Raw genomic sequence first — 57,671 nt, forward strand, 5'->3', positions numbered from 1 at the left:
TGCAAAACCACGGTGCCAATGTCGCTCTGGTCGCGCGTAAATCTTTGCCACCCCGTGACACTTGGGACAGCTATCTGGCCAGCAACAGCAGCGCCAATACCGTCGCCGGACGTATCCGCGCGGTGCAATCTCTGGAAGCGATTGGCCGTGGTCAAGTGCTGCCCTTGGGCGGCGATGTGGCCAATAGCGGTGACATGCAAAACGTCAAAAACCAAGTCGAGGCCGCATTTGGCAAAATCTCGGGGCTGTTCCACGGCGCGGGCTTCATCAACGACGGTTCTATTCTGGCCAAAAGCGAAGACCAGATCGCCCAGGTATTTGCCCCCAAAGTCGCGGGGCTTCGGGTGATCGATCAGATCTTTAGCATAGCGGATCTGGATTTCATCGCGTTGTTTTCCTCGTCCTCAACAATCACGCGCCCGGCGGGACAAGTCGATTATGTCGCGGCCAATGAGTTTCTGAACGCTTGGGCCAAGCGGCAAAACGCACGGCCCGATGCGGCGCGCACGGTTGCGATCAATTGGGGCGTTTGGGGCGATGTGGGCATGGCGTCAGATGCGATGGCTGCACGCCTTGGCGGCAGCGGGCCCAGCGCGCGCACCCCATGCGATCTGGCCCTGTTTGACACTCAGGGCTTTGACGGCTTTGGGCAGCGTTTCTTTGCGGCTGACATCGCGTCCACCCATTGGTTGGTGGATGAGCACCGCACCAAAGCAGGCACCGCGCTTGTTCCCGGAACCGGGTATATTGAACTGATTGCCGAAGCCTTGCAGGGCGTGGGCATCCAAGACGGCTTTGACCTCGAAGACCTCTATTTCCTGCGTCCCTTTGTTGTGGGCGACGGGGAAAAGCGCGAATTGATCCTGCGTTTGCTGGCCGAAGATCGCGGCTATGAGGTGCAGATCCTCGGGGCGGCCGATGATGGATATGCGCTGATCGCCGAAGCTCGGGTGCGCCTTGGCTTACAAGACGCCGAGGGCGACGTGGACCTTGCCAAGACACGGATGCGGTGCACGCAGCAAATGGCACTGGTGGCGGGCCGTCTGCGCTCACCCCAAGAAGCGCATCTTGCGTTCGGCCCGCGTTGGCATGTGCTCACCCAGGGGGCAACCGGTGCGGGTGAGGGGCTTGCGACGTTGGAACTTGCGCCCAGTGCGGCCAAGGATGGATGCCTGTTGCATCCGGGCCTTATGGATCTGGCGACCGGCTGGGCCATTGATCTGGTGCCAAGCTACAAAGAAGACGCGCTGTGGGTGCCCGTCAGCTATGACCGGATCCGCATCCATGGGCCGCTGACCGCCGCGATCCACAGTCACATGCGTCTCGCCGGTTCCGAGGGCGATGGGTTTGCGCGTTTTGACGTGACGCTGACAGATCCCAACGGGCAAAGCCTGGTGGAGATAACCGGGTTCCAAATGAAACGCCTCGCCGGTGGGTTTGAGGCCGCAACCGCGACGGCCTCGGATCACAGTGTGGAAGAGATCGGACTTGCAAAACCGCAATCCTCTGCCCCCTTGTCCGGGGATGAACGCAGGCTGCAGCACAATATTGCCAACGGGATCCGCGCCGCAGAAGGCGGCGATGCCATGGAACGCGCCTTGGCGAGCGGGGTATCGCAGGTCGTTGTCTCTTCGCTGCCGTTGCCGGATCTGATCGCGCAAGCCGCATACAGCAGCGAGGCGCAAGGCGAACAGCAGACCTTTGAACGCCCGCAGTTGGACACAGACTACGTCGCGCCCAGCAACCCGGTTGAAGAGGCTTTAGCGGATATCTTCGCCTCGCTCCTTGGGGTGGCGCAGGTGGGCGTCGAAGACAGTTTCTTTGACCTTGGCGGGCACTCTCTGATCGCAGTGCGCCTATTTGCACAGGTCAAACGTGCCTTTGGTGTGGAGTTCCCGATTTCGGTGCTGTTTGACGCGCCAAGTGTCGCGGCACTCGCAGACAAGATCATCGCCCGCACCGGTGGCAGCGTCACCACGGAGGATGGCGCGCCAAGTGCTGACCAAAGCCAAGAGGCGGTAGAGCACAAACATCTGGTGACCCTGCATCCGGGTGATGGCACAGGTCGACGCCCGTTCTTCCTGGTGGCGGGGATGTTCGGCAACGTCTTGAACTTGCGTCATTTGGCGCTGCAAGTTGGGCAAGATCGCCCGGTCTATGGCCTGCAAGCCAAAGGGCTGATTGGATCGGACGAGCCGCACACCCGCCTGCAAGACGCAGCACATGACTACCTGGCGGAAATCCGCAACATCCAGCCTGAGGGCCCGTATCTGTTGGGCGGCTTTTCTGGTGGTGGCCTAACTGCATACGAGATGGCACAGCAGTTGGACGCACAAGGCGAAGAGACCACTGCGCTGATCCTGTTGGATACCCCGCTGCCGATGCGCCCAGAGCTGACGCGGCAGGATAAAGCGCTGATCAAGATGCAGGAATTGCAGTCCAAAGGGGCGGGCTACCTGTGGGAATGGGGCAAGAACCGGATCGCCTGGGAGTTTGAGAAACGCCGCGCCAAGCCAGCCGAGGCCGGTCATGCGCCCGAGTTTAACAACCGCAAGATCGAACTCGCCTTCCGGGAAGCCATCAGCGTCTATGCCCTTAAACCCTGGCAAGGGGCGATGACCTTGTTCCGCCCACCGCTGGATCGCCATTGGCGGGTCAGCAGTGACAATTGGGTGTCGTCCGAGAGGGAGTATGTCTTTGCCGACAACGACTGGACCCGCTGGGCGGCAAATGTGGATATCGTCGAAGTCCCCGGCAATCACGACAGTATGGTGCTGGTTCCAAATGTTTCTGTCTTGGCAAGCGACGTCAAAGCAGTATTGGACGACGCAGATCTGAAATCACGCGGTGTGTCCGCAAGGCGCAAGGAAGCAGCCGAGTGAGTGAACAGCACAAAAAAGCCGCCGGTCATTCGGTTCTGACAGTTCTGTTGAACTACAAAACGCCGGAGATGACGGTGAAGTCCTTGCGTGCCGCCATGGCCGCGATGGAAGATCTCGCGGGTGAAATCGTTGTGGTCGACAATGCCTCAGGCGATGGCTCCTATGAGAGTATTCGCCAGGTTGCAGATCAGGAAGGCTGGTTGACCAATGGGCGCGTCCGTTTGATCCAATCGCCGGTGAACGGCGGTTTTGGCACGGGTATGAACCTAGGGATGCAGGCTGGTTTGTCGGATGGATGCCGTCCTGATTTTTACTACCTGCTGAACTCTGACGCCTTTGCCAACGAAGACACGATCCGGACCCTTCGCGATTTTTTGCAAGAGACGCCAGAGGCAGGGTTTGCAGGCTCTTATGTCCATGGGCTTGATGACGATCCCCATTGCACCGCCTTTCGTTTTCCCACCCTTGCCAGTGAATTTGAAGGGGCGGCGCATACCGGATTGATCACCCGGCTGTTGCCCAATGTCAGCGTGCCGATGGATCTGCCCATCCGAGCGACACGGGTGGATTGGACGGCCGGCGCCAGCTTGATGATCCGCGCAGACGTCATCCAAGAGGTTGGCGGATTTGACGAGACCTTCTTTTTGTATTTCGAAGAAACCGAATTGTGCAACCGGGCCGCGGCGGCTGGATGGCACACCTATTACGTGCCGGAAAGCCGGATTGCCCATGTCGGGTCGGCTTCAACGGGGATGAAAAGATGGTCCCGCACGCCGGGCTACTGGTTTGACTCACGCTGGCACTATTTCTCAAAAGTGCATGGGCGCTTTTATGCGGTTGCGGCCACCTTTGCGCTGCTGGCGGGCAGCGGTATCTATTGCCTGCGCCGTCTGATCCAGACCAAACCCCAAATGAATTCTGACGGGTTTATTCGCGACCTGTGGACCCATATGCGCACGCAGCTTGCACGCCCAACGAAACACCTTGAAACGCGCCCCCTGTCATCGGAACCGAAGGAGCCGAAATGAACCCTTTTTCCGCTGTTTTAATTGGTAACGAGTCTCTGTTGATAGGTTGTGCGGATCAGATGTTGGCCCGTGGTCACGACATCCGCGCCGTAGTCTCGGAGCAGGCTGACATCCAGACCTGGGCCAAAGACAAAGGGATTTCGGTCCTTACCCACCCTGTAGACGTGCCGGATGGATTTGACTGGCTGCTGTCGATCGCGAACCTGCGCATGATCCCAAATGCGGTGCTAGCGCGCGCGGCCAAAGGTGCGGTGAATTTCCACGATGGCCCCCTGCCCGCCTATGCCGGTTTGAACACGCCGAACTGGGCGCTGATCAATGGCGAAGCACAGCATGGCATCACTTGGCACGTCATCGAGGGCGGCGTGGACGAAGGCGACATTCTTGCACAGCGCCTGTTTGATGTGACCGATGACGAGACGGCGTTCAGCCTGAATTCAAAATGCTATGCCGCCGCGATGGACAGTTTTGCGGAGGTTCTCGAACAGCTCGAAAGTAACACGCTGAACCGGCAGCCGCAGGACCTGAGCCAGCGCCAATATTTCGCCAAGGCGGATCGCCCCTGGGGGGATGGCCTGCTGGATTTCACCAAATCCGCAACGGATTTGGCGCAACTGATCCGCGCCCTGGATTTTGGCGACTATTGGAACCCGCTCTGTGCGCCGAAAATCGTAGTCGACGATCACGTTCTGCTGGTCAAGCAAGCCGAAGCGGTCGATGACGATGGAAGCGCAGGCACGATCCTTGATGTCTCAGACGATACGCTGACCATTGCTTGTGGTGACGGCGCCGTGAAGGTCAACCAGATTTCGCGGGCTGATGGGGCGCATATTGAGTTGGCGACCCTCGCCGCGGTTGGATCTCAGCTATCTCAACCAGACGCCAAAATGGGGACTGCGGTTGAAGCCGCCATGCGATCCGCGCAGGCGGGTGAAGCCCACTGGCGCGCAGCCCTTGGGCAAATGCATCCGCTCACGGCTCCTTTGGCGCAAAGCACCGGTAGGAGCGGTTGGATCACGGAAACAATTGATCTGCCTGAAGGGCTGAGCCACGCAGAGATCGCAACCGCCGCGTCGGCCTGGGCATTGCTTAGCACGGGGGAGGACTATGGCGATATTGCCCTGCACGTGGACACCTCCAAAGGCTATCCCGGTTTCGTCAGCGATTGGGTGCCGTTGCACAGCCGCCGTGATACAGTGCTATCTGACGCGGTGGCGCAAGCCTCCGACACATTGGCCAAAGCGCAAAAGTTCGGCGGATTTTCCTGTGATCTGATTGCTCGCGCTCCAGAGCTGACCGCCCAAGCAAGGCCCGAGATCGCACTGTCTTTCGGCAATGACACCCCCGTCACCGGCGCGGTGCTGACCCTGTCGGTTGATGACGCGCACGCAACGTTGCATGGCGATGCCGCTCGCTTGGATGCGCGCGCTATGTCATTGCTGGGTGAGCGGCTTCGTCTGGTTCTGAAAGCCTTGCCCGACCACGGTGCCCAGCCCCTAAAGTCGTTGCCGATACTGCCGGATGCCGAACGCAAACTGTTGTTGGAAGAATGGACCGAAACAGCCTGCGACTTCGCCGCTGACCTGACCATTCACCAAGCGTTTGAAGCGCAGGTCGCCAAGACACCGGATGCAACGGCGCTGGTGTTTGAAGCCGAAACGCTGACCTATGCGCAGCTGAATGCGCGCGCCAATGGCGTGGCCCAGCGCCTGCAGGACATGGGGGTGACACCGGGTGCGCATGTTGGGATCTATGTGCGTCGCTCGGTTGATCTGGTGGTGGCCGCATTTGGCGTGCTCAAAGCGGGCGGTGCCTATGTGCCGCTGGATCCGGCCTACCCTGCCGATCGTATTGCGCATTATGTCTCCGACAGCGAAGCCTCTGTTATTGTGACACAATCGGCCATGGTCGCCAGCCTGCCGACATCCAATGCAGCCGTGTTGGAGATCGAGAGCCTGCATCACGCCGAACAGGGTGAGAATATCGACAGCGGTGCCAGCGGCGATGATCTGGCCTATTTGATCTACACCTCAGGCTCGACCGGGCTGCCCAAGGGGGTGATGGTCACACACGCCAATGTCTCAAACTTCTTCACTGGCATGGACCAACGCATTCCTTACCAGCCCGGTGACAGCTGGCTCGGGGTGACCTCCCTGTCGTTTGATATCTCGGTGTTGGAGCTATTCTGGACCTTGTCGCGCGGCTTCAAATTGATCCTGTCGAGTGATGAGAGCCGTCTGCAACTGTCCAACGGCCCCATCGCCACCAGCGACCGCAAGATGGAGTTCAACCTCTTTTACTGGGGCAATGACGACGGGGCAGGCCCCAAGAAATACGAGCTGCTGCTCGAAGGCGCAAAATTTGCCGACCAAAACGGGTTCAATGCGGTCTGGACGCCGGAACGCCACTTCCACGCCTTTGGCGGCCCCTACCCCAACCCGTCGGTCACCGGTGCGGCCGTTGCTGCGGTCACGCAGAACATCGGCGTGCGCGCGGGGTCTTGTGTTGCACCGCTCCACCATCCGGCGCGGATCGCCGAGGAATGGGCCGTGATCGACAATCTGACCAATGGGCGCACGGGTCTGGGATTTGCCTCTGGCTGGCAGCCTGATGATTTCATTCTGCGCCCTGAGAACACGCCGCCTGCAAACAAACCTGCGCTGTTTGAAAGCATCGAAACCGTGCGCAAACTGTGGCGCGGTGAAGAGGTCGCCTTTGCGCGCAAAGATGGCGGCACGCACAATGTGATCTCGCAACCGCGTCCTGTTTCAAAAGAGCTGGACGTCTGGGTGACAACCGCAGGCAATCCGGACACCTGGCGCGAAGCGGGGTCCATGGGAGCCAATGTTCTGACCCACCTGTTGGGCCAAAGCATTGAAGAGGTCGCGGGTAAGATCCGCATTTATCACGACGCGCTGCGTGCGGCAGGCCACGATCCCGCGGATTTCACCGTCACCTTGATGCTGCACACATACCTCGCCGACACCCGCGAAGAAGCCCGGTCCGTGGCGCGCGAGCCGATGAAGGACTATCTGCGCTCTGCCGCTGGCTTGATCAAACAATATGCCTGGGCCTTCCCCGCGTTTAAGCGGCCCGAAGGGGTGAATAACCCGTTTGAGGTCGACCTTGGCAGCCTGTCAGGAGAAGAGCTGGAAGCGATCCTCGATTTTGCCTTTGAGCGTTATTTCGAGGAGTCCGGCCTGTTCGGCACGATCAACGATGCCTGCACCCGCGTGGAAGAGCTTAAACGCATCGGCGTGGATGAGATCGCCTGTCTGATCGATTACGGCATTGCGCCCGACGTGGTACTGGAAGGGCTGAAACCACTGGCCGATGTGCTGCGGCTGTCCAATGCGCCACAGGAATTGGCGGATGACGACTTCTCGCTTGCCGCGCAGATGATCCGCCACACTGTGTCCCATATGCAGTGCACGCCCTCTATGGCGCGGATGATCACGATGAACAATGAGGCGCGGATGGCCGCGGGGCGTCTGCAACATCTGCTGGTCGGCGGCGAAGCTTTGCCCGGTGATCTGGTCGCGGCTTTGCGTGAAAACAGCGGCGCGCAGATCCACAATATGTATGGCCCGACCGAGACGACGATTTGGTCAACCGTGCAGACCCTGGACGGGGTGCCTGCGGGCGTTGCGGATATCGGCACGCCAATTGCCAATACCGATATCTTGGTTGTGAATGATGCGGGCGACCCCCAACCCATTGGTGCACCAGGCGAATTACTCATCGGCGGCGCAGGTGTCACCGAAGGGTACTGGCAACGCGCTAAGATGACGGCTGATCGTTTTGTCGACGTCCCCCACAAGCCGGGCACCTTCTATCGCACCGGCGATCTGGTCCGCTGGCGCGCCGATGGGCGGATCGACTTTCTGGGCCGCACCGACCACCAGGTCAAAATTCGCGGCCAACGGATCGAACTGGGTGAGATCGAGGCGGCGCTTGCCGCATACCCCGGTGTCACAGCCGCCGTTGTCATGCCCCGCAAAATCGGCGAAGGCGAACGGTTGGTGGGCTATGTCACCGCATCAGCGCCAATTTCTGAGGAGGCGGTGCAAAAATCCCTGGCGACCAAACTGGCAGAGGTCATGGTGCCTGCCCATATCGTGACGCTTGAAACCTTCCCGCTGACCCCAAACAAAAAGATCGACCGCAAAGCGCTGCCTGATCCCACCCCCGCACGAAAGGTCACCGCAGCCACGGTCGCTCCCGCCGCCGGTGCGCAGGCGCAAATCGCCGACATCTGGTCGCGTATCCTGGGTGTTTCAAATGTTGGCGCGCAGGACAATTTCTTTGCCCTTGGCGGCCACTCCCTGCTGGCAGTTCAGGCCCATCGCGAAATTCGCGAAACCCTTGCAGCGGCGCGCCTGTCGATCACGGATATCTTCCGCTTTCCGACCCTATCCGGGCTGGCCGATCACATCGAAGGCCTGTCTGGTGGCAAAACCGCAGAAGAGCCCGAAGCAGATGCGGTCGATGACGCGACACGCGCGGATCGAATGTCCAAACGCCGTGCAATGCGCGCCAACCGGAAGGCGCGGGTGTAATGCAGGCGCCCTCACCCGGCCTATGCGCGCAGCGCCACGACTTGGCGCGCGCGTTGTTTGGACCGGACGTCCGCATTTGTGTCACCGACCCGCAACAACCGCAGCCCGCGCCATTCCCTGACGAAGCCGCGGGCCTGTCCCCGCGCGCGGTGGAGAAACGCCAGCGCGAATTTGCAGCCGGGCGCGCAGCCGCACATCAGGCCATACACGACCTTGGACACCCGCCCGTTGCCATTCCGGTCGGCGAACACCGGGCACCCATTTGGCCCAATGGGTTGACCGGCTCCATCAGCCACACGCACAGCTGCGCCATGGCGGCCGTGGCGGATACCAAGGATTTCGCGGGCCTCGGTCTGGATGTTGAGGAAGACACGCCGCTTAAACCCGAACTGTGGGATGCGATCTGCTCAGCCGGTGAACAAGACTGGATGCGCCGCCAAAAGAACCCCGGACAGATGGGTAAACTTATTTTTTCCGCCAAAGAAGCCGCCTATAAATGCCAATATGCGTTGAGTGAGACATATTTTGGGTTTGACGGGATGGAGCTTGAGATCGACAGCCACGACAACCGTTTCCTGGCGCGGTTCACAGCCGACCGTGCTCCGTTCAAAGCCGCTGACGAGATCGCTGGCCGCTTTGCAATTGGGGCGGGCGTTATCATAACTGCCGCAGAACTGCCGCGCGCGGTCGCGGATCATATGCAACAGAGGCCCGAATGACCGGACGACGCGCGATACTTGGGCTCTTGGCCCTTTTGCCCTTTGGATCTTGGTCCGGGTTTGCGGAGGCCGCATCTGTACCGGTGCCCGCGCTCGATGCGCCAGAGGGGGCCATGTCCGTCTATCACCTGGGGCATTCGCTGGTGGGGCCGGTGATGCCACATATGCTGGCGCAGCTGGCCCCAACCGCGCACCGCTGGAACAGCCAGCTGGGCTCGGGCACCTCGCTCAAGGAACATTGGGAGCCGGGCCTGCCCATTCGTGACTTTGAGATTTCCAATACGCCGCCCAGCTTCCGCGATGCGCGCGAGGCGATTGGTTCGGGCGATTACGACGCAGTGGTGCTGACGGAAATGGTCGAGCTGCGCGATGCGATCAAATACTTCGGATCTGCGAAATACCTGCGACGCTGGGCGGATCTGGCGCGCACCGCACCCAAAGCGCCGCGCATCTATTTGTATGAAACCTGGCACAATTTGGATGATCCGGGCGGCTGGTTAGAGCGTATCGATGCAGATCTTGAGCCTTTGTGGCTGGGTCGTGTTCTGGGTTCCGACAGCCGTCGCAATCCAACTGACCAGCTGTATCTGATCCCAGCCGGACAGGTTATGGCCGCAGTGGTCCGCGCCGCCGAAGCTGGCGAGATCGACGGGCTGCATACGCGACAAGATCTATTCTCGGACACCATTCACCTTAATGATCTGGGGGCTTATGTGGTCGCGCTCACGCATTTCGCCGTGCTGTATCACCAGAACCCGGTGGGTCTGCCGCATGTATTGACCCGCCCCGACGGCACCGAAGCAGAGGCGCTTACCCCTACCGGCGTTGCACAGGTACAGGCGATCGTCTGGCAGGTTGTCACGGCCATGCCGCGCACCGGAATTTCAGGGGCGGCAGAGGCAAAATGATACTGTCTGAGGTTTTGAAATCCGTCGTTTTTGTCGGCCACTCGCTGTTTGGCCATGAAAACCCGCAGATGCTCGACCAACTGCTGGACCGCGACCAACCTGCAGCCGTTCAGGCGCAGATCATCAATGGCGCACCGCTGAGTTATAACTGGCAACACGCCAGCGAAGCCGAAGGGATCAACGCCCGCGCAGCCCTGCCCACTGGCGTGGACGCGGTGATCGTGACCGAAGCGATCCCGCTGGCCAATCACCTCAAATGGAGCAACAGCCGCGAGGCCGTCACCCAGTTCTATGAATTGGCACGGACCGGCAATCCAGACGTGCAGTTTTATCTGCAAGAAACCTGGCACAGCCTCGACAGCGGCACCGATGAGACCATCCCATTTGACGACGGCATGGCAATCCCTTGGCGTGAACGCCTCACTCAAGATCTGCCTGCGTGGCAGGCCGTGGTGGACGATGTAAACGCAGAGGTCGGCGGCAATATTAAACTGTTGGAAGCCGGCCAAGCGATGGCGCGTTTGGATGACGCGATCACTGCGGGCACGGTTCCCGGGCTGACCGACATTCGCGACGTCTTCGCCGATGACATCCATCCCAATGACATCGGTTTTTACTATCTCAGCCTCTTTCAATATGCGGTGCTGACGGGGAAATCACCCGAAGGTCTGCCGCGTCAGCTCAAGGATCGCTGGGGCACGCCGTACAAGGCAGCCTCGCAGGCGCAGGCCGCGCGGTTGCAGGAAATCGCCGCGCGCGCGGCCCGCAAAGATGTGCAGCGCACCGCCCTGCCACCGGATCCCGGAGCCTTGCCGCAAGAGCCCATTCCCGTGCGTCTGAACCAAGACAGGACGGCGTCCCAGGCTCTGTTTGGCAAGACGCGCCAACAGCCCATCGCCATGAACCTCGCCTCGGTTGTTGACTGGTCGCCGCAAGCGCCGTTTCTGGATCATTTCAAAACCGCGCGTGCCTGGATCGGCCATCTTCCCGGTCGTTGGGGCGGTGTGACAGCGGCAGAGCTACGTGACGCAGGCTATCTGGATCAGGATGGCTGGCCCAAGGCGGTTCCGGCCAATCTGGGCTCCATCGGCACTGTTTTATTGGCAGATTTACCCGAAGAAGCCCGTACGCTGGTCGGACGATACCGGCTGAGCTTTGACGGCGATGGCATTGTCGAGGTGTCGGGACGTGCGGAAAACGTCCGCTACAGACCGGGTGAAGTCTGGTTTGATTTCACCCCGGGCCCCGGCATTGTCGAGGTACGTATTCAACGCAGTGACCGGCAGGGAAACGGCGACTACGTGCGCAATATCTCGGTCGTGAAACAAGAACACCTGGAGGATTTTGCAGCCGGGCGCGTGTTCAACCCGCGATGGCTCGACATTTTGGACGGGTTTGAAGTTCTGCGCTTTATGGACTGGATGGAAACCAATGATTCCGAGCAAATCGGCTGGGAAGATCGCCCGCTGATCCAGGACTATAGCTGGGCCATAAAAGGCGTCCCCGCCGAGGTGATGTTGCGTTTGGCCAATGAGCTGGGCGCAGCACCGTGGTTTTCCATGCCCCATCAGGCCGATGACAGCTATATGCGCAATTTCGCCCGTCTGGCGCATCAGTTCCTGGATGAAGATCTGCGCCTTTATGTGGAATATTCAAATGAGGTCTGGAATTGGCAATTCAATCAGGCCCAATGGGCCGAGGTTGAGGGGCGCAAACGCTGGGGCGGCGAAAACCTGTGGATGCAATACTACGGCGCGCGCGCAGCCGAGATGGCCCAGATTTGGAGCGACGTCTTTGCCGAAAACGCCGACGACCGTCTGGTCCGCGTGATCGCCACACAAACCGGTTGGCTTGGTCTGGAAGAGCAGCTGTTGGAGGCCCCGCTTTGGCGCGCAGAAGATCCGAAGAACCGTGCTCCGGCTGACTACTTTGATGCCTATGCGGTCACCGGCTACTTTGGTGGCGTGCTGGGCCGGGACGACTATGTTGATGTCGTGCGTGCCTGGATTGCGGACAGCCGCGCCCGTGCCGATGACGCCGGGCGAAAGAAGGGGCTGATCGGCAGCGCTTTGCGCACCTTTGTACGTGAGCACCAGTTTGACATCGCCAGCGCCCAGGCCACGGCCGAGCTGCGCGATGGGCTGATCTCTGGTCAGGCCTCAGATACATTGGCCGATCTGTTGAACCGGATCCTGCCCTATCATGGCGAGGTCGCGCAGTCCCATGATCTGGATCTGATCATGTATGAAGGTGGCAGCCATATCGTGGGCGTCGGCCCGCATGTGGAGGATGAAACGCTGACGCAGTTCTTTGTGCATTACAATTATTCCGAGGATATGGGGCTTTTGTACCAAGAGCTGCTGGCCGGGTGGCACGCGCTCGGTGGGCAGCTGTTCAACGCCTACGCCGATGTCTACCCGCCCGGACGCTGGGGCAGTTGGGGGGCGCTGCGTACGTTGAGCGACCGCAATCCCCGCTGGTCTGCCCTAGAGGCCGCCAAATGAGTGCGGATTTGGGGCTGAGCGTCCTTATCCCGGCCCATAATGAGGCTGGCGAAATCGGCGCTTGTCTTGCGGCGGTCTTTGCCTCAGATCCGTTGCCAGATGGGGTTCAAGGCGAGGTTTTGGTGCTGGCGAATGGCTGCACAGATGCCACGGCAGAGCTCGCCCGCAGCACCACGCCGCCTGCGGGGTGGGACATAAGCGTGCTGGAAATCACCGAGGGCGGCAAGCTGAACGCTTTGAACCAGGGCGACGCGCAGGCACAGGGCAAAGTCCTGGTCTACCTTGATGCGGATGTACGCGTCTCCCCATCACTCTTGCCGCAGATTTACGGCGTTCTGTCACAAGAGGGTGCGGGCTATGCCTCTGGCCAGCCTCAAGTTTTGGGCGGGGCTTCCGCCTTTAGCCGCGCCTATGGTCGCCTGTGGCAGCGCTTGCCGTTTGTGGTGCACGGCGTGCCGGGCTTTGGTCTGTTTGCCATGAACCGCCAAGGGCGCGCGCGCTGGAACACTTGGCCGCAGATCATTGCCGATGACACATATGCGCGGTTGATGTTTACCACCAACGAACGCCACAAGGTCGCCGCCCCCTATGAATGGCCGCTGGTTCAGGGATTTCGCAATCTGGTACGGGTGCGACGTCGGCAAAACGATGGAGTGCGCGAGATTGAACAGCTCTACCCCGATCTGTTGGAAAACGAAGATAAATTCGCACCCCGCAAAAGCGCGGTGCTGCGCCTGTTTCTCACCGACCCGGTTGGTTTTCTGACCTACGCACTGGTCACGTTGGCAGTGAAATCTCCACTTTTTCGTAGCAAAACCCGTTGGACGCGGGGGCGCTAACGCCTGGTGGACCGGATATGTGCGGCCAGTTTCGCGGCCTCGGTATCGCTGTCATGACGCTCCAATACGCGCAGCCGCCCGACCTGCCCCATCTCAGCCCGCCTATCAGTTGAAGTCTCCGCCAGCTCCAGGATCGCGCGCGCCAACTGCTCTTGATCCCCAGCCGGAACCATCCAGCCGGTCTGGCCGGGCACAACCAGCTCTGGCGTGCCCGCGATATAGGTTGCGATGACAGGACGCGCGGCGGCCATGGCTTCCATCACCACCATAGGAAGCCCTTCGGCAAAGGAGGGCATAACCAAGGCATGCGCCTGCGCCAATTGCGCCCGCACGCCAGCCTCATCCAGCCAACCGGTTAGGGTCACATTGTCCCCAATGCCGTGATGCGCAATTGCGGCTTCCAGATCTGCGCGCAGATCACCATCACCAATCAAGTATAGCTGCGCCTTCGGCTGTGCCTTCACAACATCCGCAAACGCATGCACCAGCACCATCTGGCCCTTTTGTTCAACAAACCGACCAATGGCTGCCAAACGCAGGTCGCCATCGGGCATTTCGGCAGGGTCAGCGAATTTTTGCGGCTCAATCCCGCAATGGACGATTTTGATCCTGTCCCAGGCGTCAAACTCGGCCCAACGGCTTAGCTGACTGCGTCCGAAACTGCTGATGGCCACAGTAAAAGCCGAAGCGTTGACCTTAGCGCCTAGGGACAAGGACTGGGGTACATCAAACTCCTCTGGTCCGTGGGCGGTGAAACTATAGGTTGGGCCACCCAAAAGATGCGCAAGCATCGCAACAGCCGTGGAATTGGTGCCAAAATGCGCGTGCATATGTTCGCCCCCTTGGCTGGCGCAACGCTGTTTGACCCAAGCTGCCTCCCCCAAATAGATCAGGTGCCGCAAAACACCGGTCGAGGACTGCCGTCCCATCGCGATGGCCTGTTTCAATACGGTCCCAAACCCCGGCTGTGTGACTTCGCGCAACAGCGCACGTGCCAAGGCGCCCAAGCCCTTGGCCAAAACATACTCCGTCTTGGCGGCTTCGGCTGTGTCGCCATCGTCCACCAAGGGCGCATCGCTGGCGCGCATTGCAAGACGCGCAACCTCAAACCCTTGCCGCTCCAGAGCCTGAATTTCTCGTCGGATAAAAGAATGCGATGGCTGCGGGTAAGTGTTCAGAACATATACAATTTTCACATCAACGGCCTTTGACAATATGTGCGCCGACCATACGCTACTCTGCGCTTTGAGCCGGTGCAAAATAATGCATCATATTATCAATTGAATTCGCAAAAATCCCCGCGAATTCGATTGATTTGTTTCCACAACACTACCAGCAAAGGATCAAGGCGCACATGGCCGCGTGGTCACGATTGACCCGCTTTTGCCGCATGCCTAGCGTAAAGTGACGGAACGAGGGAATAGTTTATGGCGAGTGTACTTGCGCGATTGCAGGGATCGGGGTTGATGGCCCGGGCGCTGCGGTCGGCGTCGTGGATGATTGTCGGATACGGCGGCGGTCAGGCCATGCGATTGGCCTCAAACCTGATCCTGACGCGTATCCTGTTTCCCGAAGCCTTTGGCATGATGGCCCTTGTGACCGTGATCGTCACTGGGCTTGTGCTGTTTTCTGATGTCGGCATTGGCCCCTCGATCCTGCAAAGCGATCGCGGAGATGACCCGGCCTTTCTGGACACCGCCTGGAGCATCCAAGTGGTGCGTGGACTGTGTCTGTGGGGCGTCACTTTCCTGCTCGCCTGGCCGGTGGCGCAGTTCTATGACGTGCCGGATCTGACCTATATTTTGCCGCTGGCCGGGACCATGTTGGCGGTCGAGGGATTCAAAACCACCCGCATTGAAACAGCACATCGCCATCTGATGGTCGGACGGGTCACGCAGCTTGAACTGGCCAGCCAATTTGTCAGCCTCGCCCTTATGGTTGGTGTTGCCCTTCTCACCCAATCTGTTCTGGCGCTGGTACTTGGAACCGTGATGCAGTCGCTTACTTATGTGATGTTCACCCACATCAACCTGCCCGGACATCGCAACCGGTTTCACTGGGACAAGGCATCCGCTCGCGAGTTGATCGGATTTGGTAAGTGGATTTTCCTGTCTACCGCTTTCTGGTTTGTTACGACCCAAGGTGACCGCGCGATCCTGGGTAAATTCATTTCGCTGGAAACCCTGGGCGTCTACAATATCGCGTTCTTCCTAGCGAGCTTTCCCATGGCGCTGGGGTATGCCGTCAATCAAAGACTGATGATCCCGGTCTACCGCGACGCGCTGGCGAACGCAGATCACACCAGCCGCCGCAAACAACGCATGCTGCGCTTTGCGCTGTCAGCTGGCATCCTGTCGCTTGTGTGGATCATGGCCATCATTGGTCCGTGGCTGGTCGAACTGTTGTATGATGAACGGTATCATTTGGCCGGTGCCATTATCGTACCGCTCGCCCTCGCACTTGCTCCGGCCGTTATTGTCATGACCTATGATCAAGCCGCCTTGGCTGCGGGTGATAGTAAGACCTATTTTATGGTCAGCGCGGCGCGCGCCATTTCGCAAACGGTCTTGTTCTTGTTCGGTGTCGCGTCCATTGGCCTGCCGGGCGGCATTGCGGCAATGGGTGCGGCGCTTTTGTTCACCTACCCGTTCATCATCGCGCTTGCCCTCAAACATAGGGTTTGGGATCCGCTTCATGACGGCATTATGGCTGGTTTGACCTTGGGTGTTGGTTATGTCGCCTTGCACATCCATTGGGATTTAATCGTTGCGATGGTCACAGCGTTGCGCCCGTAACCAGCGCAAAGGACCGGGTTCAAACGCGCGACTGTCTGGCTTTTTGCTGCAGCTTCCTGCGTCGTTTTATGGAACGCGCGTCGGTCTTCAACTCGGGAACAGACACAACCGGCATCAACCCGGTTTCGCGTTCCATCTGAGCTGCCGTGCGCAAGACAGGACGCATCAATTCCATGGCAAAGGCTGCGCAAATCGCAAAGATGAAGCCCGCAAAGCCCCCCATAATCGCGAGTTTTTTGCGCCCGCCACTGACCGGGAAGTCGGGCCAGGACGCGGCTTCGATGATGGTCAGCCTTTCGGATTGGCTGGTGTTTTCCAAACGAAATCCCACCTCAGCCTCGCTACGTCGTTCCACGATTGAGGCCAGTTGGTTCTGCAATTGCTGGATCTGGCGATCAAGAGTCCCCAGCTGGCGCTCCACCTGCGGTGAGGTCTGCAAGGCCAATTCCAACTCGGCCTTTCGTTCGCTCAGCAATGTGTTCTGAGCATCCAGCGTCGCAATCTCTTCCTGCAGTTCCGCCAATTTGCGCCGCGCGGTTGCCGGGCGCTCGCCCTCGTTCACCTGATCCGCAGCGCGGCGCAGCGTGATCATCTCGCGTGCGATTTCCAACAGGCTCTGATTGAGTTGCGCAATCTCACCACGGCGCAGTTCAATCACGCCGGGTTGCGAGATGTCATGTTCAAACCGAAACTGGGTCACTTCATCTTCAAGACGCGCCAGTTCGTCTTTGATTGCGTTTTCTTTTTCGGCGAAGAACTCCAACGTCTCCCGCGCCTGTTGAATGCGCGTCTGAACGCTCAGCTCCACCAACCTGGCGGCAAATTCATCAGCCACCTGCTGCGCCATCAACGGCGTGCCCATGGTCGCGGTGATCGTGAGCACCGAAATCGTGCCATCGTCCGCAAAACCTTCACGTGCGGCAGCGACACCTGTGATGGAAATCGATTGGCGCATGTTCGTGACGATTTCCGACGCCTTCATGGCGGGCGTATCCGCATAGATGCCAAGCTTATCAACGATATCCAGCAGCATGCTACGGGTCATGAGGCGTTGTTCGATCAGCTGAATGCGCCGCGCGGAAGATCCATCAACAGTGGAGCGCGCCAGATCATCGGCGATCATGGGCTGGGTCACCTGGATCACGACCGCTGATTCATAAGTATGGTCGCGCTGCAACGCGACAAACACCGAAGCAATGCACCCCAAAAGAGTGACAGTCACAACGAGGCGCGCACGTCGGCGCACCATGTCGAGGAAATCCCGCAGTGTATAGATCGGACCCATTGCGATACTCTAAAACCGGTTAGTGGACGCAGCCACATCGAACCTGCAGCAGCATGGCCCTGTTGGACCACGGCAAACAGGCGAAACTATGACAAAACCGGGAAGAGTTTCAAACCCTGCGCTTAATCCGCGCGCGCACGGTTCAATACAACGCCAAGCAATTGCGTATGGCCGGCCAGGATTTTTTCACAGGCCGCCAGATCCTTGGCAGTGGTGCGGGTGCCATCCGCCACAAGAAGAACGCCATCCACCTGCGGCAAAAACGCGGTCAGATCATCGTGTTCCAGCACGGGCGGAAGGTCAAACAAGGCCACATCCGCGCGGCTGTCTGTCATCATCGTGTCGATGGCTTTGCTGGTGGTTGGATTTTGCAGAATCTCCGAACCAGAGACTTTGCCAGCCCGGTTAAGGCCAACCGACAAGCCGTCAGACAACCGCATCAGATGGCGATGGGCCGGAACCCGTCCCGACAGGAAACCAACCATGTCACCATCATCGGACAATGCCAGCGCACGGGCGACATTTGGTTTGCGGAAGTTCATATCCATCACGATGGTGCGCGAATTGGGAACACGTGCCAAACCCTGCGCAAGATTGACCGTCATCCAGGTGGCTCCGCACCCGCTGGTCGGGGCTGCAATCGCCACACGACGCCACCCTTGGGCGCGCAGGGTATGCAACAGCCGTGTGCGCAGCAGATCAATGGCTTTTGCGCTTTCGGTGTCGCGGAAGCGATCCACCAGCGGCAAGGCCCGGCGCACCACTTGCGCCGCGTCGATTTTGCCGACACGCAGACGGCTCCACACTGGGGTCCGCGGGTCTTCGACTGGCTCACGCACGGGCAGCTTAGCTTCTGGTTCCATCAAGATTTCGGGGGCGCGTTCGATCGCCATTGCCGGAGGCTCCACAGCGATAGGGCCAGATGGCGCAGTCTGCGAGGTGCGGCTGCGGCGGTGAAAACTCTTTATCTTTTTCGGCTCAGACATGAGGCTCCCCTCCAGCGATGGATGCGCGCCTAGTTCTTGCTGCTCACCAATGTGGTCCGAATTACCCAATTCGCATAGGTCCTTCATCTTGAAATCTCCATGTCTTAACATCTTTAATCAGTTTGTTTCGCTGTCGAACGGCATTCGCGCCAGTTCGACGTCTCAATATCCGGTGCCACGCAGCACCACGCCCACAGTGCGCCGCATAATCTGCAAATCTTCGCGCAGGCTGACAAAGGACACATACTCCCGATCCAACAATTGTCGCGCGGCAAACCCACTTTCGTTGCGGGCAGAGACCTGCCATTTTCCCGTGATACCTGGACGCATCGTGAAATAGGCATCGGAGCTGCCGTACATCTCAAGCTGGTCGGGCAACATCGGGCGGGGGCCAACCAGGCTCATGTCGCCCGTGAGCACATTCCAAATCTGCGGAAGCTCATCCAGCGAAGTCACCCGCAGGAACCGGCCAACAGGTGTGATCCGTGGGTCATTTTTCAGCTTTTGCGTCGCATCCCACTCCGCTCGCAACGCGGGATCCGCGTCGAGGTAATAGGCAAGCATCGTATCTGCCTGGCGCACCATCGTGCGAAGTTTAAGGATCGAAAAGACGCGTCCATTCCGACCCAAGCGTTTCTGACGGTAAAACGGCAGACCACTTTCGACCCACAGGGCAACCGCACAGAGCGCAATAATCGGCACAACAAGAGGAAGCGCGGCAACCACTAGCAAAAGGTCCAAACCACGTTTGCCGAGACGACCGTAAGCACCGCGACGCAACAGGCCACCGTAAAACCCGCTGGCCGCTTTTGGCATCGTTGCGGTTTGCGACGGGGCATCCGCACAGCCCGCTGCGCCCTGCAGCGATACTGCGTTGGTCTGTTGTCCGACAAAGGGCAACCCTTTGTCCCGCGCAAGCAAATCGTCCATAAACAGTCCCCACCATTCCAACATTCGACGCACACACAAAAACAGGCCAGGCGCATGTTTGCCCCTGTGCACATCCCACAACGTGCGTGTCTGTCTAAAAGCCCGGAGGCGAACCTTCGAAATATCGTGGTTCGCTATCCGAAAATTGCGGCGAAATCTTCGTCTACTCTTTTACCTTAAATTTGAGACGCTTTTTGCGAAATACACTATACGGCTAGGTTACGGTTAATATTGGTTAAGATCACGTCTTACGATGTAAACAGTTTAACTTTTGTATAGGAATTGTTTCTAAAGCTTGAAAATAGATCATGAGGTTAAGCCCAACGAGCAACGACTCTAATTCCTTTGGGCAGAATCTCTATCTGGTCTCACGGCGAATCCATGCAGGCTGCGAAATTGCCCTGGGGTCATCGCAAACCAACGTTTGAATGCATCCGTAAAACTACTTAAGCTCGCAAAGCCCAAAGCTTTGGAAATGCCTGACGGGGCCAACTCGGTGTCACACAAATAGCTTTTCGCTATTTCACGCCGGATTTCATCAAGAACTGAGAAAAAACGCAGATCCTGACTGCTCAACTCGCGGGACAAACTGCGTGCGCTCATTCCCAATTCCTGCGCCACACTTGCCTGGGTGAGTTTCTGGTCCGACAGATCACGATAGATGACGGCCTTCAGACGGAAATGTAACGTTTGTTCAAACGCTTCTTCGTCTGCGCGGTGGTGCGCAGCAAAATCTTCCATCAACCTATGCAAATAGGGATCAGCGCTGCGCATGCGCCGGGACAGATCGGACAGTTGAAACCGCATTTCAAGCCGTCCATTTTCTTTCTGAACCGGACAGCCCCAAAACCGGCTGCGTTTTTTTGTGGACGCAGTTTGCGGCAGATCCATCCACACCGCCTTTGCTTCAAGCCCTTGTGCCCCGGACCTTGGCTTCAGATACATGCGAGCTGATTTCAACAAAAGCACAGATAAAAATTCCATGTATTGGTGATGCGGCAACTGAGACGGCTCTTTTACGGTCCACACCAAATGGCCCAAATCGGAAAACTGGATATCCACACCATCGGTGTAGCACCGCACAGTGCGGCAAAAGGACAAAAAGAACTCCTGCACCGTTGGCGCTGTTAGCGCGCAATAGGCTGCAAGGCCAGTGGCGCGAAAATCCCGACGAGTCCCCATGATAGAGCCAAAATCAGGGTCCTCACTCAAAAAGGCGCATCGCTCAAAAAAAGCGGCGATCTCGCGAAAGCTCAGCATTGGGTTTTCTTCAGTAAGAAATTCTTGAAAGGTCCGCCCGCCTATGGAAATCGCCGCGACATCTCGCCCACCCTCGATGAGACTGCGCGCAACCTCTTGTGCCGGAAGCGACAACCGCCGCCGGGGGACAACTACGTCTGACATGTTTTCATAAACCTTCGCCATTTCCGGTGCTCCCACGGCCCGGCTGCCACTGTCGTCAAACAATGCTTGCGGACCTCTGATGCTTTCTGGCGGAAAACGCCGCCGTGGCGCTAACAATAGATTTTTCGGTAAAAAGAACGGGTCCACTGAAGCTCAGTCAGCTTTGACTTCTGCGCCGTGACATATCCAAAGGTATTCAAGTCGGGCCAGAAGGGCGATCCGATTGATACGGTGAACGGTCAGGAGTTTACCAAAAAGACGCAGGAATGTATGCCTTCTGCTTCGACGCATCAGTGGGGTACGCAACGATATGGCGAGAGATTCGAATTCGGACAATTGGGTGGCTGCATCCTGCATGGGCCAGACTCTCACGTTGTGGCGCATGAACGGGCGCAGTGTCGTGGATCAAGTCGGTTTGACCTCTGCAGTAACGCCCACTGCTGCGGATGTGGCGGAATTCTTGTCCAAAACGGACTGGCCTACCGCACCGGTCTACGCCTGTGGATTGACGGATGCGCCCGTCGCCATGACACCCGCAAAAAGCGTGGAATTGGCGGTCCAACCCTCCACTTATGGCGATGTGGACGTTCTATCGGTACATTGTATTGCGCAGGCAAAGCCCGTCGGCCGCCTAGACAGCGCCGCCTGCCAGATCAACGGGTTTCTATCGCTCAACCCCGGTTGGGACGGCGTGATCTGTATTGTGCAAGAGCGCAGCTTTTGGGTGATGGTCAGCGCCAATGAAGTGGTCAGTTTCGACAGCACGCTGACGCCCAAACTCGCCCATGCGATGGGCGCGCAGGACACGGTGGACACAAAGGTTTTGCAGGATGCTCTGCAGGATGGTCTGTCCCGACCCGAAGCTCTGGCCTCGCGGCTTAGCAGCGTGCAGTGGTCGGCGGATGCCAGCGCGCTCAAGGACAGCGACGCAGCATCCCAAACCTGGGGCGTTCTTCTGGGTGCTGAATTGGCCGCCACCCGGCCGTATTGGCTGGGTCAAAACCTTGCGTTGATCGCCGATCCTGCCAAATCTGCCATCTATCAATCCGCTTTTGACAGCCAATTTCTGCCCGTCACCGTAACTTCGGCTGAGCAGATGGTTTTAGCAGGTTTGGCGGCGGCTCGACACCGCCATCTCCGCGGACAAAGCCCGCTATCACGATCCAGAGATTGTCCCAATGGTTCGTGCAGTTAACTCGAAATTTGGCACCAGGGCCCGGGTCAATTGGGACCGATCAGCCATAAAGGCACCCACCTGACACAGTTGAGAGGCAAAGACTGGGTCAACGCCGGGGTGTTCCTTGTGGGTGTTCTCCATCTCGCAATGCCAACCATGCTCCTGCGCATCCATGATAATCAACTTAAAGCGCTGCACACAATGTAGCGCCGTATATATCGCGAGGTACTCCGCGTAGTCATCAAACGGCACGCCAGAGGTTTGATCATAGGTGTCTTTTACGACTTGGATCAGATCTTCGGGCGCCAGGGGCCAGCTTTCATCGCCCAAGAGCCACGCCAGATCTTCGGCGCCATGACGCGTGCCAGACAGCTCAAACCCGTTCCAACGCAGAAACCCGTCGTCGCAAATGACCGCATAACTGGGTCTGCAATGCCATTTGACGAACGCCCAATGGGTCACGGTCATCTTGTCGGCAACGGCTTGATAGTCAAAGCTGTCGGGAATGCCGCTTGAAAACAGCTGCAGCGCGTCGACAGAGCACACCAGGTTTTCCATCCATTCCTGTGTGGTGCCGATCTTGGGAACCAAGCGTCCGACCCCGGTTTGCCGCGCCGCAGCCTGAAATCGAAAGATCGACGCGCAGGCCTCTGCCGCCAGTTCAAGCTGGTCAGCGCGATCGTGTCCCATAACTTCTTTATCAAGACGAATGCCGCCGAGGTCCGATTGGAACAATATCCCGTCCGTCATGCCAAGGTAGGCCGGAACATCGTCACAAACTGGCGAAAGCTGTTCAAGAACCAGTGCTTCCAAATGCGTGCGGCGAAAACTGCGTCGTTGAGAGGCAATGACGGCTTCATCCGAAAACTGAATTCGCACAGACGAAAACGGCGAGTCTTTGAGCGGAGTGACCGCCACAACATCCTTACCAAAATGGCTTGCTGCGAGACCTGAGATCAGCCGCACACGATCGGTTACAGACCCATCCATCGTTACCTCCAATACCTAGAACCAAGAAACAAAAGGCCTTGCACCAGAGATTATGTGTAAGGTGGAATTCTGAATATATTTGGGCAAGGCAGGCCCAAATTCTCCTTATGCGGTCTTAAAATAAGTAAAAATGAATGTGTTATGTTGATCGATTGCCGCGCTTAGGCCAGCGGATCTGTTTTGAACAAGCGCACTTTTAACCCACCATGTGCAACCGGCGCGCCCGTTGGCAGGAAGGGCAATTTGGTCGCCTTGGCCAGGCTGGTGTCGCTGGTGACAATCCCAACGCGCCATCCTTTGAATCGGCTCATCAGAACCTCTCCCACCGAGCCATACAGAGCAAACAGCAGCTTTTTATTGCCAATGCGCGCACCATAGGGCGGGTTGATCATCACCAAACCTTTTGGACCTGCGGGGGGTTGCAGATCGCTGATGGAGGCATGGGTAAAGTGGCACACTTCATCGACGCCAGCGCGCGCGGCGTTCTTTTGCGCCATGTTGACGGCGCCGGCGTTGCGGTCTGATCCGTAGAAAGCGACAGCAGGTTGCGTTTGCGCCGTGTCTTCTTTCATCGCGTCCCAGGCCGCTGCATCAAAGCTCGCCAGCTGTTCAAACGCAAAGGCGCGGCTGCGGCCTGGATGCACGCCCGCCGCGATCTCGGCCGCTTCCAAGACGAATGTACCCGACCCGCACATGGGATCGACAACAGGCTCTGTCCCCGAATACCCACACTCACGCAAGAACATGGCCGCCATGGATTCGCGCATGGGCGCTTTGCCAACGGCGGGCTTATGACCGCGCTTGTGGAGCGCCTCACCGGAGGTGTCGATGCTAAAGACACACGTATTGTCGTCGATGCGCAGCTTAACCGTGAGGGGCGCATCCTCTGAGATTTGGATGCCCATTTCTTCGGTCAGCGCGGTTTCGATACGCTGTGTTGCCGCGCCGGCATGGTAGATTTTGGACTTTTTGTTGGTGCTGGTCTCAACCTTGACCGGGACATCCGCACGCAGCACGTCCGCCCAGGGAAACTTGCGCGCGCGTTTGTCCAGCTGTGCGAGGTGGAAGGCACGAAACTCTCCGATGCGCGCCAAAACCCGGGTGGCCCCGCGCAAGCACAGGTTCGCGCGCCAAACATCCGACCAGCCGCCGCGTGTCACCACGCCGCCAGGGATGATCTGTGAGACCTTAAAACCCAGATCACGCGCTTCGGCCGCCAGCGGGTGTTCCAACCCAGGCGGCACCATCAGAAAAATCTCAAAATCTGCTGTTTTATCCATGCGCCCCTGATTAGCCCCAATCGCCCTCGCCTGCGATGGTAAATTGGACGAACAGACAAAAGAAAAACGGGCCCCACTGAGGCCCGTTTTCGTTCACTTTGCTGAATTTTGCGTTCAGACCGCTTTGGCCAATGCATCCACCAAATCGGTCCGTTCCCAGCTGAACCCACCATCCGCATCCGGCGTCCGGCCAAAGTGGCCATAGGCAGCGGTGCGTTGGTAAATCGGCTTGTTCAGGCCCAGATGGGTGCGAATGCCACGGGGCGTCAGGTCGATCACCTGAGGGATTGCGGCTTCAATCGCTGCAGCCTCAACCTTGCCAGAGCCATGCAGATCCGCATAGATCGACAAAGGTGCGGCCACGCCGATCGCGTAAGACAGCTGAATGGTGCAGCGTTCGGCCATGCCAGCGGCGACCACGTTCTTTGCCAGATAGCGCGCAACGTAAGCCGCCGAGCGGTCCACTTTGGTCGGATCTTTGCCGGAGAAGGCACCGCCACCATGCGGCGCGGCACCGCCATAGGTATCCACGATGATCTTGCGGCCCGTGAGACCCGCATCGCCATCCGGACCACCAATCACGAATTTCCCGGTTGGGTTTACGTGCCAGACGGTTTCATCCGTCAGCCAGCCATCGGGCAGAACTTCGTGGAAGTAAGGCTCGACAAGGGCGCGGATGTCGTTTGATGTCAGCGTCTCATCCAGGTGCTGTGTCGACAGAACCAGCGAGCTGACGCCAACCGGTTTGCCATCGCGATAAGAGACCGAGAGCTGCGATTTCGCATCCGGTCCCAGCGCAGGCTCGGTGCCGTCTTTGCGCACTTCGGCCAGACGTCGCAGAATGGCGTGCGAATACTGGATCGGCGCGGGCATCAAAGCGTCCGTCTCATCCGTGGCATAGCCAAACATGATCCCCTGGTCGCCGGCACCTTCGTCCTTGTCCGCGGCGGCATCGACGCCTTGGGCAATATGTGCAGATTGCTCGTGCAGAAGGTTGGTAATTTCCACCGTCTCGTGGTGGAATTTATCCTGTTCGTATCCGATGTCTTTGATACAGGCGCGGGTGATCGCGTCGATCTTGCCCATGTAGTCGTGCAGCTTGTCCTGATCGGACAGGCCGACTTCGCCCCCAATAACCACGCGATTTGTGGTTGCAAAGGTCTCTGCTGCGACGCGGGCTTCCGGCTCTTCGGCCAGGAATGCGTCCAACACAGCGTCGGAAATCCGGTCACAGACTTTGTCTGGGTGACCTTCGGATACCGACTCCGAAGTAAACGTGTAATTTAATCGTGTCATTGGGAGGTGCTCCATTGGTTTAACTTGTCACGCCAGGAAGCCGTTGTGACAAGAGGTTCTCCCCGCATAAGCGGAGTGTGCTTCAAGGTCAATGTTATAGAGACGAGACCTTAACCGCCTGTTTGCGTCGCGCCACATAAATGTGGGAAAATGCGGGTATTCCGAGAAAAAAGACGCAAAACCCCAACCAGGGCCAGTCACCCGTATGTGCATAAAGGGTCGCGGGCAGCGGCGCTGGAAGCTGTGCGTCAACGTATCCCGCCTGCCCCAGCGGGATCAATGCGTTGGGCACGATGCGGCCAAAGGGGTCAATCATGGCAGAAACACCGGTGTTTGCGACCCGGACCATCGGTAGACCTTGTTCCGCCGCGCGCATCTGCGCCTGAACCAGATGTTGCTGGGGGCCGGAGTAGGTGCCGAACCATGCGTCATTAGTCAACAAGGCGAGAAAATCGGGGCGATCCGCAACGGTTGGGACCTCATGCGGGAACACGCCCTCATAACAGATCAGCGGCAAAAACCGCCCAACCGGTGAGGACAAAACAGGCTGGTTCGCCCCGGCCGTGTATCCGGAATTCGCCCGCGCCGCGAGACCGTAGATGCCAAAGCGCGCCACAAGATCCGGGAAGGGCATGTATTCGCCAAAGGGCACCAGATGCACCTTGTCATAGGTCTCTTGCGGTGTTCCTGCGGCGTCCAACAGCACTGCTGAGTTGAAGTATTTCCCGTCCTCTTCGCGCTGTATACCCATCAAGATCGGCGCGCCATTGGCGGATTGCGAAATCACCCCAAGCGTATCGGTGGCATAGTTCAACAGCTGCGGCACAGCCGTTTCCGGCCAGACGATCAAATCCGGCTTCGGCGCGATCGCAGAATAGCCGACCTGACGGCGGACAAAGTCCCAGCGTTTGTCTGGATCCCATTTCTCATCCTGAGGGGCGTTGGGCTGGACCAAACGCACCAGATGATCCGTTGTTGCGACATCTGCCGGTTTTGGCAGCGGCGGCAGCACCGTGAAGACAATCGCGACAGCCGTCCCGGACGGAAGCAGCGCCCACCATTTTTGTTGCAGCACCAGTGGCAAGGGGAGGAAGACCAAAAGTTTCGCCAAGGCGACCCCCTGCGGGCCGATCCATGGCAGCAGCCGCAGGGTAAGATCACCCACCGCAAGCTGCCCCAATGCGCCCCAAGGAAAACCGGTTAAGGCGTAGGCACGCAGGAACTCCACCAACGACCAAGCACCAATCAGCGCAAGGATACGCCAATTGCCGTGGCTCACCCGCTGCGCCACACAAAAGGCCGCGCCCCAAAACAGTGCAAGCCCCCCGGCCAAAAGCACCAGGGCAAAAGGTGCCATCCAACCATAGGTCGCCGCATCTATTTGGAAGGGTTCAACGATCCACGACAGACCCGTGGCAAAATACCCGGCCCCGAAACACCAGCCGAGCCACCAAGCACGCGCGCATGTGGTTTCGCGTAAGAAAAGAAAGGCAATACCAACAAGCGCCACCGGGGCAGCAAAGACCAAATTTGTTGGCGCCAGACCCTGGGCCATGACAGCGCCAAGACCCAGCGCAAGACCCAATGGCCCAAAGAGCCCCAGCATTTTGCGCCTACTCCGCCGCGGCCTGCGGCAAGCGCACGCGCAGTCGTTTGATCCGGCGCGGGTCGGCATCCATCACTTCGAACTCGATCCCTTCGGGGTGGCGGATCACTTCTCCGCGCGCAGGCACCCGTCCACAAAGGATAAAGACCAGTCCACCCAAGGTGTCGATCTCTTCCTCGTCGATGTCCTCATGGGCCGTCAGAGATCGCCCCAACTCTGTCTCGAATTCCGGCAGCGGGGTTTTCGCCTGCGCCACAAAACAACCGGGCTTTTCCTGGAACCAGGTCTGCAGCTCGTTTGCGTCGTGCTCATCCTCAATCTCACCCACGACCTGCTCGATAAGATCTTCGATGGTCACAAGCCCGTCGACGCCACCGTATTCATCGATGACAAGCGCCATATGGCGACGTTCGGCCTGCATCTTGGTCAAAAGGACCCCGATGGGCATTGAAGGCGGCACAAAGAGTAGCGGGCGCAGCATCTGTGTCAGGTCGAAATCATCGGAAACGCCATTGAACCCGCGTGTCAGCGCAAAATCCTTCAGGTGCGCCATGCCAATCGGCGTATCCAGCGTGCCTTCGTAGACGGGGATTCGCGTGAAACCACTGTCGCGAAACACCTGAACCAGCTCGTCCTGGGTGATCGCGGCCGGGATAGACACGATTTCAGCGGTGGGCGTTGCCACATCTTCCACCCGCAAGCGGCGCAGGTTTATCATCCCATGCGGCTGCTGAGGAACGGGCGCAAAGCCATTCACTTCAACGGGTTTTGGAGGCTCGTTGGCCGACAGATTGCCGAAAAATCGGCTGAGAAAACCAGGTTTTGAGGTGTCGATTGACCTCATCACCTCTTCGTTGTCGTTCTGCAGCGCGCGTTGCGCTGCGTTAGAACTGCCTTCAATGTCGCCCATCAATCCTATCCGTTAAGGCCCCACAATAGGGTCGTCTATTTATGTATATGGGTTAGGGATACCTAGTTTGCCAAGTATCTCCACCTCTATTCTTTCCATCAAAGTAGCATCTTCGTCACGAATGTGATCATAACCCAAAAGATGCAACATTCCGTGAACGACCAGATGTCGCACGTGATCAACGATCGGTTTCCCTGCTTCTGCAGCTTCGCGTGCACAGGTTTCATAGGCAATCGCAATATCGCCGAGGGAAATTTCACCCGTAAAATCCGACTGAGGCATTGCCGGGTTTGCGCCTGGATACTCGGCTGCCAGCTCTTCGGCTGGCCAGCTCAGCACATTTGTGGCCTTGGGCTTGTCACGAAATTCCGAATTGAGCTCGGCAATCCGCGCGTCATCACAGGCAAGGATAACCAATTCGCAGTCCTCGGCCTCCAGCGACATATGTGCAAGCGTGGCATCAACGGCCTCTTGCGCAAGGTCGACCAGCGCCGTGTCCTGCCAGCGGCTGTCTGCAATCTCGATGTCCAACATGCTTTCATCCAACGGGCACAGGCGTTATGCCGGTGCTTCGTCGGCCTCATATGCTTCAATGATAGCCGCCACAAGAGGATGGCGCACGACATCGCGCGATGTGAAGTAATTAAAGCTGATCTTTGGCACATCGCCCAGCAGACGTTCTGCATCACGCAGGCCAGAGGTCACGCCACGCGGCAGATCAACCTGACTGCGGTCACCTGTGATCACCATACGCGAGCCCTCCCCCAGACGGGTCAGGAACATCTTCATCTGCATGGTCGTGGCATTTTGCGCCTCATCCAACACAACAAAAGCATTGGACAAGGTACGCCCACGCATAAACGCCAATGGTGCAATCTCGATCGTCTTTTCTTCCTTCAGCTTGGCAAGCTGTTTGCCGGGCAAAAAGTCGTTCAACGCATCATAAAGCGGCTGCATATAGGGATCGACCTTTTCCTCCTGCGTGCCGGGCAAAAAGCCCAAGCGTTCACCTGCCTCGACGGCGGGGCGACATAGGATGATCTTGTCCACATGTCCGGTGATGTACATCGACACACCGACAGCCACCGCAAGATAGGTCTTACCCGTGCCTGCAGGGCCGATACCAAAGGCCATTTCATGCTCAAACAGCGACTGGACATAGGCTTTCTGCGCATCGGTGCGCGGCTCAACCAGCTTTTTACGAGTCTTGATCTCAACCTTGCCGCCACGAAACATTTCAAGCTGGTCACCGGTCGACGGCTCTTCCGCCGCCCTGGTGTCCATGCGCAGCTCGCGGTCCACATCGGCGACCTCAACACTGCGCCCGGTCTCTAATCGGTCGTAGAGCGCGGTCAGTACAGCCGCCGCCTGTTCACGCATTTCAGCATCGCCCATGATCGACAGCAGATTGCCTCGTCGGACGATTTGAACACCTAATTTTTGTTCGATTTCAGCCAGGTGTCGATCGTATTCACCACAAAGGTCGATCAACAAACGATTATCAGGGAATTCCAAGAGCACTTCATGGGTCGTGGTCTGGTCTTCTGCAGGGTTCGGGGCACCAAAGGCCAAGCGGTTCTCCTGTTTCCGGCGTTACAGGTTAAGTCTGCCCTTGTCCCCGCCGCCGCGCAAGCTCCGATCACGAGATTTCATGTAAGTGAAACAAATAGACCGCCCCAAGGGGCGGCCATTTAAGCAGTTTATCGCCAATAAGATCAGAGGCTGTCAGCAATATTGGAGCCCTGTTTGAACGGGCCTGTTGCAACATTGCGTGGCAGCTCGCTGTTGCAAACCGGCTTGCCATCTGGGGTACGGCGCAGGTCCGCATACCCTTCGACACCGTCATCAATAATCCAATGCTCACATCCGTTTGGATCAACCCAGATCCCGGCGGTCAGCTGCGACAGATCCTTGCTGTCGGTGCCCCGGTCGAGAGATTTATTCGGGCCAACCACACCGTGGCCTGCCGAACATGCACTGGTCAGGCCGGCAACTGCGATCAGGGCGAAAACCTTGGTAACTTTCATACTCACTCTCCCTTAACGCAGGCAGTAGATTTCGACACGACGGTTTTCCGCCATGTTTGCAGCATTCGTGTTCGGCTGGCGCGGATCACGTTCACCATAGGCGCGCACGTCGAACAAGCGGGCACCAACGGAACGCGCAACATTTGCTACCGCACCGGCGCGGCGCTGAGACAGGCTGATGTTATATTCATCAGAGGCGCGGCTGTCGGTGTGACCTGCAACAACAAACCCGCGGAAGCTGCCTTTTTTCGAATTGAAGAAGTCTTCAAGACGCTCGCGTCCTGCCGCGTTAATGTAATGCTTGTCGGTGGCAAAGAATTGATCCGTTGGCATCATGCCGCACAGCTCACCCCGGCGGCAAACCGGCTTGCCATCTGGGGTCACGTGCGGGGTCATGAAGCCTTCGGCGCCATCATCCATCACCCAATGTTCGCACCCATCCGGATCGACCCAGATGGTTGGAATGTAACGTTCACCCACAATTGTACGCGTCTGGGCCGCAGCACCAGAAACCCCAAGAGCCAGCGCCAATGCACCCGCAGCAACGACTGCACCTAGTGTTTTTGCTTTTTCAATCACCACGACCCGAAATCCTTCGCTCCGTTTCCCTCAACAAGGCCACAAAACAAACCCGCACACAGACGGGTTTTGACCTAATTCCGCACGATCATACCCGCTTTAAGGACACAGGGCGCGGATTAATTCAATTCTTTCCACACAAGTTAATTCAGAATTGAGAACACTAAAACAATTTTAAGGAAATTGTTGCCCGAACCGATGCAATACCGATGCAATAGAGACTCACTTTGGCACGGGATGCAAAAAAACCGCCACAGATGCGGCGGTTCTCTCACTCAAAAGGCGTAGTGCAGTCAGTCGATCAACTCACCGGCCAAGGAATTGGTGCGCGATTCAACAATCCGAACGCGCGCCAGATCGCCAATTTCGCGGCCGCAATCCTCGACATGGACGGAGTGCAGGTAATCGGATTTCCCAACCATCTGCCCCGGTTTGCGCCCCGCACGTTCAAACAAGACACCGACTTCGCGACCAACCATACTGTCTTGGATTTCTTTCTGTTGCTGGGTCAGCAATGCCTGCAGGCGCTGCAAACGGTCGTCTGCTTCGGCAACGTCAACCTGCGGGCGCTCTGCCGCGGGCGTGCCCGGACGAGTCGAATATTTGAAGGAATAGGCGGTGCCGTATTTCACTTCTTCGATCAGGTCGAGCGTGGCTTGGAAGTCTTCTTCGGTCTCTTCCGGGAAGCCGACAATAAAATCACCCGAGATCAAAATGTCCGGACGCGCCGCACGAATACGCTCGATCACGCGCAGATAGCTTTCGGCCGTGTGACTGCGGTTCATCCGTTTCAAAATACGGTCGGACCCCGCCTGAACCGGCAGGTGCAGATAAGGCATCAGTTTCTTGCAACTGCCATGCGCTTCGATCAGGTCATCTTGCATGTCGTTGGGGTGACTGGTGGTAAAGCGGATACGTTCCAGCCCGTCGACCTTGTCCAGCTCCCAGATCAGCTGCGCCAGCGACCAGTCACCGCCACTCGGGCCTCCGCCGTGATAGGCGTTGACGTTCTGCCCCAGCAGCGTGATCTCACGCACGCCGCGTTCAACCAGATCCCGCGCCTCGGTCAGGATACGATCCACCGGACGCGACACTTCGGCACCTCGTGTATAAGGCACCACGCAGAAAGCGCAGAATTTGTCGCAGCCTTCCTGCACCGTCAAAAATGCGGTCGGACCCCGTTTGGCCTTGGGGCGGCGTTTCAGCTTTTCGAATTTGTCTTCTTCGGGGAAATCGGTGTCCAGCACCTTTTCCCCCTGCCCCGCCTTGGCTTCCATCTCAGGCAGACGGTGGTAGCTTTGTGGGCCGACAACCAGATCCACCAAGGGCTGGCGGCGCATAATCTCTTCGCCCTCAGCCTGCGCGACACAGCCTGCGACACCGATTTTCAGATCCGGCTTGTCGGCTTTTAACCCTTTGAAGCGCCCCAGTTCGGAATAGACCTTCTCAGCCGCTTTTTCGCGGATGTGACATGTATTCAACAAGATCATGTCCGCATCATCGGGGCTTTTGGTCTCAACATAACCCTGCCCACCCAGCGTTTCCGCCATGCGTTCACTGTCATAGACGTTCATCTGACAGCCATAGGTCTTGATATATAGCTTCTTTGGAGCACTCATCGCGGTCAGCCTTCCAAACAGGGTGAGATCAGCCGCGGCACATAGCGTGAAACCGTACCGCTTGCAATGGAGGCGCAATTACTCGATTTTACAGCAAAAGGCCAGAATGGCATTACGGACCGGACGCGATGACAGGCATTATGTATCTTTCGTTTGACGATTTCCTCAGCCAGGCATCACAGTTGGGCAAAGGCCCCGTTGCGCTCATCTTTGTCGAAGATGACGTCGAGATCGCAACCACCCTGCGCCATCACCTGGACTGCGGCTTCAAACATGTGGTCGCACTGACCCCGGATGCCTTTGATATCCCCAAGGATGTCGCGTCAAAAGTGCATCGGGTGCCGTTTGACTGTACGCCGCAGAATGCGGTGGCCAATGCGGTCAACGACATCAATGCGCGCGTGCCCCAAGGGTGCTGGCTCTATTACTGTTACAACGCGGAATTTCTGTTCTACCCGTTCTGCGAAACGCGCACCGTTGGCGAAATGCTGGCGTTCCATACCGAGGAACGCCGCGATGCGATGCTAACTTATGTGATTGATCTGTATGCCGGTGATTTGCCGCAGACCCCATCAGCTGTTTCACTGGATCAGGCGCATCTGGATAAGTCAGGCTATTACGCGCAGGCCCGCAAAGACCCCGAGACCGGTCACCCCTGCGAACGCCAGCTTGATTTCTTTGGCGGGGTGCGCTGGCGGTATGAGGAACACATCCCGCAAGCCAGCCGCAAAATTGACCGTATCGCGTTGTTCAAAAGCAAGCCTGGCCTCAAACTGCAGGGCGACCACACGTTCAATGATCAGGAATACAACACTTTTTCCTGCCCGTGGCACCATAACCTGACGGCTGCGATCTGTTCTTTCCGCACCGCCAAGGCGCTGAGACGCAATCCAGGCTCGCGTTTTGAGATCGACAGCTTTCGCTGGCACAATTCCACACCCTTTGAATGGCATTCACGCCAATTGCTGGATTTGGGGCTGATGGAGCCGGGACAGTGGTTTTGATTACACAATGATAGAAGTTTCTTTTATCATGCCCCTCATCTTAAGCCTTCCATTGATTTGGTGGGGTGTTCCAGGTTGGATACACTTCCAAAGACGAAGAGCCGGACGAGAAACTCCTTTTGGGCTGGTTCTTTACTATCATATATCAGCGACGATTACCTTATTCGGTTTTGCTCTTGGCGGATTACAGGGAACCGTAGTGGTTCTCTTTCCGCCTATATTGCCCATACTCGCCATCAGTACCGTCATAAGCGAACCTAGGCTGACTTTCATTTTGGTTTTTCTGGTCACAGTTTCTGCTCTTTGCACAACAGCAGCCTTGGTCGCCTTGCGCAAAACAGCTCATACCATTCGCCCTACGGCGAGAATATGGATGATCGCACCGGCAGCTCTGGTGGGCATTCTACTAGCATTCATGCTTTTTGACTTAAGAATTGCATATGTCTTGCGGCAAGGAGCGTCACAGCAAAACTTGGAGGTCACGCACCACCATTCCTTGTTCCATTCACTGCGCGATTTTGATGAACCGTTTCGCCGCTTTCACGCCAGTGCAAAAGGCGAGTGCTGGATTTACTACTGGAGCTACGTGGAGCGAAATTTCTATCGATATATTGCGACTTCAAACACGCCGGAATGTTCTGGATAGAAACTCAGACCTTCCGCAGGCGAATCACAACGTCGACGGATGCGATCTCAAACCCTTCGGGCGCGTCTGGCAGACGTTGGATCACCAATTCCTCGGATGGTGCATCGGACAGCGACGCCTCGTCCTCTTGGAAGAAATGCGGGTGATCATGAGTGTTGGTGTCAAAGTAGCTTTTGGAGCCGTCGACCGTGATTTCCTGCAAGACACCCGCCTCGCAGAATGCACGCAACGTGTTGTAAACGGTTGCCAGCGACACTGCCGCGCCGCGCGTCTTGGCGGATTCGAACAGGCTTTCGGCGGTGACATGGCGGTGCTTGCCGTCTCCGACCAGTAATTCAGCTAAGGCCACGCGCTGCCGCGTCGGGCGCAAGCCCGCCGTCACCAGCCACTCGGTCGCCTTTTCCACGCTATTGGGCGTCATGTCTGTTCCTGGCTCTTATTGCTGATCGTATATATAAGGCCACCTGCCCCCCGAGTTCAAATGAAATTCACTCGCAACTGAGTGTTATTCCCCCTATCGAATACCCGCTGCGCCCTTGCAGGACAGGTTACGCCGGTGTTACAGGAAGCCAGATAAAACATATGTACCAGGCAGGAGAAGCGCCAGTATGGCCGAATACCCCAACACCTTTGACAAGGAAGATCTGCTGAAATGTGCCCGTGGCGAACTGTTCGGCCCCGGCAATGCGCAGCTTCCGGCGCCTCCGATGCTCATGATGGACCGGATCACCGACATCAGTGGCGATGGTGGAGCCCATGGCAAAGGTCATATTGTTGCGGAATTCGACATCACTCCGGACCTGTGGTTCTTTGACTGCCACTTCCCCGGCAACCCGATCATGCCCGGCTGTCTGGGCCTGGATGGGCTGTGGCAGCTGACCGGCTTTAACCTTGGCTGGCGTGGCTGGCAGGGTCGCGGCTATGCGCTGGGTGTGGGTGAGGTCAAACTGACCGGCATGGTGCGCCCTGACCGCAAGATGCTTACTTATAAAATCGACTTTACCAAAGCACTCCAAACCCGCCGTCTGACCATGGGTGTTGCGGATGGTATTGTAGAGGCCGATGGGGAAGTTATCTATCAGGTCAAAGATATGAAAGTGGCGCTGAGCGAGAGCTGAGACGGAAAGTTAGATCTGTTATCTGTAACCAGACACGAAAGAGGCCACCAGGCCTCTTTTTTTTGTAGCCAATGTCCGGTGTGAGCCCCAAATAGACCTGCGAGATTGAAACGATATCTTAACTTGACGAACACAGGACCGTGCAGAAAGCTTGCGCAGCAGGGCAAGTTAGGAAGTTAGGAAATTACTTTGAACATAACTAATAAAGAGAAGGCTGCACATTACCTGTGGCAGGATGTTTGTGATGGTTGGCCATTCGTTGCTACGGAGGCGCTTTCCGTGAAACAGGAAAAGATGCCGCCTGATACCTATGAAATTAGGCATTTTCATAAAATAGCCACGCAATTCTTCTACGTCTTAAGCGGAGTGCTGACCTTAGAGGTCGAAGGGTCGATCATAAAACTCAGCGCTCAGGATGGCCTGCAAATTGACAACGGTACGGTTCATCAAGCCCGTAACGAGGACGGCACGGCCGCGGAGTTTCTCGTCGTTTCATCACCATCAACCGCGAACGATAGGCATGAAGTTTGACGGTAGCTTTGTCCGCATAACCGCCCCTCAATCAGCGCGTCTCCTTAACAACCTGTCCCACCTTGCACCCCTGCCCCACACAGCCTAGTAAGGCTTTAACAGAAAAGGGAGTGCACGTATGCGTCGTGTCGTCGTCACCGGTCTTGGGATCGTTTCCTCGATCGGGAACAATGCCGAAGAGGTCTTGGCCTCTTTGAAAGCCGGGAAATCCGGCATCGAAGCCAGCCCGGAAATGGCAGAGCACGGCTTTCGCAGCCAGGTTGCGGGCACCATCAATCTGGACCTGAAAGAGCTGGTCGACAAACGCACCCTGCGTTTCATGGGCCCCGGCGCGGCCTATGCGCATATCGCGCTGTCCCAGGCGATCGCAGATGCGGGCCTGTCCGAGGACCAGATCGTCAATGAGCGCACTGGTCTGGTTGCCGGTTCCGGCGGTCCATCCACATCGGCGATGCTGACCGCACATCAGACTGTGTTGAAAACCGGCGCGACCAAACGGATCGGCCCTTTTGCTGTGCCAAAATGCATGTCGTCCACGATCTCGGCCAACCTCGCAACTGCGTTCAAGATCAAGGGGATCAACTACTCGATCACCTCGGCCTGCTCAACCTCGCTGCATTGCATCGGGAACGCGGCTGAACAGATCATGATGGGCAAACAAGACGTCATGTTTGCAGGCGGCGGTGAAGAGCTGGACTGGACCCTGTCCTGCCTGTTTGACGCCATGGGCGCGATGTCGTCGAAAAAGAATGACGACCCAACCAAAGCCTCGCGTGCGTTTGATCAGGACCGCGATGGTTTTGTGATCTCTGGCGGTGGCGGCATGGTGGTTCTGGAAGAGCTGGACCACGCCGTTGCGCGCGGTGCCAAGATCTATGCCGAAGTGACGGGCTTTGCGGCCACTTCCGACGGCCACGACATGGTTGCCCCTTCCGGCGAAGGCGGCGAACGCGCGATGCGTCTGGCCCTGCAAACTCTGCCCGAGGGTCGCAAGGTTGACTATATCAACGCTCACGGCACCTCGACCCCCGTTGGGGACGTCGGCGAAGTCGAAGCCGCACGTCGTGTCTTTGGCGAAGGCAAGGTGCCTCCGATTTCATCCACCAAATCGATGACCGGTCACGCACAGGGTGCCGCAGGCGCGCTTGAGACCATTTTCTGTCTGCTGATGCTGGAAAACGATTTCATCACGCCGTCGATCAATGTGGACACCCTCGCCGAAGGCATCCTGCCCGGCGAAGTGGCAACCGATCTGGTGGAAAATGCAGGTCTGGATTCCGTTATGACCAACAGCTTCGGCTTTGGCGGCACCAACGGGTCGATGGTTTTGAGCAAGTACAAAGGGTAACGTCCAATGTCTGGAGTTCTTCAAGGCAAGCGCGGCCTCATCATGGGCGTCGCAAACGAGCGCTCGATAGCATGGGGCATCGCAAAAGCCATGCATGCGGCGGGTGCGGAACTGGCTTTCACCTACCAGGGCGAAGCCTTTGGTACGCGGTTGAAACCCCTCGCAGAAAGCGTCGACAGCGATTTCATGGTGGATGTTGATGTCACCGATGATGCCTCGCTTGATACTGCATTTGCGCAATTGGGCGAACGCTGGCCGACCATTGATTTTGTGGTCCACGCCATCGCTTATTCTGACAAATCAGAGCTGACCGGGCGCTTCCTGGACACGAGCCGTGCGAATTTTAAAAATTCCATGGATATCTCTGCCTATTCCTTCATCGAGGTGGCGCGTCGTGCCTATCCGATGATGCAGGAAAACGGCGGCACGCTGTTGACGCTGACTTATCTCGGCTCCAACCGGGTTGTGCCGAACTATAACGTGATGGGCGTGGCCAAGGCCGCGTTGGAATCCGCCACCCGCTATTTGGCCAACGACCTTGGCCCCGAAGGCATCCGCGTCAACGCAATCTCACCCGGTCCGATGAAGACGCTGGCAGGCGCGGCCATTGGCGGTGCGCGCAAGACGTTCAAACACTCCGACCAGAACGCTCCCATGCGCTCCAACGCAACGCTTGAGGCCGTGGGCGGCACAGCCGTATACCTCGCTTCTGACGCAGGTGCCTGCACCACTGGTGAGATCATCAGGGTCGACGGCGGCTTCCATGTTCTGGGCATGCCACAATCGGATAACCTCTGACCGATAACCTCTGATTTCGAACGGAATCATGTGAATTTCAAAAGGCAGCTCTTGGGCTGCCTTTTCCTTTACCCGATCCACAACTGCCCCCGCACAAGGCGGCCCATAGGCGAAACACGACGTCAATTTCGGGCAGGTAAAATTCACGCTTTGCGGGTGCGAAACACTGTGCAACTGTTGCGGCTAGGAGAGTGATACCATGCCCATCAGTACTTGCGTTTTCGATGCTTACGGCACGCTGTTTGACGTGACATCAGCGGCCCGCCAGGCGGCCCAAGAACCTCAGTTCCCGCATCTGCAGGACCACTGGGTGCAACTGGCCACCCATTGGCGGCTCAAACAGCTGCAATACACCTGGCTGCGCGCCATCACAGATGCGCATACGGATTTCTGGCAAGTGACCGAAGAGAGCCTGGATTGGGCGCTAGAGGCATGTGGCCTGTCCGGCGACAGCACATTGCGCCAGCGCCTGATGGATCTGTTTTGGGAGCTGCAGGCCTATCCTGAAGTGCCCGAGGTTCTCAGCACCCTCAAGGAACGCGGATTTAACGTGGCGATCCTGTCCAACGGCTCCCCCGATATGTTGAACGGCGCGGTGAAATCCGCTGGAATCGGCGCCTCTTTGGATGATGTGCTCTCGGTCGAAAGTGTCGGCGTATTCAAACCCGCCGCCGCCGTCTACGATCTGGTGGGTGCCCGGTTCAATTGCGCACGTGATGAGGTGCTCTTTGTATCCTCAAACGGCTGGGACGCTGCGGCTGCGGCCGGTTACGGATTTACCACCGCCTGGGCCAACCGGATGGGCGAGCCTAAGGACCGCCTGCCCTGGACGCCGGACTACACCCTCACCAACCTGCACCCAATCCCGGATCTGGCAGGGGCAAAAGATGCCTAAGTTTCAAACCGCTGACGGGCTCTCTCTCTATTTCACGGACAGCGCTGAAACGGATCCAGCGGCCGCGACCCGCCTGCCGCTCCTGTGCTTGCCTGGCCTTACACGCTGTGGTCTGGACTTTCGCTATTTCGCACCGCATGCGGCGCGATACCGGTTGATCACCCTTGATTTTCGCGGACGTGGGCAATCCGAGTATGACCCGAATTTCACGACCTATAACGTACCACAAGAAGCGCAGGATGTGATTGCGTTGCTGGATCACCTTGCGATCCCCAAGGCAGCACTTTTGGGCACATCGCGCGGTGGTCTGGTCGCCATGACGCTCGCCGTGTTGGCCAAGGAGCGCCTTGCCGGGGTGATCCTAAACGACGTCGGCCCCGAAATCCCACCCGGCGGCATTGCCCGCATTATGGACTATCTGGGCCGCAAACCCGCAGCCAGGACGCTCGCCCAAGCGGCCAAACAACTTGAAACAGCCATGCAAGCAGCCTTTCCGGACGTCAGCGCCGATCGCTGGTTTGAAGAAGTCGCGACCTTTTACACCGAAACCCCATCCGGGCTTGAACTGAGCTATGACGCAAAGCTACGCGACGCGCTATTGGCGCAGGCCGAGGCCGGGCCGATCCCAGATTTGTGGCCGCTTTTCCACACCTTGGAAGGCCTGCCCCTGGCAGCTCTGCGCGGCGAAAACTCTGATATTCTGGCCCGTGACACCTTTGACAAAATGGCGCTGGCCCTGCCCGATGCCATCTGTCAAGAAATCCCCAATCGCGGGCATGTTCCATTCCTTGACGAACCCGACGCATTAAACGCAATTCATTCCGCCCTGGAGCAGATCAAATGGCCACAATAGAAAAAATCGAAGCCGCCGCCAAACGTTTGCACGGAAACGCACGCATCACGCCCCTGCTGTCCTCCCCCTTTTTGGATGAGATCGCCGGGCGCCAGGTTTTGATCAAGGCCGAATGCCTGCAGCACACCGGATCCTTCAAATTCCGCGGCGGCTGGGCGGCCGTCTCCTCGCTTGGCTTTCACGCGCGCAAACGCGGGGTCATTGCCTATTCCAGCGGCAACCACGCCCAGGGTGTGGCGGCCGCCGCCAAGGCTCATAACACGCCTGCGGTGATTGTGATGCCCGCCGATGCGCCACAGCTCAAGATCGACAACACCCGCGCCCTTGGGGCCGAGGTGGTGCTGTATGATCGTATCGGCGGCGAAGACCGCGAAGCCATTGGCGCGAAACTCGCCGAAGAGCGCCGCCTGACGCTGATCGAACCTTACGAACACCCCGAGGTCATTGCGGGTCAAGGCAGCGTGGGTTTGGAAATTGCACAGCAAACAGCCGCGCTTGGCATTACCAAGGCTGAGGTCGCGATTTGCTGCGGTGGCGGAGGGCTCGCGTCCGGCGTGGCACTCGCGCTCGAAAAATATGCGCCAAACATGCGCGTCCGCCCCGCAGAACCGGTTGGTTTCGATGACGTGGCGCGGTCCTTGGCGGCGGGTAAAATCATGTCCAACCCAGCTGCGACCGGCTCCATTTGCGACGCCATTTTGACACCTGAACCCGGCGCAACCACCTTCCCCATTCTCAAACGCCTCGCGGGGGCCGGTGTCGCGGTCACGGACGCCGAGGCCATGCGTGCGGTCGCCCAGGCGTTCCTGCGTCTGAAACTGGTGGTGGAGCCCGGCGGCGCGGTCTCCCTTGCGGCGGCGCTTTTCCATCCCGACGCCTTTGAAAGCGATACGGTGATCGCGGTTGCAACCGGCGGCAACATCGATCCCGCAACCTTTCAAACCGCGCTTAGCGAATTCACGGGTTAACCAGAGCAGATCACATGACGGATTTCACGATCGCATCCTTTAACGTCAAAAACCTGATTGGCGCGGATCAGGAATACTACCGGTTTCAAAGCTACACGCCCGAGGAATACGCGTGGAAAGTGGACTGGATGGCGGATCAGCTGCTTACACTGGATGCCGATATTGTCGGCTTTCAGGAGATCTTTGACGAAACCGCCCTGCGGGATGTGATTTCAGAGGCCGATCAACGCGGCATCGCCTCAAACGCGGCATCGGTGCCGGATGCCTCCAAACGCTATCACCGCCGGGCGATCTTTCGCAAAATTGCCTATACCCCCTACACGGATGCTGCGCTCGCCTTTGCGCCAAACGTCAAAGACACCGGCAAGCCCGGCGCACGTCGCCCTGGCCTGGCGATCCTGTCGCGTTTTGGTTTTGCCGAAGACCCAATTGTGATCCAGCAGTTGGACACACCACTGGACATCCCCCTTACTGCGCTCAGCGGTGACACAGATGCCGGCGGGACCTACCGCGTTCAAAGTCTGTCGCGCCCGATCCTCAAGGCGCGCGTGCCCATCGGTGACCAGATCGTCACCGTCTTCAACTGCCATCTGAAGTCCAAACTGGGGGAGTTCATCACCCCAGAAGGTGCTGACCATGCAGCCGAGGCCGATCTTACATTCTATGACGCACCCGGCCGCGCATTGGGCGCTTTGCGCGCGGCTCTGCGCCGTATGGCCGAAGCCTATGTGTTGCGTAAAACCATTGTGGATGAGCTGGCTCTTGGCCGTCCCGTCATGGTTCTGGGCGATTTCAACGACGGCGAACATGCGGTCAGCAGTGAGATCATCAGCGGTGAAACACCGTTTCGCAACTATGCCTGGATGCTGCGCCATGACGCGCGCCACCGCAATGATCGCTACACGGATGATGAAAACACCAACATTTCCGAGGCCATCGATTCAATGCGGCTGCGGTCGGCAGAACACATGTTCCTGCGCAAATCCCTGCGCGATGTGGTCTACACCACCGCCTTTGGCGGGGTGCATGAAAGCATCGACCAGATCTACATGTCCCGCCACTTTGACCCCACCTGGAACGGCGCATCGGGAGAGATGCAATATTACACCGTGTTGAACGATCATCTGACGGATGGCAGCCACCCAGAGGCCCCCTATAACAAATTGGCCTCCGATCACGGGCAGATCATGGCACATATGCGCTTGCGCTAGCACAGCTTGACGCGGCAGAAAGCCTCAGCCCCGCTGCAGGAGACCCCTATGCCCATTGCCACCATTGGAGAGATCGACCTTCACTACCGTCTGGACGGCCCCGAGACAGGCGCGCCCTTGGTGTTTATCCACGCGTTGGGCACCCGGCTCGATCTTTGGGATGAAGTGGTCGACCGCCTGCCCGGCGGGTTGCGGGTCTTGCGTTTGGACCTGCGTGGCCACGGGCACTCCAGCGCGCCAGATGCGCCCTACAGCATGGGCGCGTTGATCAAGGACGTCGAGGGCCTGTTGGACCAGCTCATGATCCGCGATGCCGTGTGTGTTGGCCTGTCAATCGGCGGCATGATTGCGCAGGGGCTGGCGGTGAAACGCCTTGATCAGATCCGGGGGCTGGTGCTGTCAAACACGGCTGCAAAGATCGCCACGCCTGCGACTTGGAAAGACCGGATCGCATTGATTGACGACAAGGGCCTGTCGGCCATTGCGGACCCGACGCTGGATCGCTGGCTGGCCCGCAGCAACCGACAAGGCCCGCTGGCCGATCGGCTGCGCGCCATGATCACCTCAACTTCTCAGGCTGGCTACATCGGCTGTTGCGCGGCGATTTCAGGCACTGATTTCTACACACCAACCAGCGGGCTGCGCCTGCCGACGCTGGGGATTTGCGGCACCGAAGACGGGTCAACCCCGGCGGATCTGGTGCGCGAAACCGTGGACCTGATCCCCGGCAGCCAGTTTCACCTGATCCGCAAATCCGGTCACATGCCCTGTGTCGAACAGCCGGAAGAATTTACCGTCCATCTGGTGGAGTTCTTGCAACAGATCGGCCATATCGAGCCTTAATCGAGACGCTACAGGAGGCCCAGATGGCCGCATCCCTTTTTGAAAGCCAGCTTTACAGCGGCGTGTTTGCTGCGGGCGACGCCGCGCGCCTGTTCTCAGACAGCGCCGAAGTGCGCGCCATGCTGCTGGTCGAAGGGGCCCTGGCCAAGGCACAAGGCGCATTGGGCGTCATCCCCGCCGACAGCGCCGCCGCGATCCAACGCGCGGTTATGGAAGTGGCCATTGATCCAGGTGCGTTGCGGGCAGAGACCGCACAAAACGGCGTTCCAGTTCCCGCGCTGGTGGCCGCCTTTCGGGATGAGATGAACGCGCCCGAACATGCGCAATACGTCCATTGGGGCGCCACGTCGCAGGATATCATGGACACTGCCCTAATGCTGCGCCTGCGTCAGGTGCTGGCACTGATCGAGGCCGATGTAAAAACAACGGTCGTGCAACTGGCCGCGTTGGCGGACACCCATGCAGATCGACCCATCGCCGGGCGCAGTTTTGGGCTTCATGCGGCACCAACCTCATTTGGCGCAATTGTCGCAAGCTGGGGCGCGCCCTTGCTGGATGCGCTGGAGGAATTGCCACAGTTGCGGTCGTCAAATCTGCTGGTCTCGTTGTCCGGGGCCATCGGCACAGGTGGCGCCCTGGGGGGCCAAGCACACGAGACCCGCGCGGCGCTTGCAGCCGGTCTTGCCCTGTCTGACCCCAAACGCAGCTGGCACACGGACCGCGGGCCTATCTTGCGCCTTGTGGGTTGGATGCACCGCGTGACCCTTGCCCTCGCCAAATTGGGTCAGGACTGTCAGGCCATGGTGCAAACCGGGATTGAGACTGTGAAAATTGCCCAAGGTGGCAGCTCTTCGACCCTACCGCACAAGCAAAACCCGGTCACCGCTGCCAAACTGGTCGCCCTTGCCCATCACAGCACCGGGTTACACGCGAGCCTGCAGATCAGCGCCCCCCATCAGTATCAACGCGACGCCTCTGCTTGGTTCGCAGAATGGTTAAGCCTGCCGTCATTGGTTTTGACCGCTGCGACCGCCGCTCAAAGTGCTGCTGCCCTCAGCAAGGCAATTGCCCCGCGCATTGATCAAATCAACATCGATTTATCGCGTAATTTCTATGTGATCCATTCTGAAGCGTTGACTTTCGCCTTAACCGCCCGATTTACTCGACCCGAGGCGCAGGCTATCGTTAAAAGACTATGCGCCGAAGCGATGACCCAAGGCGTATCACTTTCTCAAGTTGCAATGGAACAGTTTCCGGATCTTACCCTGGATCAGGTGTTTGATCCGATCCGCCAGATGGGGACCGCTCCGATCGAAGCGCGCGCATTTTCAAAACGCGCACAGGCATATTCAAAGCCCGACTAACGCGAGCGCGGACCACGCTCAAACACTGCTAAAGATAGAAAATCAAATCTGACCCGAATGCCCATTAATACACTTTTGTGAAATTTAGGGAGGCCGTTCAAATCATACACTTAGCTTGGGAAAGCCTTCACCAAGGTCTGGCTCAGAGCAGCACCGAAGCCCTTGCAATATCTTTAACTTTGCAAAATCAACATGATGCAAGAGAACGCAGCAAGCTATCGTTCGATTAGAATATCCGCTTCAAAGGTCTAGCCTATACTAGACTTTTTATGCAATATGCCGACAATCCTCCATAACGAGCAACAGAACTTTACGATTATGAATATCTCAACCCAAACACCGAAACCCGCACCCGCAGACATGTCGACCAACGCAGCCTCCGCCGCTGCATTCCTTAAAGCATTGGCGCACGAAGGCCGTTTGATGATTTTATGTCATCTCGTTGATGGTGAGCGTTCTGTGGGCGAGTTGGAGAACTTATTAGGCTTACGCCAAGCCGCTGTCAGCCAAATGCTCGCACGTCTGCGCGATGAAGGCATGGTTCACACACGGCGCGCGGGAAAAACCGTCTATTACAGCCTCAAAGATCAAAACGCTGCGCAAGTCCTTGATCTGCTTCACAGTTTATTCTGCGACAACGACACCCTACCATCGACTGCGGCCCAAACCTCCTAGTTGGAGACATAGCCCGCGACAACCTGCAACAGCTTGAACGCTGTCGGGGCATCGTTCTCGACAACGGCGAGGAATTCTTCTTCGCCAATGCGCAGGCAGGTCAGATCTGTTTTGGCCACCATGGTCAGCGCGCGCGGTTCGCGTCGGATCAGGCCCAATTCGCCAACCAAACGTCCCTGACCAAAGGTCACAATATATCGGTCATCCTGACCTGGTTGTGGCAGGTAAAAATCGGCCTCACCTTCGAGAATCATGTAGGCGCCATCTGATGCATCATCGTCTTTGTTAAAGATGACATGGCCCGATTTGGCATCATACCACCGCGCGCCAAAGGCTAACAGGCGCAGCTGGCGGCGATTTAGGCCCGAAAACAACTCTGTTTGCTCCAATGCGCGTAGTTTCCGGGCAAGGTCAGCGCTGGCAGCGCCATCTTCGACGGTCTCGATACGCACATCATCTGTAACAAGCCGCCCCTGTTGCAGCTCATAATAGACATCAAACACCTCAGGCTTGGCGAATTCCGCGCTGAGATACACCAGCGTGGTGTCGGGCAGCAGTTTACGCAGGTTCTTATGCACCGCGATCCGCGTTTCCAGATCATAGCTGGCCATGGCGTCATCCAGGATCAGCAGATCCGGGCGTTTAACTGTTGCCCGTGAAAAGGCCAAAGGCTCGGCAAAACTGGCCGGCAGACCCTGCCCGCCCACCGCAATCGGCAGGTCAAAGATCAGCTCCACCACCAGATCGCGCAGCCCGTTGTCGATCAGTACCTGGGACACCAGCTTGTGCAGTTCTTCGCCTTTGGCTCCGGCTCCATCGGAGATTTTGCCAAACAATGCGTTTTCCAGAACCGTAAGCCCCGGTGCAAAGTTCGTCCTGGCGATCGGGACAAAGGTCTTTTGCAAGGCACCACGCATGTCATTGCCATGGGCGCGACGGAATTCCAGGATCTGTACTTTCATCTCGTCCGTAAAGGCCGGGCCGATTTTCTCGGCCGAGATCCGGAAGGGCACGATCAACAGCTGTGCCAGCTCAACCAGATCCAGCCCATCGGCCCCGTTTTTGCGCGACTTCTCTGTCAGGGCCAGCGCGGTTTCATATGTGCTGGAGCCGATCCCCAATTTGCGAAACAGCGGGTGATCCACTCCGTCGATGCCAAAGGTCTGGCGCAACATATCCACTACATCGTGGGTCAAGGCGACCAGATCGTTGACCAGCCCTAGCTCGCGCAGACGTTCCAGAAACTCGCGCTGTTGGATCAGCTGTTCTTCGGTCAGCGGCTGGCGGAGCGTTGCGTACAGCAGGTTTTCCGCAACCGGCATCGACGCGTTATAGTCCTGTGGTGAGAAGAAATGCGTGCAATCCTGCAAGCCTGCTTCCCGCACGGCGGCTTGGATTTGCGGACGCAAGGACACCAGCCGTTGTGCCAGTTCCGGATGCACCTCGCTTTCAAAACGCTGCTCCACCCCGCGCCGGAACAGATTGGTTTGCGATCCAATCCCCTCGACCAGCCGAAGCCACCATTCCCGCAGTTCATTTTCACTGTTGAGACGCGCCAGCCCCGGTTCGAGCCACTGTGTATCGATGGGGTCGTGACTGTTGCCCGCCTTGATCGCGTCCCGATTGCGCTGCGCGTCAACGGCGCTGCCCTGTGGTCGCAGACGCATCGGCATCAGCACGTTATCACCAAAAGTGCCCTGAAACAGAATGGGGCGCGACGTCGCATATCCAACCCGCGCCGCAAGAACCGCCTGATGCAGCTGGCGCAGGTCATGCCCTGCCAATGTCACCGTCCCGGCTGATGGCAAAAGCTCACGCGTCAAAAGCTGCGCGAGGGCCCGGCGATCCTCTTCGGACGGGGCCGCGATACCGACCACTTTGCCCTTTGGCAGGTCAGCATTCAGGTCTTCTAGAACCAGATTACCATCCGCGTCCCGAACATTCACATTTCGCAATATGACGTCGCCCTGCAGACGTTCAATCACCTCTGGATCACCTTGCATCAAATGGGCATCGACCATGCCAGATGGCGCAAACCGTTCCTGGATCACATCCCAACGCAGCCCCATGTCCTGGGTCTGGTTGTAATAGGTCAGCAGCTCCTTCCAAGGCGAAGCCAGGTCTTTGTAAGCTGCCAATGCGGCGACAAGCGCCCCAAGCGAGACCTTGCCTTGCAGCACCAGAAAACCACCAACGGCATAAAAGAAAAACGGCGTGAGCTGCGTGATGAAGTTATTGATAAACTTCATGAAAAACTTCTTTTTGTAGATATCAAATCGGATATCGTACAACCGCCCCAGACGCTCCGTGATCACCGCCAACCGGTATCTCCAACCGCCGTTGATCCGCAAGGTCGAGGCCCCCGCGGCGCTCTCCCCAATTTCCGAGGCCAGGGCGCGCACCTGATGAATACGCTTCTTGTTCAACAGATTGATCCGACGCTGCAAAACGGGGATCAACCACCCCTGCAAAGGGATCAGCGCAATCGCCGCCAGACCAAACCAGAAATTTTGGGAGAACAGAAAAAACAGGATCGTCAGCATCTGCCCGGCCTGCAGCACCGGCTGGCTGATTGCATCCCCCATCAACCCGCCCATCGGCTCGCTTTCAGAGGTGACCATGGACACCAATTCACCCTGACTGACCCGTTCAAAATAGGGCTGTGGGAACCGCAGAACCCGTTCGATCAGTTGAAAGCGGTAGCGGCGCAACATACGCTCTGCCAGGAACCCCTTCATCGTGTTGATCCGCATTTTCAGCAGACCGTGACAGAGAACCGAGACCAGAAAGGCTGCGCACAAGAACCAAAGGTAATGCAACTGCTCCAGTTCGTACCCCATCACGGAAATGGTGGAGGTCTGCGAGCCGATGGCATCGTTGATAATCCGCTTGGGCAGTTCAAGCGTCAGATACAACAGAGGAAATAAACAGGATGTCACCACAAGCAGCACGAGTTGATCGCGCTTGGAGTACTTCCAGATAAACTTAAAAAGAGACCGTTCGATGACCCTGCTCCCGATTGTGGCATCGGCCACGTACATCTAGCCTTGGAATGACGTTACGCCAAGACCGACTTGTTACTGTTCCTTTTGTAAGTTCTGTGCATTCTTGCAACGAGCAGTGTTTGCCTATGCGATGAAAAACCGTAAGGTTCAAACGAATTCCGGGTCTCAAGAAGGACAAACCATTGTCAGAACACGTCGCATCATTGCTTGCCTTGCTTCTGCTGTTGCAGGTCAAACATATGTTTGCGGATTTCTATTTACAGACCCCACGCATGCTTTCGGGCCGGAGCCTTTATTTTCATATGGGTCGCGCGCAACACGCCAGCGTCCATTTGATTGGAACCGCATGTGTTTTGACGATCATGTCCGCACCGCTGAAATTCGCTTTCATTATTTGTATTTTGGAATGGATTGCGCATTTCCACATCGACTTTGGCAAAGCGCGATACAATGAAATGAAAGATCTAAAACCGACTCAGTCCTTGTTTTGGTGGGCAATGGGCACCGACCAAGCGCTGCATCAAGCCACTTATCTAGGCATGGGCTGGGCTTGGTGCGTTTTTGTTTTGCCTTGATGCATTTTCGTACCACGCCTCTTCACGATCAAGAGAGCGGCCGCGTCCGGTGACCTGGCGTTCGTCTTTCCGGACCTTTTGCAACATTCGCGCCCTATTATTCACACCTTGTTTCTTTCGTGCTGTTGCCCTTTTCCGGCGCGCGACGGTTTAAACACATCACCGTGGTGTGACTTTGCCAAACGTCCGTCAATGAGTTTGCCCGTTTGGCGGTTAAATCGTGAAATTTTCAAACAGATACTTTATTGTTACCGCACAACATCGGTAACGTAGTTTTCAAAGACCAACCATTGGCGCTCTGACAACGTCCGCTGTGAAAAGGTTTGACGGGTGAAGGAAGCGCAAGCGATGCTGCAAAGCGAGATCAGAACTGGGAATACAATGCATCGCTGCCCAAAATACGAATATTTGCGCATTCAACCAAACTGCGCGGGGGCAACGGCCTTATGACCTCCCTTCTTTCGGTGAATAACCTCAGCATTGCCTTCTCAGGGAATGCCCCGGTGGTCGAGGACGTGAGTTTCACGGTCGAAGAGGGGGAAACCCTGGCGCTGGTCGGTGAAAGCGGCTCGGGCAAGACCTTGACCTGTCGGGCGGCTTTAGGAATTTTGCCGCGCACTGCCAAGCTCACCTCGGGTCAGATCATGTTGCGGTTGGATGACGGTCCGGTGGATCTGCTCACGCTCGACAAACGCGCGGTGCGTGACATTCGCGGTAATCAGGTCTCTATGATCTTCCAAGAACCGATGCGCTCGCTGTCGCCCTTGCACCGGATCGGCAATCAGGTGGTGGAGGTTCTGCACCTGCACGGCGGCCCCTATGGCGCCAAAGCCAAACAAATCGTGTTGGATGTCTTTGAACAGGTGGGGTTTCCCAACCCTGAGCGCACCTATCGCTCGTATCCGTTTGAGCTTTCGGGCGGGATGCGCCAGCGCGCGATGATCGCCATGGCCATGGTAGCCCGTCCCAAGCTGATGATCGCAGATGAACCCACAACCGCACTGGATGTCACAACCCAAGCACAGGTGCTGGGGCTAATGAAAGATCTGCAACAGCAGACCGGCATGGCGATGATCCTGGTGACCCATGATCTGGGTGTTGTTGCGAATATGGCTGAAAAAATCGTGGTCATGCACAAGGGCAAGGTGATGGAGTCTGGCAACGCAACGCCCATCCTCAACGCGCCTGCCCACGCCTATACCAAAGCCTTGATCAAGGCGGCGCCACGTATTCCCGACGACCCCGTGCCGGTGTTGCCCACATCTGGCCATGACGTGATCCTAGAAATGAAATCGGTGGCCAAGACATATGCGCTGCGCTCTGGTCGGGGCTGGTCGGGCGCACTTAAGGTCCATGCCTGTCGCGGTGTGGATCTGACATTGCCACGGGGCAAGACGCTGGCAATCGTGGGGGAGAGCGGATCTGGCAAAACCACCGCCGCCCGCATTGCTTTGGGTGCCGAGCTTCCAGATCCCGGCGGTGAGGTTCTGTTTCGCAGCACACCGGACGGCGACGCCCTGCCCGTGCATGCCATGGACCACGCAACGCGCATGACGTTCCAACGCGAAGCGCAGATGGTGTTTCAAGATCCCTACTCCTCGCTCAGCCCGAGGATGCGCATTCAGGACGCGCTGACCGAACCTTTGGAAATTCACAATATCGGAAACCGCGCCGAGCAGCGTGAAAAAGCTGCCAACCTGCTGTGCCTTGTGGGTTTGGGTCCTGATATGCTGCTGCGCTACCCGCATGCCTTCTCTGGCGGTCAACGCCAACGCCTGTCGATTGCCCGCGCGCTGATGCTGGATCCTAAATTGCTGGTCTGTGACGAGCCGACCTCGGCCTTGGATGTGTCCGTGCAAGAACAGATCCTGCAACTGCTCGAAGAGATCCGAAATCAGAAGAAACTGTCATATCTGTTCATCAGTCACGACCTTGCTGTGGTTGCGCGGATCGCCGATGAAGTTGCCGTAATGCGACGCGGATTGGTGGTTGAACAGGCGCCCCCTGACACGCTTTTTTACAATCCTCAACATCCCTACACCAAAGCGCTGATTGCCGCCCAACCGGAGCCCGAGATCGATCGCCCGATTGATCTGAAACTCGTAGCCCAAGGGGCCGGCATGCCCGACCGCTGGCCCGACGCCTATCGGTTCGACGGCAACGACGCCCCTCCGCTGGTTCATGTGGAACCCGGACATAAAGTGAGATGTCATGTTTAAGCTGTTTCGAAATCTTTCCCTGACCGCAGCCGCGTTTGTGGTCGCCGCACATATGGCGCATGCCCAAACGTTGGAGCGGTCCGATTATCAGGAAAGCAGCTTTTGGAAATCCGAAGTTGATATGGACTTCCTGCCCCCCGTGGCCGAACGGCTGCCCGACACGCCTTTGATTGTTGACCTCGCGGCCAAGGGGCGCAGCTTTGGCGTTCAAGGCGGCACCCTCAACACGATGGTCAGTCGGTCCAAGGACATCCGCCAGATGGTGGTCTATGGCTACGCGCGGCTGGTGGGCTATGACGATGATTACAACCTGAAACCCGATCTGCTGCTGGCCTGCGAAAACGACGGCAATCGCAAGTTCACCATGCGGCTGCGTCCGGGTCACAAATGGTCGGACGGAAGCCCCTTCACGGCCGAGGATTTCCGCTATTGGTGGGAAGACGTGGCCAACAACCCGTTGCTGAACCCGGCAGGCCCGCCAGATTTCCTACGAGTCGAAGGCGAGGTGCCGACGGTCACATTCCCGGATGAAACCACCGTTGTTTATGAGTGGTCCAAACCCAATCCGAACTTTATGCAAAGCCTTGCACAGGCGCGCCCTCCGTTCATCTATCGACCCTCCGCATATCTGAAACAGTTCCACGCGGACTTCACCGCGCCCGAAGCGCTGGAGGAAGAGGTCGACTATGCCCGGGTGAAATCCTGGGCCGCGCTGCACAACAAGCTCGACAATATGTACAAGTTCGACAATCACGAGCTGCCCACATTGCAGCCCTGGATGAACGCATCTTCGGGCAAGAAGATCCGCCATCAATTCGTCCGCAACCCGTTCTACCACCGGATCGACAGCCGTGGCGTGCAGTTGCCCTATATCGACACCGTCGAGATGGAGATCGTCTCGGGCGGGTTGATCGCAGCCAAATCCAACGCAGGCGAAGCCGATCTACAGGCCCGTGGCCTTGGGTTTCGCGACATTCCGATCCTGCGCAAAGGCGAGAATGAAGGCGGCAATTACCGATCCGTCCTGTGGCAAAGCGGCGCCGCCTCGCAAATCGCGATCTATCCGAATTTGAACGTAAACGATCCGGTCTGGCGCGAGGTGCTGCGCAATGTGCGCGTGCGCCGCGCCCTGTCGCTTGCGATCAACCGTCGCGCAATCAACAAAGCACTGTATTTCAAACTGGGCCATCCCGGTGCAATGGCGGTTCTGGAAAAAAGCCCGTTCTTTGAGGACAAGATGCGCTCTGCCTGGGCTGCATATGACCCTGAGCTGGCCAATCATATGCTGGATGCCGCAGGCCTGTCTGAGAAAGACGCCTATGGCATCCGCTACTTGCCCGATGGCCGCCGGATGGAGCTGATTGTCGAAACCGCCGGTGAACGGCAAGAAGTGGAAAACGCGCTGCAGATTATTACCGATGACTGGAACGATATTGGCATCAAACTGATCCTGCGCCCGCTTGACCGTGACATCCTGCGCAACCGCGTGTTTTCCGGCACCACAATGGCATCGGTCTGGTATGGCTGGGACAACGGGTTGCCCGGCCCCTATACCTCACCGTCGTATCTGGCGCCAACCGATCAGACGTTTCTGGCCTGGCCGAAATGGGGGCAATACCACCAAACCAGCGGCCAGGTTGGCGAACATCCCGATGATCCGGCAGCAAAACAGCTGATGCATTTGATGCATGATTGGAACAACGCCACCGACGACGCCACCCGCAGCCAGATCTGGCACGACATGCTGATGATTCACGCGGAACAAGTCTATGGGATTGGGTTGGTTTCAGGCGCGCCGCAACCGGTGGTCATCAACCGCAACCTTCGAAATGTCCCGGACAAAGCCATCTGGGCTTGGGATCCGGGTGCCCATTTTGGGGTACACCGCGTCGATGAATTCTACTTCGAAGGCGGCCAAGGCTAATGCATCTTCTGCGCTACGCGATCTATCGTTTCGCCACCATGCTGCTGACCTTATGGGTGGTGTCGATCCTGATTTTCATCATCATCAACCTGCCCCCCGGTGACTATCTGTCCAACCAGATTGCCGAGCTACAAGCCTCAGGTCAGTCCGCAGGCGTTGCCAAGGCCGAGTTTCTGCGCCAAGAATACGCGCTGGACCGCCCCCTGTGGCAGCAATATTTCATCTGGGTCGGCTTCTTTCCCGGACCACATGGGTTTTCCGGCCTGATCCAGGGCAACTTTGGCTGGTCATTTGAATTTGACGCCCCCGTATCCGAGATTGTCGGCGACAGCCTGTGGATGACCGTCATGGTCAATCTGGCGGCCGTCCTGTTTGTCTATCTGGTCGCCCTTCCGCTGGGTGTTCTGGCGGCGGCACGCGCGCGCAGCTGGGTGGACTACACCTCGGCCTTTGTGGGGTATCTGGGGCTGGCCACGCCGAACTTTTTGCTGGCGCTGGTTTTGTTTTACTATGGGCACAAACACTTGAACTTGCCGATCGGCGGCTTGATGGACCCGGTTTACGAAAACGCGCCCTTGTCTTGGGACAAGGTGAAATCCATCCTGCTGCATTTGATCGTGCCCACCTTTGTGATCGGCACTTCGGGCGCATCCGCCATGATGCAGCGTTTGCGCGCGAATATGCTGGATGAGCTGGGCAAACCCTATGTGGAAACCGCCATAGCCAAAGGGATGCCACCGCGCCGCATGTTGATGAAATACCCGCTGCGGGTGGCCTTTAACCCCTTTGTTGCGGATATCGGCAACCTGCTGCCCTCGATGGTGTCCGGCTCTGTTCTGGTATCGGTTGTTCTCGGCCTACAAACCATCGGCCCCGACCTGCTTCAGGCGCTCAAATCGCAAGACATGTTCCTGTCGGCCTTTGTGCTGATGTTCGTGGCGCTGCTGACATTGATCGGCACAATGATCTCTGACGTGCTCCTGGTCCTGCTGGATCCGCGTATTCGCTATGAGGGGCGCAAATCATGACCCATTCACCTGACGACCGCTTTGTCAACGACGCGCCCTTTGATCCCAACCCGGCCCTGCTGGAAGTCGAGCGCAAGGATCTGGACGCGCCAAATTGGCTGTTGGTTTGGCGCAAGTTCCGCACCCATCGGCTGGGTCTGATATCCGGCGCGTTCTTGTTGTTTTGCTATCTGCTGCTACCCGTCATTGGCTTTGTCGCGCCTTATGGGCCAAATGAACGCCACGCAGAGCATCTGTATTCGCCACCGCAAAGCATTCATTTCTTCCATGACGGGGAATTCCTCGGCCCGTTTATCTATCCAATGACATCCGAGGCGAACCTGCAGACTTTTCAGTGGGAGTTCATTCCCGATCTCGAAAGCCCCCGCACACTGCGGTTCTTCTGCGAAGGCAAATCCTACAAGATCGCAGGCCTTATCCCCTCAGACATTCATCTGTTCTGCCCGCCGGAAGTTTTTGACGAGGAGGTCGTGCCCTTTTTCCTATGGGGATCAGACCGGTTAGGGCGCGATGTGTTCAGCCGTATCCTTTATGGTGCGCAATTGTCGCTGACCGTGGGTCTGATTGGCATCACCGTGTCCTTTGTGCTCGGCATCTTTTTTGGCTCGGTCGCGGGCTATTTCGGCGGCACTATCGATTGGGTCATCAATCGTGTGATTGAGGTCCTGCGCTCGCTGCCGGAACTGCCCCTTTGGCTGGCGCTTTCGGCGGCGGTGCCATCCAACTGGTCGCCGATTGCGGTGTTCTTTGTTATCTCAATCATTCTGGGTCTGCTGGATTGGCCCGGCCTTGCCCGGTCTGTGCGCGCCAAATTCCTGTCCTTGCGCGAGGAAGAATACGTGCGCGCGGCTGAAATGATGGGGGCCAGCTCGGGCCGGGTGATCCGCAAACACTTGCTGCCAAACTTCCTTAGCCACCTGATCGCCTCGGCCACCTTGTCGATCCCGGCGATGATCCTGGGGGAGACGGCACTGTCCTATCTCGGCCTGGGTCTGCGCGCACCTGCGGTTAGCTGGGGCGTGATGCTGAACGATGCCCAGAACCTCGCCAGTATCGAAATCTACCCCTGGACCGCGATCCCAATGCTGCCCATCGTTGTCGTGGTTCTGGCCTTCAACTTTTTGGGCGACGGGTTGCGCGACAGTCTGGACCCCTACCAACAATGAGCCTGCTGGGCGCCCTCCCCAACCCGGACGCGTTTGAGACATCCGGCACCGGGATCGCGCCCAGCGCCTTTGCTGTCACCGACCTAATGTGCCGTTCAATTACGGCCGTCGGGGTAGAGCTCGCCGCCTATATGTCCGCAACCGATCTCGTGCCTCAGCCACCTGTGGTTTGCGTCGATCAGCGGCTGGCAACCCTTTGGGGGAAATACAGTTTCCGCCCGCAGGGTTGGGCGATGCCGGATCTTTGGGATGATCTGGCCGGGATCTACCAGACGCGTGATGGCTGGATCAGACTGCACACCAATCTGCCCCATCACCGCCGCGCAGCCCTTGCGGCGCTCAATTGCAACGCGCGTCGCGACGACATTGCCGACGCCTTGCAAAACCAATACGCGGCTCAGGTTGAAGAGGCGATCCATGCCAATGTCGGCGTCGCTGCTGCTTTGCGTGGGTCGGTGGATTGGGCCAATCACCCACAGGGCAGCGCCGTCGCGCAGGAGCCATTGATCGCCTGGCGGGGCGCACGGCACATCCAGCCCCGCGCCCTCGACATGGCCACTCCAAACCGGCCACTGCACGGGCTGCGCGTTCTCGACCTGACCCGTGTCCTTGCGGGGCCCATCGCGACACGCACACTGGCGGGTCTGGGCGCAAATGTCCTACGCATTGATCCCCCCGATTGGGATGAACCCGGTGTGATCCCCGATATCTCATTGGGTAAATCCATGGCGGCTTTGGACCTCAAGTCTCCAGAGGGGTGTGAGCGTCTTTCGCAACGGCTGACACAGGCGGATGTCGTGGTGCACGGCTATCGTCCTGGCGCGCTGGACGCGCTTGGCATTGACCTGGCTCGCCGCGATGCGCTGGCGCCAAACCGGGTTGAAGTCACGCTCAACGCCTATGGCTGGACCGGGCCGTGGGCCAATCGGCGCGGCTTTGACAGTCTGGTACAGATGAGCAGCGGCATCGCCCATCGTGGCATGACCTGGGCCGGAGCCGCACGCCCGCATCCGCTGCCGTTTCAGGCATTGGACCATGCCACCGGTTATCTGATGGCCGCGGCTGCACTCTCTGGATTACGGGCAGCACAGTCTGGCCAACCCGTTGGACATGCGCATCTTTCCCTCGCGCGGACGGCTTTTGAGTTGCACAACCTTCAACCTGATGCCAGCGGGCCCGACATCCGCACATGGCAGGATGACGATTTCAGTGATACCGCAGAACACACCACATGGGGGCCGGGTCAGCGTCTGCGTTCCCCTTTGCGCGTAGGGCAAACGCAGCTGCAATGGGAGCACCCAGCCGTAGCCTGTGACACCCACCCAGCCGACTGGCGCTAGTCGCCGTCAGAGCCGCCATTCACATCCATCAGATCGTGGTCTATTGCCGCCTGCGCAGCGCCCACGGCGGCGCGTTTCTTCTGCTCAGGCGTCAGCTCATCCGCCTGATCGGCCGCAAGGCGCACGGTAACTTCGCGGTGGGCAAAATGGATCCCTTCGCGTTCAAACAATTCGCGGATCTCGTGAAAGACCTTCTTGCGGATCGTCCACTGATCGCCCGGTTTGGTCATAAATTTGACCCGGATGATCATCGCGGAATCCTGCATTTCGATCACACCCTGCGATTTCAGCGGCTGGATGAAGTTGTCGCCAATTTCGGGATCTTCCAACATGCGCTGACCCAGCTTTTTGATCAGCTTGCGGACCTTTTCCACATCGGTGTCATAGGTCACGCGCAGCGGCAATTTCATCATCACCCAATCGCGAGAGTAATTGGAGAGCACTTTGATCTCCCCAAAGGGCACTGTGTTCAAAGCACCCAAATGGTGGCGCAGCTGGAATGACCGGACCGAGATCTTTTCGACCGTCCCCTTCACATCGCCAATGTCGATGTATTCCCCTTTGCGGAACGCATCATCCAACAAAAAGAACGCCCCGGAAAAGATATCGCGCACCAAGGTCTGTGAGCCAAAGCCCACCGCCAACCCGACAACACCGGCACCCGCGAACAGGGGGCTGACGTTGATGCCGATTTCCAACAACAAGATCAAGATGATGGAGACCACAACCACCGCTAGGATCGCCCCTCGGAACAAGGGTAGCAATGTCGCCAACCGACTGGCACCACCGGCACCGCCTTCGTCGCCCAGTTCGGCCTCCTGGGTGTCTTCGGTCTCATCCTCGATCTTGCTGTCGATCCAGATCCGGAACATGTGATAGACGATGTAGCCGATAAACACGATTGCAATGATATCCAGACCTTTTGCCGCCCAATCACTGTCGAGCCACTCCGCATCGGGGCTCCAGACAAAGATCAGCGCAATCACCCCAACCAAAAAGGCCAGAACCGCAGCCACACGTCGGGCCAGATCCTCAAAAGTCGCAACCGGGTGGCGGCGACGCGGCGGGAGTTCTTCGATGTTGTCCATGTCCTCTGACATCACGCCGTAATCGGTAACGTCCTGGTCAACAACACGGCGCGCCCGTTTCTGAAAGAAGCGCTCGATCACATAGTTGATCACGCCGTAAACGACCAAAATTGAGGTCAGAACCAAGTAAGTGCCAGCCATCAGCGGAATGGAGACATTGCGTTGCAACACCAGATCCACGCCAAGTTCCAGCCAGCCAAAAATCATATAGGCAACCATCAACGGCGCCCAGGCGACCGATAGAACCCGCACCAACCAGGTACAGGCGTCCTTGGGCTTGCCTGCGCGGATGGCTCCGGAAATGGCGCGTCCATTGACAATGACCATCACCAGATTGGCCAATGTTCCCACCAGCGCCAGCCCACCGTAGGTCAGAGCATAGACATTGTAGTTCAGGCCAAAATCACCCACCCACGTGGCAAACAGAACTGCGCAGATATCATAGGTCGCAATGGCCGAGGCCCAATAATACAGCCGCGTCGCATCACGATCGCTCAGGATTGGAATGCGGTATTGCGGTAGAAACGGCGACAGAACCATCCGCCACAGATCCGAGGCGGTGCGCGACAGAAAGAAGGCGGTGAATATGGCAACAATGGTGAATTGGATCGACTGATCCTCGGCCCGGCCAAAAAACAACAGCGCCGTTATCTCGACAAACAACATCGCAAAAATGGTGGCGCCAATGCCGGTCAAAAACCGCATGACCAAGAACGGCATCTTCTCGGCATAGCCCTGCGGTGCCTCTT

At 57.7% G+C, this 57,671-nt stretch carries 46 protein-coding genes and 1 riboswitch (2 of these 47 cut by a window edge); of the genes, 28 read left to right on the forward strand and 18 right to left on the reverse strand.

Features of this window, described 5'->3' with window-relative positions; all coding sequences use genetic code 11:
* The 7 genes in view from KMP13_RS08580 to KMP13_RS08610 are tightly spaced (each overlapping or abutting the next) and all read left to right on the forward strand, a layout consistent with a single transcriptional unit that may run on beyond the window.
* Positions 1-2,882, forward strand: the 3' portion of a protein-coding gene (locus tag KMP13_RS08580) for a type I polyketide synthase (protein WP_215265445.1). The gene continues 3,565 nt to the left of window position 1, outside the view; only the last 2,882 of its 6,447 coding nucleotides appear in the window; the start codon falls outside the window, past its left edge; it ends in the stop codon at positions 2,880-2,882.
* Positions 2,879-3,910 carry a glycosyltransferase family 2 protein gene (locus KMP13_RS08585; RefSeq protein ID WP_353055697.1) on the forward strand — a complete coding sequence of 344 codons (1,032 nt, stop codon included), beginning with the start codon at positions 2,879-2,881 and terminating at the stop codon, positions 3,908-3,910. Before KMP13_RS08580 ends, KMP13_RS08585 begins: the two co-directional genes overlap by 4 nt.
* On the forward strand, positions 3,907-8,469 hold the full coding sequence (locus KMP13_RS08590; protein ID WP_215265446.1) for a MupA/Atu3671 family FMN-dependent luciferase-like monooxygenase: 4,563 nt from the start codon (positions 3,907-3,909) through the stop codon (positions 8,467-8,469). Before KMP13_RS08585 ends, KMP13_RS08590 begins: the two co-directional genes overlap by 4 nt.
* Positions 8,469-9,188 carry a 4'-phosphopantetheinyl transferase family protein gene (locus KMP13_RS08595; RefSeq protein ID WP_215265447.1) on the forward strand — a complete coding sequence of 240 codons (720 nt, stop codon included), beginning with the start codon at positions 8,469-8,471 and terminating at the stop codon, positions 9,186-9,188. The genes KMP13_RS08590 and KMP13_RS08595 overlap by 1 nt, the downstream gene beginning before the upstream one ends.
* Positions 9,185-10,096, forward strand: coding sequence for a hypothetical protein (locus tag KMP13_RS08600; protein ID WP_215265448.1), 912 nt, complete (start codon positions 9,185-9,187; stop codon positions 10,094-10,096). Before KMP13_RS08595 ends, KMP13_RS08600 begins: the two co-directional genes overlap by 4 nt.
* A complete protein-coding gene (locus KMP13_RS08605) occupies positions 10,093-12,600 on the forward strand; it encodes a hypothetical protein (RefSeq protein WP_215265449.1) in 2,508 nt (835 codons plus the stop codon). The genes KMP13_RS08600 and KMP13_RS08605 overlap by 4 nt, the downstream gene beginning before the upstream one ends.
* Positions 12,597-13,439 carry a glycosyltransferase family 2 protein gene (locus KMP13_RS08610; RefSeq protein ID WP_215265450.1) on the forward strand — a complete coding sequence of 281 codons (843 nt, stop codon included), beginning with the start codon at positions 12,597-12,599 and terminating at the stop codon, positions 13,437-13,439. The genes KMP13_RS08605 and KMP13_RS08610 overlap by 4 nt, the downstream gene beginning before the upstream one ends.
* Here KMP13_RS08610 and KMP13_RS08615 read toward each other — a convergent pair.
* Positions 13,436-14,635, reverse strand: a complete 1,200-nt coding sequence (locus tag KMP13_RS08615) for a glycosyltransferase family 4 protein (protein WP_215265451.1) — start codon at positions 14,633-14,635, stop codon at positions 13,436-13,438. The genes KMP13_RS08610 and KMP13_RS08615 overlap by 4 nt on opposite strands.
* A 231-nt stretch (positions 14,636-14,866) precedes the next feature.
* Here KMP13_RS08615 and KMP13_RS08620 point away from each other — a divergent pair, with 231 nt between their 5' ends.
* Complete coding sequence (locus tag KMP13_RS08620; RefSeq protein WP_251363747.1) at positions 14,867-16,234, forward strand: oligosaccharide flippase family protein; 1,368 nt, start codon at positions 14,867-14,869, stop codon at positions 16,232-16,234.
* Positions 16,235-16,253: 19 nt separating this feature from the next.
* On the opposite strand, the gene KMP13_RS08625 is transcribed toward KMP13_RS08620, so the two are convergent.
* The 4 genes from KMP13_RS08625 to KMP13_RS08640 form a co-directional block, all read right to left on the reverse strand.
* Positions 16,254-17,519: a GumC family protein gene (locus KMP13_RS08625; protein WP_215265452.1), complete on the reverse strand. Its 1,266-nt coding sequence runs from the start codon at positions 17,517-17,519 to the stop codon at positions 16,254-16,256.
* 122 nt (positions 17,520-17,641) lie between these two features.
* Positions 17,642-18,505: a tyrosine-protein kinase family protein gene (locus tag KMP13_RS08630; protein WP_215265453.1), complete on the reverse strand. Its 864-nt coding sequence runs from the start codon at positions 18,503-18,505 to the stop codon at positions 17,642-17,644.
* Between the two features lie 162 nt (positions 18,506-18,667).
* Positions 18,668-19,435, reverse strand: coding sequence for a sugar transferase (locus KMP13_RS08635; RefSeq protein WP_435370350.1), 768 nt, complete (start codon positions 19,433-19,435; stop codon positions 18,668-18,670).
* 336 nt (positions 19,436-19,771) lie between these two features.
* A complete protein-coding gene (locus tag KMP13_RS08640; RefSeq protein WP_215265454.1) occupies positions 19,772-20,860 on the reverse strand; it encodes an AraC family transcriptional regulator in 1,089 nt (362 codons plus the stop codon).
* Positions 20,861-21,194: 334 nt separating this feature from the next.
* On the opposite strand from KMP13_RS08640, the gene KMP13_RS08645 reads away from it, so the two are divergent.
* Positions 21,195-22,034 (forward strand): 2-dehydro-3-deoxygalactonokinase, encoded by an 840-nt coding sequence (locus KMP13_RS08645; RefSeq protein ID WP_215265455.1) that lies wholly within the window; start codon positions 21,195-21,197, stop codon positions 22,032-22,034.
* On the opposite strand, the gene KMP13_RS08650 is transcribed toward KMP13_RS08645, so the two are convergent.
* From KMP13_RS08650 to miaB, 10 genes are all read right to left on the reverse strand, one after another.
* Positions 21,996-23,006: a hypothetical protein gene (locus tag KMP13_RS08650; protein ID WP_215265456.1), complete on the reverse strand. Its 1,011-nt coding sequence runs from the start codon at positions 23,004-23,006 to the stop codon at positions 21,996-21,998. The genes KMP13_RS08645 and KMP13_RS08650 overlap by 39 nt on opposite strands.
* A gap of 161 nt (positions 23,007-23,167) precedes the next feature.
* Positions 23,168-24,286 carry a THUMP domain-containing class I SAM-dependent RNA methyltransferase gene (locus KMP13_RS08655; protein ID WP_215265457.1) on the reverse strand — a complete coding sequence of 373 codons (1,119 nt, stop codon included), beginning with the start codon at positions 24,284-24,286 and terminating at the stop codon, positions 23,168-23,170.
* Between the two features lie 114 nt (positions 24,287-24,400).
* Complete coding sequence (gene metK, locus KMP13_RS08660; protein WP_215265458.1) at positions 24,401-25,582, reverse strand: methionine adenosyltransferase; 1,182 nt, start codon at positions 25,580-25,582, stop codon at positions 24,401-24,403.
* Between the two features lie 7 nt (positions 25,583-25,589).
* Positions 25,590-25,637: riboswitch (SAM-SAH riboswitch) on the reverse strand.
* 39 nt (positions 25,638-25,676) lie between these two features.
* A complete protein-coding gene (gene lnt / locus KMP13_RS08665) occupies positions 25,677-27,188 on the reverse strand; it encodes an apolipoprotein N-acyltransferase (RefSeq protein ID WP_215265459.1) in 1,512 nt (503 codons plus the stop codon).
* 7 nt (positions 27,189-27,195) lie between these two features.
* Positions 27,196-28,098 (reverse strand): hemolysin family protein, encoded by a 903-nt coding sequence (locus tag KMP13_RS08670; RefSeq protein WP_215265460.1) that lies wholly within the window; start codon positions 28,096-28,098, stop codon positions 27,196-27,198.
* A 39-nt stretch (positions 28,099-28,137) separates the two neighbouring features.
* Positions 28,138-28,632: an rRNA maturation RNase YbeY gene (gene ybeY, locus KMP13_RS08675; protein ID WP_215265461.1), complete on the reverse strand. Its 495-nt coding sequence runs from the start codon at positions 28,630-28,632 to the stop codon at positions 28,138-28,140.
* A 24-nt stretch (positions 28,633-28,656) separates the two neighbouring features.
* Complete coding sequence (locus KMP13_RS08680) at positions 28,657-29,670, reverse strand: PhoH family protein (RefSeq protein ID WP_215265462.1); 1,014 nt, start codon at positions 29,668-29,670, stop codon at positions 28,657-28,659.
* 143 nt (positions 29,671-29,813) lie between these two features.
* Complete coding sequence (locus KMP13_RS08685; protein ID WP_215265463.1) at positions 29,814-30,125, reverse strand: hypothetical protein; 312 nt, start codon at positions 30,123-30,125, stop codon at positions 29,814-29,816.
* 12 nt (positions 30,126-30,137) lie between these two features.
* Positions 30,138-30,704 carry an OmpA family protein gene (locus tag KMP13_RS08690; protein ID WP_215265464.1) on the reverse strand — a complete coding sequence of 189 codons (567 nt, stop codon included), beginning with the start codon at positions 30,702-30,704 and terminating at the stop codon, positions 30,138-30,140.
* A gap of 293 nt (positions 30,705-30,997) precedes the next feature.
* Positions 30,998-32,323, reverse strand: a complete 1,326-nt coding sequence (gene miaB, locus KMP13_RS08695) for a tRNA (N6-isopentenyl adenosine(37)-C2)-methylthiotransferase MiaB (protein WP_215265465.1) — start codon at positions 32,321-32,323, stop codon at positions 30,998-31,000.
* 128 nt (positions 32,324-32,451) lie between these two features.
* Between miaB and KMP13_RS08700 the strand changes: the two genes are divergently transcribed.
* Together KMP13_RS08700 and KMP13_RS08705 are read left to right on the forward strand one after the other, a co-directional pair.
* A complete protein-coding gene (locus tag KMP13_RS08700) occupies positions 32,452-33,327 on the forward strand; it encodes a glycosyltransferase family 2 protein (protein WP_251363748.1) in 876 nt (291 codons plus the stop codon).
* Between the two features lie 7 nt (positions 33,328-33,334).
* A complete protein-coding gene (locus tag KMP13_RS08705) occupies positions 33,335-33,973 on the forward strand; it encodes a hypothetical protein (protein ID WP_215265466.1) in 639 nt (212 codons plus the stop codon).
* 4 nt (positions 33,974-33,977) lie between these two features.
* Here the strand turns inward: KMP13_RS08705 and irrA are convergent, their stop codons facing one another.
* Positions 33,978-34,394: an iron response transcriptional regulator IrrA gene (irrA, locus tag KMP13_RS08710; protein ID WP_215265467.1), complete on the reverse strand. Its 417-nt coding sequence runs from the start codon at positions 34,392-34,394 to the stop codon at positions 33,978-33,980.
* A gap of 187 nt (positions 34,395-34,581) precedes the next feature.
* Between irrA and fabA the strand changes: the two genes are divergently transcribed.
* The 11 genes from fabA (at position 34,582) to KMP13_RS08765 (ending at position 44,577) form a co-directional block, all read left to right on the forward strand.
* Complete coding sequence (fabA, locus tag KMP13_RS08715; protein ID WP_215265468.1) at positions 34,582-35,091, forward strand: bifunctional 3-hydroxydecanoyl-ACP dehydratase/trans-2-decenoyl-ACP isomerase; 510 nt, start codon at positions 34,582-34,584, stop codon at positions 35,089-35,091.
* 189 nt (positions 35,092-35,280) lie between these two features.
* On the forward strand, positions 35,281-35,622 hold the full coding sequence (locus tag KMP13_RS08720; RefSeq protein WP_215265469.1) for a cupin domain-containing protein: 342 nt from the start codon (positions 35,281-35,283) through the stop codon (positions 35,620-35,622).
* Positions 35,623-35,740: 118 nt separating this feature from the next.
* The gene (gene fabB, locus KMP13_RS08725) at positions 35,741-36,970 is read left to right on the forward strand and encodes a beta-ketoacyl-ACP synthase I (RefSeq protein WP_215265470.1); all 1,230 of its coding nucleotides are present in this window, start codon (positions 35,741-35,743) and stop codon (positions 36,968-36,970) included.
* Between the two features lie 6 nt (positions 36,971-36,976).
* On the forward strand, positions 36,977-37,768 hold the full coding sequence (locus KMP13_RS08730; RefSeq protein ID WP_215265471.1) for an enoyl-ACP reductase FabI: 792 nt from the start codon (positions 36,977-36,979) through the stop codon (positions 37,766-37,768).
* 199 nt (positions 37,769-37,967) lie between these two features.
* Positions 37,968-38,663, forward strand: coding sequence for a haloacid dehalogenase type II (locus KMP13_RS08735; RefSeq protein ID WP_215265472.1), 696 nt, complete (start codon positions 37,968-37,970; stop codon positions 38,661-38,663).
* A complete protein-coding gene (locus KMP13_RS08740; RefSeq protein WP_215265473.1) occupies positions 38,656-39,516 on the forward strand; it encodes an alpha/beta fold hydrolase in 861 nt (286 codons plus the stop codon). Before KMP13_RS08735 ends, KMP13_RS08740 begins: the two co-directional genes overlap by 8 nt.
* On the forward strand, positions 39,504-40,484 hold the full coding sequence (locus KMP13_RS08745; RefSeq protein ID WP_215265474.1) for a threonine ammonia-lyase: 981 nt from the start codon (positions 39,504-39,506) through the stop codon (positions 40,482-40,484). The genes KMP13_RS08740 and KMP13_RS08745 overlap by 13 nt, the downstream gene beginning before the upstream one ends.
* Positions 40,485-40,498: 14 nt before the next feature.
* Complete coding sequence (locus tag KMP13_RS08750; RefSeq protein ID WP_215265475.1) at positions 40,499-41,695, forward strand: endonuclease/exonuclease/phosphatase family protein; 1,197 nt, start codon at positions 40,499-40,501, stop codon at positions 41,693-41,695.
* Between the two features lie 48 nt (positions 41,696-41,743).
* A complete protein-coding gene (gene pcaD / locus KMP13_RS08755; protein WP_215265476.1) occupies positions 41,744-42,538 on the forward strand; it encodes a 3-oxoadipate enol-lactonase in 795 nt (264 codons plus the stop codon).
* 23 nt (positions 42,539-42,561) lie between these two features.
* Positions 42,562-43,902, forward strand: a complete 1,341-nt coding sequence (locus KMP13_RS08760; protein ID WP_215265477.1) for a lyase family protein — start codon at positions 42,562-42,564, stop codon at positions 43,900-43,902.
* 318 nt (positions 43,903-44,220) lie between these two features.
* Complete coding sequence (locus KMP13_RS08765; RefSeq protein ID WP_251363749.1) at positions 44,221-44,577, forward strand: ArsR/SmtB family transcription factor; 357 nt, start codon at positions 44,221-44,223, stop codon at positions 44,575-44,577.
* Here the strand turns inward: KMP13_RS08765 and KMP13_RS08770 are convergent.
* A complete protein-coding gene (locus KMP13_RS08770) occupies positions 44,574-47,558 on the reverse strand; it encodes an ABC transporter transmembrane domain-containing protein (RefSeq protein WP_353055699.1) in 2,985 nt (994 codons plus the stop codon). The genes KMP13_RS08765 and KMP13_RS08770 overlap by 4 nt on opposite strands.
* Positions 47,559-47,764: 206 nt before the next feature.
* On the opposite strand from KMP13_RS08770, the gene KMP13_RS08775 reads away from it, so the two are divergent.
* The 6 genes from KMP13_RS08775 (at position 47,765) to KMP13_RS08800 (ending at position 55,834) form a co-directional block, all read left to right on the forward strand.
* Positions 47,765-48,157 (forward strand): DUF3307 domain-containing protein, encoded by a 393-nt coding sequence (locus tag KMP13_RS08775; protein ID WP_215265479.1) that lies wholly within the window; start codon positions 47,765-47,767, stop codon positions 48,155-48,157.
* Between the two features lie 446 nt (positions 48,158-48,603).
* Complete coding sequence (locus KMP13_RS08780; protein ID WP_215265480.1) at positions 48,604-50,376, forward strand: ABC transporter ATP-binding protein; 1,773 nt, start codon at positions 48,604-48,606, stop codon at positions 50,374-50,376.
* 52 nt (positions 50,377-50,428) lie between these two features.
* A complete protein-coding gene (locus tag KMP13_RS08785) occupies positions 50,429-52,300 on the forward strand; it encodes an ABC transporter substrate-binding protein (protein WP_251363758.1) in 1,872 nt (623 codons plus the stop codon).
* Positions 52,300-53,328: an ABC transporter permease gene (locus tag KMP13_RS08790; protein ID WP_215265482.1), complete on the forward strand. Its 1,029-nt coding sequence runs from the start codon at positions 52,300-52,302 to the stop codon at positions 53,326-53,328. Before KMP13_RS08785 ends, KMP13_RS08790 begins: the two co-directional genes overlap by 1 nt.
* Positions 53,325-54,494 (forward strand): ABC transporter permease, encoded by a 1,170-nt coding sequence (locus tag KMP13_RS08795; protein WP_215265483.1) that lies wholly within the window; start codon positions 53,325-53,327, stop codon positions 54,492-54,494. Before KMP13_RS08790 ends, KMP13_RS08795 begins: the two co-directional genes overlap by 4 nt.
* A complete protein-coding gene (locus KMP13_RS08800; protein WP_215265484.1) occupies positions 54,491-55,834 on the forward strand; it encodes a CoA transferase in 1,344 nt (447 codons plus the stop codon). Before KMP13_RS08795 ends, KMP13_RS08800 begins: the two co-directional genes overlap by 4 nt.
* Here KMP13_RS08800 and KMP13_RS08805 read toward each other — a convergent pair.
* Positions 55,831-57,671, reverse strand: partial view of a mechanosensitive ion channel family protein gene (locus KMP13_RS08805; RefSeq protein WP_251363750.1) — the 3' portion only. The gene runs 496 nt beyond the window's last position; only the last 1,841 of its 2,337 coding nucleotides appear in the window; its start codon lies beyond the right edge, outside the window — the gene reads right to left on this strand; it ends in the stop codon at positions 55,831-55,833. The genes KMP13_RS08800 and KMP13_RS08805 overlap by 4 nt on opposite strands.

It is taken from the genome of Epibacterium ulvae, from assembly GCF_018678075.1.
In the GTDB taxonomy this organism is placed as follows: Bacteria; Pseudomonadota; Alphaproteobacteria; order Rhodobacterales; family Rhodobacteraceae; genus Epibacterium; species Epibacterium ulvae_A.

Coding starts and splice junctions, on each gene's coding strand:
- KMP13_RS08590 (WP_215265446.1), top strand. CDS start 3,907: ATGAACCCTTTTTCCGCTGTTTTAATTGGTAACGAGTCTCTGTTGATA.
- KMP13_RS08595 (WP_215265447.1), top strand. CDS start 8,469: ATGCAGGCGCCCTCACCCGGCCTATGCGCGCAGCGCCACGACTTGGCG.
- KMP13_RS08600 (WP_215265448.1), top strand. CDS start 9,185: ATGACCGGACGACGCGCGATACTTGGGCTCTTGGCCCTTTTGCCCTTT.
- KMP13_RS08605 (WP_215265449.1), top strand. CDS start 10,093: ATGATACTGTCTGAGGTTTTGAAATCCGTCGTTTTTGTCGGCCACTCG.
- KMP13_RS08610 (WP_215265450.1), top strand. CDS start 12,597: ATGAGTGCGGATTTGGGGCTGAGCGTCCTTATCCCGGCCCATAATGAG.
- KMP13_RS08620 (WP_251363747.1), top strand. CDS start 14,867: ATGGCGAGTGTACTTGCGCGATTGCAGGGATCGGGGTTGATGGCCCGG.
- KMP13_RS08625 (WP_215265452.1), bottom strand. CDS start 17,519: ATGGGTCCGATCTATACACTGCGGGATTTCCTCGACATGGTGCGCCGA.
- KMP13_RS08630 (WP_215265453.1), bottom strand. CDS start 18,505: ATGTCTGAGCCGAAAAAGATAAAGAGTTTTCACCGCCGCAGCCGCACC.
- KMP13_RS08635 (WP_435370350.1), bottom strand. CDS start 19,435: ATGGACGATTTGCTTGCGCGGGACAAAGGGTTGCCCTTTGTCGGACAA.
- KMP13_RS08640 (WP_215265454.1), bottom strand. CDS start 20,860: ATGGCGAAGGTTTATGAAAACATGTCAGACGTAGTTGTCCCCCGGCGG.
- KMP13_RS08645 (WP_215265455.1), top strand. CDS start 21,195: ATGGGCCAGACTCTCACGTTGTGGCGCATGAACGGGCGCAGTGTCGTG.
- KMP13_RS08650 (WP_215265456.1), bottom strand. CDS start 23,006: ATGGATGGGTCTGTAACCGATCGTGTGCGGCTGATCTCAGGTCTCGCA.
- KMP13_RS08655 (WP_215265457.1), bottom strand. CDS start 24,286: ATGGATAAAACAGCAGATTTTGAGATTTTTCTGATGGTGCCGCCTGGG.
- metK (WP_215265458.1), bottom strand. CDS start 25,582: ATGACACGATTAAATTACACGTTTACTTCGGAGTCGGTATCCGAAGGT.
- lnt (WP_215265459.1), bottom strand. CDS start 27,188: ATGCTGGGGCTCTTTGGGCCATTGGGTCTTGCGCTGGGTCTTGGCGCT.
- KMP13_RS08670 (WP_215265460.1), bottom strand. CDS start 28,098: ATGGGCGACATTGAAGGCAGTTCTAACGCAGCGCAACGCGCGCTGCAG.
- ybeY (WP_215265461.1), bottom strand. CDS start 28,632: ATGTTGGACATCGAGATTGCAGACAGCCGCTGGCAGGACACGGCGCTG.
- KMP13_RS08685 (WP_215265463.1), bottom strand. CDS start 30,125: ATGAAAGTTACCAAGGTTTTCGCCCTGATCGCAGTTGCCGGCCTGACC.
- miaB (WP_215265465.1), bottom strand. CDS start 32,323: ATGAGTGCTCCAAAGAAGCTATATATCAAGACCTATGGCTGTCAGATG.
- KMP13_RS08700 (WP_251363748.1), top strand. CDS start 32,452: ATGACAGGCATTATGTATCTTTCGTTTGACGATTTCCTCAGCCAGGCA.
- KMP13_RS08705 (WP_215265466.1), top strand. CDS start 33,335: ATGATAGAAGTTTCTTTTATCATGCCCCTCATCTTAAGCCTTCCATTG.
- irrA (WP_215265467.1), bottom strand. CDS start 34,394: ATGACGCCCAATAGCGTGGAAAAGGCGACCGAGTGGCTGGTGACGGCG.
- fabA (WP_215265468.1), top strand. CDS start 34,582: ATGGCCGAATACCCCAACACCTTTGACAAGGAAGATCTGCTGAAATGT.
- fabB (WP_215265470.1), top strand. CDS start 35,741: ATGCGTCGTGTCGTCGTCACCGGTCTTGGGATCGTTTCCTCGATCGGG.
- KMP13_RS08730 (WP_215265471.1), top strand. CDS start 36,977: ATGTCTGGAGTTCTTCAAGGCAAGCGCGGCCTCATCATGGGCGTCGCA.
- KMP13_RS08735 (WP_215265472.1), top strand. CDS start 37,968: ATGCCCATCAGTACTTGCGTTTTCGATGCTTACGGCACGCTGTTTGAC.
- KMP13_RS08740 (WP_215265473.1), top strand. CDS start 38,656: ATGCCTAAGTTTCAAACCGCTGACGGGCTCTCTCTCTATTTCACGGAC.
- KMP13_RS08745 (WP_215265474.1), top strand. CDS start 39,504: ATGGCCACAATAGAAAAAATCGAAGCCGCCGCCAAACGTTTGCACGGA.
- KMP13_RS08750 (WP_215265475.1), top strand. CDS start 40,499: ATGACGGATTTCACGATCGCATCCTTTAACGTCAAAAACCTGATTGGC.
- pcaD (WP_215265476.1), top strand. CDS start 41,744: ATGCCCATTGCCACCATTGGAGAGATCGACCTTCACTACCGTCTGGAC.
- KMP13_RS08760 (WP_215265477.1), top strand. CDS start 42,562: ATGGCCGCATCCCTTTTTGAAAGCCAGCTTTACAGCGGCGTGTTTGCT.
- KMP13_RS08765 (WP_251363749.1), top strand. CDS start 44,221: ATGAATATCTCAACCCAAACACCGAAACCCGCACCCGCAGACATGTCG.
- KMP13_RS08780 (WP_215265480.1), top strand. CDS start 48,604: ATGACCTCCCTTCTTTCGGTGAATAACCTCAGCATTGCCTTCTCAGGG.
- KMP13_RS08785 (WP_251363758.1), top strand. CDS start 50,429: ATGGCGCATGCCCAAACGTTGGAGCGGTCCGATTATCAGGAAAGCAGC.
- KMP13_RS08790 (WP_215265482.1), top strand. CDS start 52,300: ATGCATCTTCTGCGCTACGCGATCTATCGTTTCGCCACCATGCTGCTG.
- KMP13_RS08795 (WP_215265483.1), top strand. CDS start 53,325: ATGACCCATTCACCTGACGACCGCTTTGTCAACGACGCGCCCTTTGAT.
- KMP13_RS08800 (WP_215265484.1), top strand. CDS start 54,491: ATGAGCCTGCTGGGCGCCCTCCCCAACCCGGACGCGTTTGAGACATCC.